Here is a 51,871-nt window from a genome sequence, read left to right on the forward strand (position 1 = left end):
CCGAGGGCCTGCGAGAGGTGCTGCGCGAGGTGGGTTACCAGGCAGCGACGGGCGGGTCGGAGCTGCGGGTCGAGAGCGTTGTCGCGCTGGCCGAACGTGGCCTTGGCAGCGCGGCGAACCTGAGTCTCGAGCAGATCGCACGGGCGGTCGAGGCCGATCCGCGCTGCGAGGCGCTGCCGGTGGACTGGAAGTCGAACAGTCACTTTTGCCTGCCGCTGCCCGGCGCGGAGTCGCTGATGGAAGCCGGCGAGCGCGTCGCCGAGCATCTCGAATCGCGCATGGCCGCGCTGGCGGCGCGGGCCGGGCAGGACACGCTCAAGCTGTTCATCGGCCACGGGGCGGCCTTCCGTCACGCTGCCCATCGGCTCGGTGTGCTGGCCTTCGACGACATCGCTCGGTTGAGCATGTATCACGCCGTACCGGTCTACCTGGAGCGCGACGCCCAAGGTCGCTGGCGCCATATCGGAGGGTGCTGGAAGGTGAGGGCTGGCGCTGCCGACGACCGGGATTAGCGGCCTGTCATCCGATCGTCACCTCGTGGCCATACGCTGATCCGTTATTTCCTTCTTCCAGGAGCCCGATGATGGCGAGTGGGCAGGCCCGTTACGAGAACCCCGGCGAGTTTCCCCGCGGCCTGCTGCGCTATCGGGGCGCGCCCTCGCTGATCCAGGGGTTGCCCACCACCGTGGAGCCTTGGGTGCCGGGCGGGCGCAATGCCCAGGCGCGCGGCGGCAGCTCGCCAGCGGTGGTCTCCCGGCTGCTGCGCCGGGCCGTTTCCCACCGCCCCTGGCGCTGGCCCGAGCGCCCCGTCTACTTCATCTCCGATCCCCATGCCGATGCCGAGGCCTTCGTGGGCTCCCTGGTGGCCTCCGGCGGGGTGAAGCAGACCGGTGCCGGGCTCGACGAGATCACGCTGACCAAGCGCGGGCGCAAGGGCACCTTCGTGATCGGCGGCGACTGCCTGGACAAGGGGCCGAGCAACCTGACGCTGCTGCGCAGCCTGCGCCGGCTGATGGACAGCGGCGCCCGGGTGACGTTGTTGGCGGGTAACCACGACATGCGCCTGCTGATGGGGCTGATGGCCCTGGAGCACGCGCGCTCCCCGCGCACCGAACATCTCTTCGTGCGCATGGGCAACAAGGCCATCTCGCTGTTCAAGGAGGTGTACGCCGAGTACCTGGAGGGGCAGGCCGCGCCGCTCGCCGGCGTGCCGGGCAGGAAAGGATGCCGGCGGCGTCTGTTTCCCGGCGACGACTGGTTCGAGGCCTTCCCGGAGATGGCCCGGGGGCGGCTGTCCGACAGGGCCATCGACAAGGAGCTCACGCGGCTGCGCAAGAAGGTGGCGAGCTTCGAGTCCTCCTGCGAGAAGGCCGGCCTGACGCTGCGCCAGGTCTACGCCGCGGCGATGAGGCTGCGCGAGCTGTTCCTGCGGCCGGAGGGCGAGTTCGCCTGGTTCTTCGAGGCGATGCAGCTGGCCCATCGCGACGGCTCCTTCCTCTTCGTGCACGCGGGGCTGGATGACAGCATCGCCGCGCTGATCGAGAGCGAAGGGATCGAGGCCTTGAACCAGCGCTTTGCCGAGCTGGTGGTCGAGGACCCCTTCGCGTTCTATTACGGTCCGTTGGCCAACACCCTGCGGACCAAGTATCGCAAGGTCGACTTTCCTCTCACCGAGCGTGGCGTCGATGGCGCCTATCGTGAGGGCATCCATGCCGTGGTGCACGGCCATATCAACCTGACGGCCGGCCAACGGCTGATGATTCGCCGCGGGATGCTGCACATCGAGGGCGACATCACCCTCGACCGCAATTCCCGGCGCAAGGAGGGCCTGGCGGGCCATGGGATGGGCGTGACCATCATCCACCCGACGGGGCGGGTGATCGGCATCAGCAACGACTATCCGCATGCCAAGGTCTTCGAGCCGGCAGGCTATCTCGCGGGTCACCGGGCGCCTGGGCGCTCGGCTAGCAAACACAAGGCAGGACGTTCATGAAGACCGAGAAGAATCTCTTCCGGCACGAATCGCTGCAAAGCATCAAGGGCGCCCAGGAGATCCTCAAGGCGATCACCAAGGGGCTGGCCAAGGGGCTGCTGTCGTTCTCGGACGACGATGGTGAGATCCGACTCGCGCCCAAGGGGCTGATCAACCTCAAGGTGACGGCCCGCAAGGAGGACGACTACCATCGCCTGGACATTCGCCTCTCCTGGCAGGCCAACGACGGCGGTGCCAAGAAGTCGACGCTGAAGGTCGGCCACGACGAGTAAGACCGCTCGGGGCCCGCTGCCGGTGCCGGCAGCGGGCCTTGGTGCCATCCCGCCCGCGGCACCCTCCAGGCGACGCCGCGGCTCGCGTTCAGGCCCCTTCGTCGGTCGCCGCCTCCTGCCAGCAGGGCATCGCCCACCCCCGCTGCGCCGCCACCGCCGCCAGGGCGGCGTCGGGGTGAATGGCATGGGGGCGGTCCACGGCCTCGAGTAGTGGCAGGTCATTGCGGGAATCTGAATACCCCCATGTCTCGCGCACCGGGGTGTCTTCCAGCCATTCCTCGAGGGCGCGCAGCTTGCCATCGCGGAAGGTGCGGGTGCCCTTGGCCCGGCCGGTATAGCGGCCGTCGATCTCTTCCAGGCCGGTGGCCAGGGCGGCGTCGCAACCCAGCCGCCGGGCCAGGGGCGTGACCAGTTGGGCCGTCGAGGCGGAAATGATCAGCGTGCGGTGGCCCTGGCGGCGATGCCAGTCGAGCCGCGCTCTCCCGCCCGGGAATAGCCGCGGCAGCACCCTGGCCTCCAGGCAGGCGGTCACCTCTTGCTCCACCTCGCTCACCGGGCGCCCGGCCAGGGGCGCCAGCAGGAAGGCCAGATGCGCCTCGAAGTCCAGGGTGCCGGCGGCGTAGTCGGCCATGTGGGCGGCCCAGGTCGCGCGATGGGTTGCGGCGTCGGCGATCCAGCCGCGCTCGATCAGCCACTGGTTCCATAGTCCGGTGATGTCGCCGTCGAGCAGGGTATCGTCCAGGTCGAACAGGGCCAGGGTCAGCCCCTCGGGTGTCGCGCTCATACGTCCAGCTCCTGTACCTCGTCCAGATCGGCATACACTGTCACCCCGGCCTGTTCGGCCAATAGATGGCGCGTGCTGCGGTTGAGTTCGTCTACCTTCAGGAGCATCCCCTGGCAGTCCACCTCGTATCGCACGATGTTGCCCAGCAGCCGGCGGCGACGGACGATGCCCGGGCAACCCGGTCCCGGGCGATCGGGGAGCGCCTCGCGGGCCGGGCCGTCGTCCTCGTCGGGCACCAGATAGAGCGCCTCCGGCCGCAGGGCGATCCGCGGGGCGGCGCTCGGGCGGCCCAGCAGGGGGCGGGCCCGCTCGGCCTCGAGCAGGTTGTAGTGTCCCATGAAGCCCGCCGCGTGGCGATTCGCCGGCCGGGTATAGAGGGCCTCGGCGTCGCCCTGCTGGAGGATGCGCCCCTCGTGCATCAGCAGGATCCGGTCGGACATCAGCAGGGCCTCCTCCTGGTCGTGGGTGACGAACAGGGTGGTCAGGCCCAGGCTCTGCTGGATGTCGCGGAGCTGGTCGCGCAGGTGGCGGCGGATGCGCGCGTCCAGCGCCGACAGAGGCTCGTCCATCAGCAGGATGCGCGGTTCCACCACCAGGGCGCGAGCCAGGGCGACCCGCTGGCGCTGGCCGCCAGAGAGCTGGTGCGGATACTTGCGCGCCTGGTCGGCGAGCTCCACCAGGCGCAGCGCCTCCTCGACCCGGCGCTGGCGTTCCTCGCGGGGCACCCGTTGCATGCGCAGCCCGAAGGCTACGTTGTCCTCGACCCGCAGGTTGGGGAAGAGTGCATAGTGCTGGAAGACCATGCCGATGCCGCGCCGTTGGGGCGGCAGCGCCGTGATGTCTCTGCCGTCCACCACCAGCCGGCCGCTATCCAGCGGCGTGAGCCCGGCGAGGGCGCGCAGCAGGGTCGACTTGCCGCAGCCGGACGGGCCGAGCAGGGTGACGAACTCGCCCCGGGCGATCTCGGCGTCGATGCCCTCGAACACTCGGGTGTTGCCGAAGCATTTGGCCAGGCCCTCGAGGCGCAGATAGTCCCGGGTGGCCTGCTGGTCGCGCAGTAGGCCCTGGATCAGGCCGTCCTGCTCGGAGGCGTCGTCCCGGGTGAAGGGCATCGACACGGGGGCGCCGGGCAGGGCGCCGGTGGTCATGGTAGGCGTCATGAGGCGGTGTCCTTGGCATGGCCGGCCTGGCGGTTGCCCAGCCAGGTCAGCAGCAGGGTGAAGGCGAACAGGGTGATGACCAGGGCGCTGGTGAAATGGCCGCTCTCGCCGCGCATGTTGTTGAGGTAGACCTGCAGGGTCTCGAAGCGGGTGCCCACCAGCATGTTGGCGAACACGAACTCGCCGGCGAGGAAGGAGAACGACAGGAAGATGGCGATCTGTACCCCGACCCGGATATTGGGCAGCACCACCAGGAAGAAGGCCTGCAGCGGCCCGGCGCCCAGCAGGCGGGCGGCGTCCTGAAGCGCCGCCACGTCGATGGCGCGCAGGCTGTTGGCGATGGCCCGGTACATGAAGGGCAGCACGATGGTGAAGTAGGTGGGGATCAGGATCCAGGGCGTGCCCACCAGCGGCAGCGGCCCGCCGGCATAGAGCTGCAGCAGGCCCACCGAGGAGACCACCGGCGGCACCGCGAAGGGCATCAGGATCAGGCCGTTCATCCAGGCATCCAGGCGCGGGTAGCGGGTATGCGCCAGGAAGGCCACCGGCACCACCAGCACCAGCGCAAGCGCCAGGGCGCCGGCGGCTACCAGCAGCGAGCGGGCAAAGGCGGCCAGGAACCGCGGCGTGGTCCACAGCTCGGCGAACCATCTCAAGGTCAGGCCGTCCGGCAGCAGGCTGGCGCCCCAGCTCGCCGCCAGGGCATACCCCAGGGTGGCCACCAGAGGCAGCGCCAACAGGGTGAACACCGCGAGCACCACCAGGCCGTGGGCGGAGGGCAGGGTCAAGCGGCGGGTGCCGGGCCGCGCCAGGGCGAGATCAGCGTTCGGCGACATGGTAGCTCCTGCGCAGCAGCCATTGCTGGATCAGGGTGACCACCGCCAGCAGTGCCACCAGCACCAGTGCCAGGGCGCTGGCCAGGTTCGGCTGCAGGAAGAGGTCGCCCGATACCAGGTTGGCGATGCGGATGGTCATCAGGTTGTAGCTGGTGTTGACCAGGGCGTAGACGGTGGCATAGGCGCCCATGGCGTTGGCCAGCAGGATGGTCAGGGTGCCGGCCAGGGCCGGCCACAGCACCGGCAGGCCGACGTGCCGCCAGTAGCCTAGACGCCCCGCGCCGAGCAGGCTGGCCGCCTCCCGCCAGTCCGGGTGCAGGCCGCCGAAGGCGGGAAACAGCAGCAGTATCCCCAGCGGGATCTGGAACCAGGTGTAGATAACGATCAGCCCGGCCTTCGAATAGAGGTTGAAGTCCTCGATCACCCCCAGATGCTGCAGGGCCAGGGTCAGCACCCCGTTGGCACCCAGCAGGATGATGAAGGCGAAGGCCAGGGGCACGCCGGCGAAGTTGCTGGTCATGTTGGTGAAGGCCACCATCAGCCGCCGCAGCCGGCCGTCGGTGCGGGTCAGGCTGTGGCAGGCGAGGGTGGCGATGACCAGGCCCAGCAGGCTCGAGACCAGCGAGATCTCCAGGCTGCGCCAGATCGCCTGGCGGAAGAAGGGCGAGCTGGCGATCTCCCGGAAGTGATCCAGGCCCCAGCCGTCGCCGACCCGGAAGGCGCTGACGCCGACCCAGGCCAGCGGCGCCAGCTGAAAGGCCGCGAAGACCACCGCGAAGGGCGCGAGCCACAGCAGCGCGGGGGAGAAGCGGCTCATGGCGTCGTGCTCCCGCCGGCCAGCAGTTCGGGATGCTGGGGCTTGTCGTGGCCCAGGCCCAGCAGGCTGGCCAGGGTGCCACACAGCCGGGTCTGCTCCAGGCGTTCCACCGGGCGGTGGGCGAAGGCCTCGCCGAAGGTCCACAGCGGTACCCGGCGCTCCTCCTCGAGGGTGCCGGAATGGGAGCGGTCGGCGTTCATGCCGTGATCGGCGGTGACCATCACCTGGTAACCCTCGGCCAGCCAGCGGGGCAGGTAGTCGGCCAGGGCGATGTCGGCGTGGCGAGCGGCGTTGCGGTACTGGGGCGAGTCGCCGCCGTGGCGGTGGCCGGCGTCGTCGATGTTCATGCTGTGTACCAGCAGGAAGTCGGGATCCTGGCGCCGGCGCAGGGTCTCGGCGTCGCTGAACAGGTGATCGTCGGGGTAATGGTCCTGCCAGTAGAAGAGCCCGGCCTGGATGGCGCTCTCGGCGTCCTCGTGGAAGCGGTGCCGGGTGCGGTCGAAGGGGGCGGCCAGGTAGAGCTCGCTGATCCAGTGGTAGGCCGCTGCCGCGGTGCGCCGGCCCTGGCGTACCGCCAGGTCGAACAGGCTCGTGCCGCGAGAGCGGCGTACCACCTGGTTGTGGACCACCCCGGAATCCACGGGCCGATCGCCGGTGAGCAGGCATTCGTAGAGCGGTCGCGACATGGCCGGCAGCTCGCAGTCCAGGCTGTGGTAGCTGCCGCGGCCGGCCTCGCACAGGGCGTGCAGGTGCCCCATGGCATGCCGGCCGACGGCATGGTTGAGGCCGTCGAGGACGACCAGGATCACGCGGTGTGACATGACGGACTCCGGGCCGCTTCCCGGGGTGGGAAGCGGCGATGGTGGACGGGGCGCGGGATTACTGCTGGTGGATCAGTACCCGGGACTGCCACTGGCGCGGCAGTTCGCGGGCGCTCTGCTCCCAGGCGGCGAAGTCCTGTATCGGCCGGGCGTTGGCGTACTGCGCGTTGGGCAGCAGCTTGGCGGCGATCGCCTCGGGCAGGGTCAGGTGCTCGGCGCGGATCGGGCGGGCATAGCCCTCGGCCAGGTTGAACTGGCCCTGGTCGGAGAGGATGTATTCCCGGGCCAGCTTGGCGGCATTCGGGTGTGAGGCGTGCCGGTTGATGATGGTGGCATAGCCGGATGTCACCGAGGCGTCGGCGGGAATCACCACCTCGAAGGTGTCGCGGTCGATCCGGTCACGGTAGTTCAGGGCGTTGAAGTCCCACAGCAGGGCCACCTCGACCTCGCCCTTCTCCAGGTTGGCGATGCTCGGCTCGGCCAGGGAGAGGCGTCCCTGCTCGGCCAGCTCGGCGAACACCGCCAGGCCCGGGGCCAGGTCGCCCTCATCGCCGCCGTTGGCGTAGGCGGCGGCCAGCACGGCGTTGTTGGCTTGGGAGGCTTGGCCCACGGCGCCCACCGAGACCGCGTAGTCACCCTCGCTCAGGTCGGCGAAGGCGGTGGGGCGCTGCGCCTCGGGCACCAGGTCCTTGTTGATCATCAGCGCGATGGTGCCGGTGTAGCCCAGCATCCAGTGGCCGTCCTCGTCCTTCGCCCAGTCGGGAATCTCGTCCCAGGTGGTGGGCTTGTAGGGCTGGGTGACCCCCTGCTGGACGGCGATCGGACCGAAGGCGAAGCCCACGTCGCCGATGTCGGCGGTGGCGTTCTCGCCCTCGGCCTTGAACTTGGCGACCTCCTCGGCGGAGCTCATATCGGTGTCCATGTGGGCGAGACCGTACTCGGTCTCCAGGTCGGCCCAGGTGTCCTGCCAGTTGGCCCAGGTGTCGGGCATGCCGACGCTGTCGACGCGGCCTTCCGCCTGGGCGGCCTCGATCAGGGCGGACAGCTCGGCATCATCGGCCAGGGCCGGGCCGGCGACGAGGGTGGTGCCCAGGGCGCAGCCCAGGGCAAGACGGGTAAGCAGCGGACGAGACGGTTTCACGGCGAGGCTCCATGCGGTTAACGGATGTGGCGATACTCGGGAAGCCGGTCATCTGGTCTAGTTCAGTTTGGCCGACAGGGCGCACTCTAGGCGCCGAACATGACGCCGCGGTGTCAGTTCGATGGCAGGACCGTGTCCGGTCATTACTCTCTTGTTTTCGCGATTTTTTCGTCATGTGCCGGCTGTCATCAGGCTGACATCCGGCCTTCGCTAGACTGCCGCCGTTTTGCCATCTCCCCTGTCGTGGCAATATTGATCTAGACCAGATGTTCAGCCAGCGAGCCCTTGCCATGCCCTCTTCCGCCGAGAGCCGTTCCACTGCGCCGGATGCCGTCCTGACGCCCCAGGCGCGTGGTCTGCACCAGGCCCTGCTGGCCATGCTGGCGGAGGCGCCGCCGGCCGGCGATCGCCTGCCCTCGGAGCGGCAGATGATGGCGCGCTTCGCCACCACCCGGATCACCCTGCGCGAGGCGCTGACCCAGCTGGAGGCCGAGGGGCGCATCTATCGGGAGAATCGGCGTGGCTGGTTCGTCTCGCCGCCGCGGCTGCGCTACGACCTGCTAGCCTGCTTGCCGTTTCGCGAGATGGTCGAGTCCCAGCAGCGCCGCGCCGAGACGACGCTGCTCGAGGCCCGCGAGGTGCCGGCGACGGCGGTGGTGGCGCGGCGACTGGGACTGGTAGTGGGGGCGCCGGTCCAGCGGATCGTCCGGGCCCGACGGATCGACGGTCGGCCGGTGCTCTACGTGGAGCATCACCTGAGGCCCGAGTGCTTCCCCGGCATCCTCGACTTCGATCTGGCGGCCCGCTCGCTGACCGACCTCTATCGCCGGGAGTATGCCATCCGCGTCAGCCGGGTCGGCTTCGAGCTGGGCTCCACCGTGCTCGGCGGGCGGGCCGCCGAGGCGTTGCGCGCCGCGCCCGGCAGCCCGGCGCAGCGTATCACCCGCATCAATCACGACCAGAATGGCCGGGCCGTGGACTGCGACGACGAGTACTGGCGTCACGATGCCATCGAGCTGACGCTCAGCGCCGCCCCGCAGGGCCGCGACTAGCGTGAAAACGACGCCGTCCGGGGCGGAGCGTCCAGCATGGCCGATGAGCATTCACCCGACGGGGCAGGTGATCGACATCAGCAACGATTATCTACATGCCCAGGTCTTCGAGCCGGCCGGCTATCTCGAGGGCCACCGCCGCCAGGGCGGCGTCGGAGTGGATGACACGGGGCGGGCCGCTCGCGAAGACTCGGCAAGGCTCACGGGGCCGCCGGTGTTTCCAGCAGATAGTCGGCCAGTGCCCGGTAGGCGGGCAAGGAGGTCGGATCGTTGGCGGCATTGGCGGCAACGGGATGCGAGGCCAGCCGCACGATGACCATGTCGGCCGTCGGATCGATCCAGATCGTCTGGCCGTGAACCCCGCGGGCGGCGAAGGCGCCATGATCGTCATGGCTGATCCACCACATGCTGCGATAGCTCCAGCCGTCGAGGCCGCCGAATCCGGCCTTGGCGAAAGCGCTGCGACTGCCTCCCCGGCGAATGCGCTCGATCGCGGCGGCGGGAAGCAGGGCCTCCCCGTGCAGTCGGCCACCGTCGAGGAGCAACTGCCCCAGGCGCCCCAGGTCGCGTAGGGTCGCGTTGAAACCGCCGCCGGCGAAGGGGGTGCCGATCGAGTCCACGGTGAAGAAGGCCTCGCGTTCGGCACCCAGCTTCGACCAGACTCGCTCGCCCAGCCAGTCGGCCACGTGTCTCCCCGTGGCGCGGGCAATGATCCAGCCCAGGGCATCCGAGTTGACGGTGCGGTAGCCGAAGGCGTCGCCATGCTCGCCGGCCTTCTCGACTGTCTCGAGGAAGGCGAAGTAGCCGCGCGGTCCCTCATAGCCTTCGGGAGGCGGTAGCGGGCTGCCAGCGAGGGCATAGGTCCAGACGTCGGCCTCGGGGTCCGCGTAGTCCTCTGAGTAGTCCAGGGCGGTGGTCATGTCCAGGACCTGGCGCAGGGTGGCGTCACCGAAGGCGCTGTCGGCCAGCTCCGGCACCAGCGTGCCGACGAGATCCTGTTCATTCAGCGTGCCTTCGGCCACCAGCGTCTCGCCGATCAGTCCTGTGAGTGACTTGGTCACCGACATCACGCCGTGAAGGGTGGACTCGTCCAGGCAGCCGGCATATCGCTCGTAGACCACTCGACCGCGATGCAGCACCAGCAGGCCGTCCGTGTGGTTGGCCTCGAAGGCGTCGGCCCAGGTCATCTCGTCGCGGCCATCGAGAGGCTGAAAGACGATCTTGTCGATGCCTGGATCCAGCGCATAGGGCAGCTCGTTGGCCGCGGATGTCCCCGCGTGTACGCCGACGGTAGGCATCAGCTCACGGAAATGACAGACCGTCCAGCCAAGCTTGGGTGCGGCAAAATAATCGTCGTCGGTGAAACGGATGAGGCGATCTTCGGGAGGTGGGAAGCCCTCCATCCAGCCGGTGGCGCTCTGCGGGGAGGACTGGGCCATAGCGAAACCGCTCACCGCAAGCGCAAGCGCCCCGGTGCATCGTGCAATGGATGACATGCGACGCTCCTCTGTCCGATGTCTGGGGCTAGCCGGTGACGATCGCGGCGCTCTCGGCGGATCCGCTGTGACGAACAGCCTAGCAGGGTTCACGACCAATGCGGCCGATGGTCCGTCGATATACCCGAACGCTCCATCGCGGCGTGTTCGGTATACATACGACGCCGCCCCGACCATGCGGCCGGGGCGGCGTGTCTTGCGTAGCCGACGCTCGTCAGTCCGCCGGGCCGATCAGGTGCTTGACCTCCAGGTACCCGGCCAGCCCCCAGGGGCCGAGCTCGCGGCCGATGCCGCTGATGCCGAAGCCGCCCCAGCTGGCTTCCGGCATCACCAGCTGCTCGCTGTTGATCCAGATGCTGCCGGCGCGCAGCGCGCGGCCGACGCGACGGGCGCGCTCGGCGCTGCCCGAGATCACGGTGGCGGCCAGGCCGAAGGCGCTGTCGTTGGCCAGCGCGATGGCCTCGTCGTCGCTCGCGGCGCTGCGGGCGCACAGCACCGGGCCGAAGATCTCCTCCTTCCACAGCCGGCTGTCGACGGGCACGTCGCGGTACAGGGTCGGGGCGACGAACTCGCCCCGGGCGGGCAGCTCGCGGTGGCGGGCGTCGCGCACCGCGGCCAGCCCCTCCTCGGCGGCGATGGCCAGGTAGCCTTCCACGGCCTGGCGCTGGCGGACACTGGTCATGGGCCCCATGTCGGTATCGTCGGCGAGCGGGTCGCCCAGGCGTATGGCGTCGATGCGCGAGGCCAGCGCCGCATATAGCGGCTCGGCCAGTGATTCGTGCACGATCAGCCGCGAGGTCGCCGAGCAGATCTGCCCGGAGTTGAAGTAGATGCCCGCCATCACCCAGTCCGCGGCGGCCTCGACCTCGGCGTCGTCGAGTACCAGGATCGGCGACTTGCCGCCGAGCTCCAGCGACACGCCGCGGGTGCCCTCGGCGGCGGCACGCATCACCTTCTCGCCCACCGCATTGCTGCCGGTGAAGGACAGCTTGTCGATGCCGGGGTGGGCGGTGAGCGGCGCGCCGATGCCCTCGCCGTCGCCGTGCACCAGGTTGAGCACCCCGGCCGGCAGGCCGATGGCCTCGGCGATCTCGGCCACTGCCTGTTCGGGCAGCGGGGTGACCTCGGAGGGCTTGAACACCACCGTGCAGCCGGCGGCCAGCGCCGGGGCGATCTTCCAGGCGCTGGTCACCAGCGGGAAGTTCCAGGGCGTGATCAGCCCGACCACGCCGGCCGGGTCCTCGTAGGTGCGTGCCTCGATGCCGTCCATGCCATGCTCGACCAGGCGCCCCTGGCGGGCCTCCAGGGCTCGGGCCTGGCCGGCGTAGTAGCGGTAGCAGGCGATGGCGTCGTCGAGGTCGATGGCGGCCTCGGCCAGGGCCTTGCCGTTGTTGGTCACCGACAGGCGCATCAGCGCCTCGCGGCGCTCGACGAGGGCCTCGGCGAAGGCTTCCAGGTAGTCGGCCCGACGCTCGCCGCCCAGTGCCTGCCAGCCGGGCAGGGCGCGCCGGGCGGCGATCACCGCGGCGTCGACGTCGGCCGCATCGCCGGCAGTGAGTTCGGCGATCTTTTGCTGGCGATAGGGATCGGTCACCGCCAGGTGGCGCTGCCCCTGGCTTTCGATCCACTGATTGTCGATGTACTGCTTGGTCAGTCGTTGCACGGGAAGGCTCCGAATTCGGGGTCAGGCGGGGGCGACGGCGGCGGCCCAGGCCGCGGCGTCGACCTCGATCAGCAGGGGGCCGTCGCTGGGCCGGGTGGCCAGGGTGTGGGCCAGCTCGGCGGGGGTGGCGACGCGTGTGGCGAGGCAGCCGAAGCCGTGGGCCACGGTCAGGAAGTCCGGCGCCTGGATGTCGACCCCGAGGCGGGTGACCCCGGCGTCGTCCATGAAGCGGCGGATCTCCTCATAGCCTTGGTTGTGCCACAGCAGGATCACCATCGGCAGGCGTTCCTCCACCGCACAGGCCAGCTCCGGCAGGGTGAACATCACGCCGCCGTCGCCGACCAGTGCCACCACCGGCAGGTCGGGCCGGGCAAGACTCGCGCCCATGGCGGCCGGCAGGCCGTAGCCGAGGGTGCCGTAGCCGGTGGAGGCGTTGAAGAAGCGCCGTGGCGCCGGCTGGGCGACCAGGTGGTTGGCGGCGTAGGTGGTGGCGCAGGAGTCGCCGACCAGGATCGCCTCGGGCAGGACCTCGCGCAGGGTGTCGAACAGCGGCACATAGGTCGCGAAGGCAGGATCCCGGGCGAGAGCCAGGGCCTCCCGCGTTGCCTGGGCTCGGGCGGCGCCGCCCCGGGCGCGATGGGTGCCGGAGAAGTGTGCTGCCAGGGCCTCCAGAGCCAGGCCAGCTTCGGCCACCAGGGCCAGGTCGGCGTCGTGGTTGCGAGCCAGCTGCTGAGGGTCGACGTCGATGCGAATCAGGCGTCCCCCGAGAGTGAAGCCGTCGTCGAACACCACGTCGTAGTCGGTCTCGCCGAGCTCGGTGCCGATGGCCAGCACCACGTCGGCTTTCCGGGCCAGCTCGCGCACCGCGGGCAATGAGGCGTTGGCGCCCAGGTCCAGCGGATGGTCGCGGCCCAGCAGGCCCTTGGCGTTGATGGTGGTGACCACCGGGGCATCGAGGGCCTCGGCCAGCGAGCGGGCGGCCTCGGGGGCGTCCACGCAGCCGCCGCCGAGCAGCACCAGCGGATGCGAGGCGCCCGCCAGCCAGCCGGCGGCTTCTTCGATGGCGGCCGGTGATGGAGCGGCCGGGGAGAGCCGGCGGCGCTGCCAAGCGCGTGGCGGCGTGACCGGGGCGTCGAACAGGTCGATGGGAATCTCGAGATGCACAGGCCCCGGTCGCGCGCCCTCGAATACCGCGAAGGCCCGAGCCAGCGTTTCGGGCAGGCTCTCGGGGTCGAGCAAGGTGTGGCTGAAGCGGGCGACCCCGGCGATCAGCTGCTGCTGGCTGGGCAGTTCATGCAGCCGGCCCTGCCCGCGCCCCAGGGTGTCGCGGCGATTGACGCTGGAGATCACCAGCATCGGCACCGAGTCGGCCAGCGCCTGGCCCATGGCGGTGGCGATATTGGTCATGCCGGGCCCGGAGATGATGAAGCATACCCCGGGCTTGCCGGTGGCCCGGGCGTAGCCGTCGGCCATGAAGCCGGCGCCCTGCTCGTGGCGCGGGGTGACGTGGCGGATGCCGCCGTTCTTTTTACCGCTCAGCCCGCGGTAGAGCTCGACGGTATGCACACCGGGGATCCCGAACACGGTATCCACGCCATAAGTATCGCGAAGCAGGCGGATCAGCAGTTCGGCACAGGTCATGGACGTTTCCCTCTCAGGATTCAGGCTCTCGGGATTCATGGGCATCGCCTCAGCCGACCAGCCAGTGGCCCATGACCACGATGATCGGCAGGGTGATGGCGGTGCGCAGCAGGAAGATAGCCGCCAGCTCCCACAGCTTGAGCGGAATCTTCGACTTCAGCAGCAGGGCGCCGATCTCGGACATGTAGATCAGTTGGGTCAGCGACAGGCAGGCGATCACGAAGCGGGTCAGCTCGCTCTCGATGTCGCTGGCCAGCACCGCCGGCAGGAACATGTCGGCGAAGCCCACCAGGGTCGCGGGGGCGGCGGCCTCGGCCTCGGGGATTCGCATCCACTCCAGCACCGGCACCATGGGCGCGGAGAGCCAGGTGAATAGCGGCGTGAACTCGGCGAGCATCAGCGCCACGGTGCCGATGGCGATCACCAGCGGCAGCAGCCCCAGGAAGATGTCGGCGACGTTGAACAGCGCCAGCCGGGCCAGCTTGAGCGGGCCGGGAGCGGTCTCGGCGCGGGCCACAGCGATACCCAGGCTGTAGCGCAGCAGGTTCTGGTCGCCGGTGTTTTCTTCCTGGATGCGGCAGCCCGCCGGTTCATAGTAGGCGTTGGACTTGCGCGACAGCGGAGGAAGGCGCGGCACGATGACGGCGGCGACCAGGCCGGCCACGACCACGGTCAGGTAGAAGGGGATGAAGAGGTGGTTGATGCCGATGAAGCTGGTCACCAGCAGCGCGAAGGCGATGGAGACGATGGAGAAGTTGGTGGCGATGGCCGAGGCCTCGCGGCAGTTGTAGTAGCCCTGTTCGTACTGCTGGGTGGTGATCAGCACGCCCACGGTGCCGGAGCCCATCCAGGAGGCGGTGGCGTCGATGGCGCTGCGCCCGGGTAGGCCGAAGATCTTGCGGAAGGGCGTGCGCACCAGGCTGCCGATGAACTCCATGAAGCCGAAGTCGACCAGGAAGGGCAGCAGGATGGCGGCGAAGAAGAAGAAGGTCAGCAGCACTGGGGCGAGATCGTTGAGCATCACCCCGCCGGTGAAGGAGGCGGTGACCATCTCGGGGCCGACCTGGAAGTAGGTCATCAGCGCGAATGCCGCGCCGAGGACGCGCATCACCAACCACAGCGGCGCCACGTCGAACAGCTCGTGCAGGGCGCCCTGGCGAGCCCAGGCCGGGCGGGTGAGCTTGACCGTGAGCGTCAGCACGACGGAAAGGCACAGCACCACCGTGGCGATGGTCGGCAGGGCGTCGCCGAGGGCCGCCTTGAGGCCGTCGGCCATCAAGCCCATGCCGATGTTGATGGTGTCGCCGGTCGAGAAGGGCACCAGGAACAGGCCGACGCCGAGCAGCGAGGGGATCAGGAACTTCAGCAGACCGCTGCGGCTCAAGGGCGCGGCGCGGTTGGCGAGGGTCGTTTCGAAGGAATCAGCCATGGGATTTCCCTGTTGGTCTTGTAATGGGTGTGGCCCGGTGCCGCCGGGCCGAGCGGGCGGCGGTCAGTCGCGACGCTTGACCCCGGGCAGCACGCACAGCATCTCGTAGAGCAGGGTGGCGCCCATCAGTGCGGTGTTGCCGCTGGTGTCATAGGGCGGGGAGACTTCGACCAGGTCGCCACCGACCACGTTGAGGCCGGCCGCGCCGCGCACGATCTCAAGGCCCTGCTGGGCGGTGAGGCCGCCCATCTCGACGGTGCCGGTGCCGGGAGCGACAGAGGGGTCGAGGCCGTCGATATCGAAGGAGATGTACACCGGGCCGTCGCCCATCTGCTCGCGCACTTCGGCCATCAGCGGCTCGAGCGACTTGTACCAGCACTCCTCGGCGGTGACCACGCGGAAGCCCTGCTCGCGGCACCAATCGAAGTCGTCGGCGGCATAGCCGGTGCCGCGCAGGCCGATCTGCACCACTCGCTTGCTGTCCAGCAGCCCCTCTTCCTGGGCGCGACGGAAGGGGCAGCCGTGGGCGACTTCCTCGCCGAACATGTGCTCGTTGACGTCGGCATGGGCGTCGACGTGGATCACCCCGACCGGGCCGTGCTTCTTGGCGATGGCGCGCAGCAGCGGCCAGGTCAGGGTGTGATCGCCACCCAGCGTCAGCGGCACGCAGCCGTGGGACAACACCTCGTCGTAGAAATCGGTGATGATGTCGAGATTCTTGGGCAGGTTGAAGGTGTTGATCGGCACGTCGCCGATGTCGGCCACCTGCAGGCTGTCGAAGGGCGCGGCGCGGGTGGCCATGTTGTAGGGGCGCAGCATGCGCGACTCGTCGCGGATCTGGCGCGGGCCCAGCCGGGTGCCGGGGCGGTTTGAGGTGCCGATGTCCATGGGCACGCCGATGAAGGCGGCATCGAGGCCCGCGGCGCTGTCCTGGGTGGGCAGGCGCATCATGGTGGCTGGTCCGCCGAAGCGCGGCATTTCGTTGCCGCCGAGGGGCTGGTTGAAGTCGCTCATCTTCTGCTCCGCGTTATGGATTGTCCTGCTGCTGTAGAAGCATAAAGCGTGCCAATTTTAATGCTTTGATATGGCGAATCTTTTTTCTCAATCGATGCATTGTTGAATCATCGGGAGGCGTCGAGTGATACGATAATGAATCGTGATTCAATTGTGCATCGACACGAGGCCCCATGAGCGAGCTCGACAGCCGTATCCTGCAGACCATCATCGAGACCGCCCACGATCACTTCTTCGTGGTCGACGCCGACGGCCGGGTGCGCGACGTCAGCCCCGCGGCGGCGGCGGTCTACGGCATGTCCCGGGAAGACCTGTGTCGCACCACCGTGCAGGCCCTGGAGGCTCAGGGGGTGCTCAAACCGTCGATCAGCCTGGAGGTCATGCGCACCGGACGGCCTGCCCAGCTGATGCAGGTGACCGGTACGGGGCGACGGGTGGTCGCCCAGGCGCATCCGGTGTTCCAGGCCGGTCGACTGGCGGCGGTGGTCAGCCGCTCCATGGACCTGACCGACCTGCAGCTGCTGCAGGAGGAATATGCGCTGCTGCAACGACGCTTCAGCGAGCACCTGAGGCGTGGCGGCGGCGCCGAGGAGGTCGGCCTCGAGGCCGAGCTGGGCGAGCTGGAGGTGCGCAGCGAGGTGATGCGTGAGGTGGCCATGCTACTCAAGCGCGTGGCGCCGACCGATGCCACGGTGCTGATGCTCGGCGAGTCGGGCGTCGGCAAGACCGCCTTCGCCCGCCAGCTGCACCGCTGGAGCGCTCGTCGCGAGGGCCCCTTCATCGATGTCAACTGCGGCGCCATCCCGGAGAGCCTGTTCGAGTCGGAGATGTTCGGCTATCGGCACGGCGCCTTCAGCGGTGCGGCGCCGGGTGGCAAGGCGGGGCTGCTGGAGCAGGCCGAGGGCGGCACCCTGTTCCTCGACGAGATCGGCGAGCTGCCGCTGGCGATGCAGACCAAGCTGCTCAAGGTCATCCAGGATGGCAGCGTGACCCGGCTGGGCGATACCCGGCCTCGCCGCGTCGACTTTCGCCTGGTGGTGGCCACCAACCAGGACCTGGCCCGCGGCGTCGAGGAGGGGCGCTTCCGGCTCGACCTCTATTACCGGCTCAACGTCATTCCCGTCACCCTGCCGCCGCTTCGCGAGCGCCGCGAGGACATTCCCGGCTTGGTCGAGCGCCAGCTCAAGCGCCTCAATGCCCGCTACGGCCGCGACAAGCTGATGGGGCGCGACGTCTGGCAGGAGCTGATGGGCCGCGACTGGCCGGGCAACGTTCGCGAGCTGGAGAACTGGCTGGAGCGGGCCTGGCTCTCTGCCGGGGACGATGTCATTCGCGGTGATCCAGAGCCGGCGGGATCCCGCCCGGGGCCGATGATCTCGTCGCAGCAGCAGGCTGCGTCCCGCGGCGAGGCATCCATGGGGCTGGAGGAGGGGGAATCGCTCAAGGCGGCGCTGGCGCGCACCGAGAGGGCCATCCTGGCCGAGCTGTGCGCGGAGCTGCCTTCTACCTATGCGCTTGCCGATCGGCTCGGCATCAGCCAGCCCAGCGTGGTGCGCAAGCTTCGCCGGCACGGCCTGCGCATCAGGCGCGATGCCTGAGAGCGTGTAGCGTCAGGCGTTGCGCGGGGCGCGAAGAGGCGCTTATCTTGAGGGTCTTGCCGGCGCATGCGCCGGCCGACGCCATCGCCGACCAGAGGGAACGTCCATGTCCGACCGCCTGCTTTTGACCACCTCCTCGCACCTCGAGGGCTACCGCGTCACCGAGCATCTCGACATCGTCTCGGCCGAATGCGTGTTCGGCATGAACGTGTTCAAGGACATGTTTTCGGGGCTGCGCGACTTCTTCGGCGGCCGCAACAAGTCTTCCCAGGACGCCCTGCGCGATGCCCGCATCGCCTGCCTTGACGAGCTGCGCCGCGAGGCGGAGGCACTCGGTGCCAACGCGGTGATTGGCGTCGACCTCGACTACAGCGAGATTTCCGGCGGCGGCAAGTCGATGCTGTTTCTGGTGGCCACTGGGACGGCGGTGAAGGTGACGCGAGGGTGAAGGAAGGGGCTGAGTCACCAACCAAAAACGGCCACCGCTCTATGAGCTAAGTGGCCGTTTTTACGGAATTCTGTGGTCGGAGTAGCAGGATTCGAACCTACGACCTCTGCCTCCCGAAGGCAGCGCTCTACCAAGCTGAGCTATACTCCGATGTCGTCGTCTGTGCGGCGACGGATGGGCATTATACGTAATCGAACGTCGGACGCAAGCCCCTCGGCCCATCCAGTGCTGAAATCAGTTGCGACGCTCCACCGCCAGGCGGGCCAGTGCGGCCATGCTGTCGCGGTACTGTGATTCGGGGAGGGCATCCAACTGGGCCAGGGCCTTGGCGGACATCTCCTCGGCCTTGGCGCGGGTGTACTCCAGCGCACCTGTCTCGTCGACGATAGCCAGCACTTCGTCGAGGCGTTCCAGGCCGCCCTGGCGAATGGCCTGGCGAATGGCCTTGGCCTGCTCGGGGGTGCCGGCGGCCATGGCCTGGATCAGCGGCAGGGTCGGCTTGCCCTCGGCCAGATCGTCGCCGACGTTCTTGCCCATGGCCTCGGCGTCGCCCTGGTAGTCGAGCAGGTCGTCGACCAGCTGGAAGGCCAGGCCCAGGTAGCGGCCGTAGTCGCGCAGGGCGGCCTCCTGCTCCGGGGTGGCGTCGGCGAGGATGGCGCCGCTGTGGGAGGCCGCCTCGAACAGCATGGCGGTCTTGCCCTGGATGGTCTCGAAGTAGGCGGCCTCGTCCACGTCGGGGTTGCCGACGTTGGTGAGCTGCTGGACCTCGCCTTCGGCGATGGTGCAGGTGGCGGCGGACAGTACTTCCATGATCCGCATGGAGCCCACGTCGACCATCATCTGAAAGGAGCGCGAATAGAGGAAGTCGCCGACCAGCACCGAGGGGGCATTGCCCCAGGCGTCGTTGGCCGTGGCCTTGCCGCGCCGCATGTGAGACTCGTCGACCACGTCGTCGTGGAGCAGGGTCGAGGTGTGCATGAACTCGATCAGGGTGGCCAGGGTGACGTGGCGCTCGCCTTCGTAGCCCAGTGAGCGAGCGGCCAGCAGCACCAGCAACGGCCGCAGGCGCTTGCCACCGCTTTCGATGATGTATTGCCCGATGGTCTCCACCAGTGGCACCCGCGAGGCCAACTGCGCCAGGATGGTGCGGTTGACGGCGGCGAAGTCCTCGGCGACGACGGCGTGGATGGGCGAATTCGGAACGGCGTTGTCGAGCTGTGGCGACGAAGGGTTGGCTGGCATGAAGGTGGCATCGGCGAAGTGGTGGGGGCGGCATGCGGCATCCGGTTCTCGATGCCCTGGCCGGCCTGGGATTGTCGGCCATGCTATGGGGCCCCCCTTGGGGCGTCAAGGCACGCGCGGCCCGTGATACAGCGCTCGCCCAAAGTAGGGCGATGAGGCGTGTGGGCCGGTTGTAGTTCCCGGCGCGCGCGGTTATAATCCGCGGCCCACTCATCTCGCTCCCTGTCAGATGGTTGCCGGAAGGGGCGCCACTCGAAGCAGGTCGATGAAGAGCCAACCCCGATGAGTACCGGAGAGACAAGCATGTACGCAGTTATCAAGAGCGGTGGCAAGCAGTACCGCGTTCAGGAAGGCCAGACTCTCAAGCTCGAGAAGCTGGAAGTGCCGACCGGCGACAGCATCGAGTTCGATGAAGTCCTGCTGGTAGGCAGCGACGACGACGTCAAGGTCGGCGCTCCGACCGTCGACGGTGCCAAGGTATCCGCCGAAGTCGTCGCCCATGGCCGCGGCGAGAAGGTGCGGATCATCAAGTTCCGTCGCCGCAAGCACAGCATGAAGCGTCAGGGCCACCGTCAGTGGTTCACCGAAGTCAAGATCACCGGGATCTCCGCGTAAGCGACAGTTCCCCTGAACGAGCGAGGTATTTGCAATGGCTCATAAGAAGGCAGCGGGCTCCACGCGTAACGGCCGCGATTCCGAATCCAAGCGCCTCGGCGTGAAGCTGTTCGGCGGTCAGGCAGTGACCCCGGGCAACATCATCGTCCGTCAGCGCGGCACCAAGTTCCACGCCGGCACCGGTGTGGGCATCGGCAAGGACCACACCCTGTTCGCCCTGGACGAAGGCGTGGTCAAGTTCGAGACCAAGGGTCCGAAGAATCGCAAGTTCGTGAGCATCGTCTCCGCCTGAGACCGCCCGAACCTGTAGCGAGAAGGCCCCGCCATGGCGGGGCCTTCTTGTATCATGGCGGTATGCACCGCCGGGAGAATGACAGATGCAGTTCGTCGACGAAGCCTCGATCATCGTGGAGGCCGGCAAGGGCGGCAACGGTTGCCTGAGCTTCCGCCGCGAGAAGTACGTGCCCAAGGGTGGCCCCGACGGGGGCGATGGGGGGCATGGTGGCAGCGTCCACCTGATCGGTGACGATGCCCTCAACACCCTCATCGACTTCAAGTACCAGCGCTTCTACAAGGCCCAGAACGGTCAGCCCGGGCAGGGTCGGCAGATGAGCGGGCGCGCCGGCGAAGACCTGCACGTCAAGGTTCCGGTGGGGACCACGGTGATCGACGAGGACACCCTGGAGGTGATCGCCGACGTCACCGAGATCGGTCAGGTGGTGACGGTGGCCCAGGGCGGTCGTCGCGGGCTCGGTAACATCCACTTCAAGTCGTCCACCAATCGTGCGCCGCGGCGTACCACGCCGGGCACCGAGGGCGAGCGGCGCAACCTGCGCCTGGAGATGAAGGTGATGGCCGACGTCGGCCTGCTGGGGCTGCCCAATGCCGGCAAGTCGACGCTGATCCGCTCGGTGTCCGCGGCCAAGCCCAAGGTGGCCAACTATCCCTTTACCACCCTGGTGCCGAACCTCGGCGTAGTGAAGCTCGGCCAGCATGAGCACTTCGTGATGGCCGACATCCCCGGGCTGATCGAAGGCGCCTCGGACGGCGCGGGCCTGGGGCTGCGCTTTCTCAAGCACCTGACTCGCACCCGGCTGCTGTTCCACGTGGTCGACGTGGCGCCCTTCGACGAGTCCGATCCGGTGGCGTCCGCCGAGGCCATCGCCCACGAGCTCGGCGAGTTCTCGCCGACCCTGGCCGAGCTGCCGCGCTGGCTGGTGCTCAACAAGCTCGACCTGCTGCCGGCCGAGGAGCGCGAGGCGGTGGCCGACGAGATCGTGCGCCGCCTGGGCTGGGGGGGGCCGGTTTTCCGCGTCTCGGCGATCAGCGGCGACGGCACCGATGCGCTGGTGCAGGCCGCCCATCGCTGGATCACCGAGCAGCGCCGGCTGGAGCACGAGGATGAGGAGGTTGCCGAGCACGAGCGCGAGATGCGCCGGCGCATGGAGGACGAGGCCGTTGCCCGTACCGAGGCGCGGCTGGGCCGCAAGCGCAGGCGTGATGACGAGGATGACGACGACTTCGACGACGATGATTATGATGTCGAGGTCGAATACGCCCCCTGACGGGAGAGGAACTGGCGGCGCTCGCGCGGTTCGCGAGCACTGATCTGCAAAGGCTCGAGCCGAGGAACGGATGGAGAGTAACGAGCAGGTGCCCGGCCGCGAGGCCCTGAAAGGCATGCGGCGGGTGGTGGTGAAGATCGGCAGTGCCCTGCTGACCAACGATGGTCGCGGTCTCGATGAGGCCTCCATCGGGGGCTGGGTCGATCAGATCGCCGCTTTACACAGGCGCGGCATCGAAGTGGTGCTGGTCTCGTCCGGCGCGGTGGCCGCGGGCATGGTGCGCCTGGGTTGGCAGGCCAGGCCCTCGGCCGTGCATGCCTTGCAGGCCGCTGCCGCGGTAGGGCAGAACGGCCTCACCGAGTGCTACGAGGGGCACTTCGCGCGCCACGGACTGACCACCGCCCAGGTGCTGCTGACCCACGACGATCTGTCCAATCGCAAGCGCTATCTCAACGCCCGCTCGGCGCTGCGGACCCTGGTCGACCTGCGAGTGGTGCCGGTGGTCAACGAGAACGATACCGTCGTGACCGACGAGATCCGCTTCGGCGACAACGACACCCTGGGTGCCCTGGTGGCCAATCTGCTCGAGGCCGATGCCTTGGTCATCCTTACCGACCAGGAGGGGCTGTTCGACGCCGACCCTCGCCATGACGCAAGCGCCCGTCTGATCGCCGAGGGCCGGGCCGATGATCCGCGCTTGGCAGCAGTGGCCGGCGGCGGCGGTGCCCTGGGGCGCGGCGGCATGACCACCAAGGTGCGTGCCGCTCGCCTGGCGGCCCGCTCGGGCGCGATCACCGTGATCGCCAGCGGACGTCAGCCCGAGGTGCTCACTCGGCTGGTCGACGGCGAGCGTCTGGGGACTCTACTTACGCCCGAGCGGGCCCCTATTGCGGCGCGCAAGCGCTGGCTGGCCGGTCAGCTCCAGGTGCGCGGCACCCTGACCCTCGACGCGGGGGCGGTGAAGGTGCTGCGCGGCAGCGGCTCCAGTCTGCTGCCGGTGGGCGTCAAGGCGCTGTCCGGCGATTTCGTGCGCGGCGATATGGTGCTGTGCGTCGACGAGGCCGGACAGCGGGTCGCCAAGGGGTTGGTCAACTACGGTGCCGATGAGGCGAGGCGCCTGCTCGGCCAACCGAGCCACCGCATCGAAGCGATCCTCGGCTACATGGAAGCGCCGGAGCTTATTCACCGCGACAATCTGGTGGTGCTCTGAGTCAGGCGTGGCGGGGTGTTCAGCCTTGACAAGGCTGGCAGGCGGTGCCGCCATATGATAGGATGCGCCATCCTCTCAGACACGGCCCGTAGCGACTGCGCCGCAATGCGCGGTCGGCCAGATGGCCAAGCCGATGGGGAATCCTGGATTTCCCTGTTGGATCAAAACGTTATCAAAACCGCCCCAGCAGGCGGTGACAACTTTCTCCAAGGAGACAGTCAGTGGCTAACAGCAAGCAAGCCCGCAAGCGCGCCCGTCAGGCAGAAGGCCGTCGTGTTCTGAAGGCGAGCCAGCGCAGCATGGTTCGCACCTACGTCAAGAACGTCATCAAGGCCATCAATGGCGGCGACCACGCCCAAGCCATGGATGCCTTCAAGGCGGCCCAGCCGGTCATCGACCGCATCGCCGACAAGGACGTGCTGTCCAAGAAGAAGGCCGCACGTCTCAAGAGCCGCCTGAACAAGCGTATCAAGGCCCTGGCCGCGTAAGCACGCCGGACGCCTCTGGTGGCCCGCGGATGCGGGCATGCCAACGAAAAACCGGCTCCGGCCGGTTTTTTTGTGTCCGATGCTTTCCGGTATGACTTTGCCCGGCAAGGGAGCGCCACGTGACCGATACCAATCCTCAGCCCGCCACCGATTCCCCTCCGGCGCCCAAGGGCGGTGGGCTGCTGCGCTCGGGGCTGGTGGTCAGCGCCATGACCATGCTCTCCCGGGTGCTGGGCCTGGCTCGCGACGTGGTGATCGCTGCACTGTTTGGTGCGGGGCAGGGCGCGGATGCTTTTTTCGTTGCCTTCAAGGTGCCCAACTTCCTGCGCCGGCTGTTCGCCGAGGGGGCTTTCAACCAGGCCTTCGTGCCGGTGCTCTCGGAGTATGCGACGCAGCGGACCCGCGAGGAGGTGCGCGAGCTGCTCGATGCGGTGGCCGGCAGCCTCGCCGCCGTGCTGCTGCTGCTGACGGCGCTGGCCATGCTGGCCGCCCCTTGGCTGGTGTGGGTGTTCGCCCCGGGCTTCGGCCGCGACCCGGCCAAGCTGGCGCTCACCGCCGACATGCTGCGGCTGACGTTTCCCTACCTGCTGCTGATCTCGCTGACCGCCTTCGCCGGCAGCGTGCTCAATACCTGGAACCGCTTCGCCGTGCCGGCCTTTACCCCGGTACTGCTCAACCTGGCGTTGATCGGCGCCGCGCTCGGCCTGACGCCGCTGGTCAGCGAGCCGGCCCTGGCACTGGCCTGGGGCGTGCTGATTGCCGGCGCCGCCCAGTTGCTCTTCCAGGTGCCCTTCCTGGCGCGCCTGGGCCTGATGCCCAAACCGTGGCCACGCTTCGCCCATGAGGGCGTGCGACGCATCCTCAAACTGATGGCGCCGGCGCTGTTCGGGGTATCGGTGTCCCAGGTCAACCTGCTGCTGGACACGGTGCTGGCCTCGTTACTGGCCGCCGGTAGCGTCTCCTGGCTGTACTATTCCGATCGTCTGGTGGAGCTGCCGCTAGGGGTGTTCGGCATCGCCATCGGCACGGTGATCCTGCCGGCGCTCTCCAAACGCCATGCCGAGCAGTCCGGCGAGCATTTCGCCCGCATGCTCGATTGGGCGATCCGCGCCGTACTGCTGCTCGGTCTGCCGGCGGCGCTGGCGCTGGCGGTGCTCGCCGAACCGCTGCTGATCACGCTGTTCCACTACGGCGCGATGACCGATCACGATATCGTCATGGCCGCCATGAGTCTCAGGGCCTATGCGCTTGGCCTGGTGGCCTTCATGCTGATCAAGGTACTGGCGCCGGGTTTCTTCGCTCGCCAGGACACCAAGACACCGGTCAAGGTAGGGATCGTGGCGATGGTCGCCAACATGGTGCTCAACCTGATCCTGATCTGGCCGCTGGCCCACGCCGGCCTGGCGCTGGCTACGGCGCTCTCGGCCTTCCTCAACGCCGGCCTGCTGGGGTATCTGCTGCGCCGCCAGGGGGTGCTGCACTTCCAGCCGGGCTGGGGCCGTTATGCCGTGCAGCTACTCGGCGGTTGCACGCTGATGGGGGTGGGCCTGGTCTGGCTGACCCCGGAGTGGCACGCCTGGCTCGACTGGTCGCTGGCGATGCGTGTCGGTTGGCTGGCGGGGCTGGTAGTGGCCGGGGCGTCGATCTATTTCGCCTGGCTGGCGGTCCTCGGGGTGCGGCCGCGCCACTTCCGGATGAACAGCTGATGGCCATGCCGCACGCCGATGACCAAGCCGCGCCGGCTGTCAAGGGGCCGCCGGTTCGTTATAATCGTTGCCTTTCATTCACAGCGCGAAGACGCCCATGCAAGTGATACGAGGACTGCACAACCTGCGCGATGAGCACCGGGGCTGCGTGGCAACCATCGGCAACTTCGATGGCGTGCACCGCGGTCATCAGGCGATCCTCGATCAGCTGCGCGAGCGGGCCCGGGCGCTGGGCCTGCCGGTCACGGTGGTGGTCTTCGAGCCCCAACCGCGTGAGTTCTTCGCCGGTGATCAGGCGCCGCCGCGTCTGACGCGGCTGCGTGACAAGGTCGATCTGCTGGCCGCCCACGGTGCCGACAGGGTGCTCTGCCTGCCGTTCAATGAGACGCTGCGCTCCCTGACCGCGCGCGCCTTCATCGAGCGGGTGCTGGTCGACGGCCTCGGCGTGCGCCACCTGGTGGTGGGCGACGACTTCCGCTTCGGCTGCGATCGCCGCGGTGACTTCGCGCTGCTGGAAATGGTCGGCGGCGAGCAGGGCTTCGGCGTGGAGCACACGCGTACCTTCCTGCTCGACGGCGAGCGGGTCTCCAGCTCCCGGGTGCGCACCCTGCTGGCCTGCGGGAATTTTGCCCAGGCCGCTCGCCTGCTGGGCCGGCCCTATCGGTTCGGCGGCCGGGTGGTGCGCGACCGCCAGCTCGGCCGAACCATTGGCGTGCCTACCGCCAACTTGCCGCAGCCGGCCAGCTCGCTGGCCCTGCAGGGCGTCTATGCAGTGATCGCCGAGCTGCCTAACGGCCAGTGCCTCGAGGGCGTGGCCAATGTCGGCTGGCGCCCCACTGTCGGCAGCCATCGGCCGGTGCTCGAAGTGCATCTGTTCGATTTCGACGGCGACCTCTACGGCCAGACACTGAGCGTGGTGCCCTGCGCCAAGCTGCGCGGCGAGATGAAATTCGACGGCCTGGACGCCCTCAAGACGCAGATCGGTCTCGACCAGGCGCGCGCCCGGCGTTTCTTCGCCGCGGCGGACGACCCTCTTCCTCTGGCATCGGCGCCTTTGGCGCGCGAGGCCGTGACTTTCGATTCCTCGGCGGGCCGGCCCGCCGACCACGACGACGGCTGACCCCCAGGATATGAGCGACTATAAGCACACTCTGAATCTGCCAGAAACCGACTTCCCGATGCGCGGCATGCTGCCCAAGCGCGAGCCCGCCCGGGTGGCCCAGTGGCAGGAACTGGACCTCTACCATCGCCTGCGCACGGAGCGCCAGGGCAGGGAACTCTTCGTGCTCCACGACGGCCCTCCCTACGCCAACGGCAGCATTCACCTGGGGCATGCGCTCAACAAGATCCTCAAGGACATCATCGTCAAGTCGAAGAACCTGGCCGGCTTCGACGCACCCTACGTGCCCGGTTGGGACTGTCACGGCCTGCCCATCGAGCACAAAGTCGAGACCACCCACGGCAAGCACCTCGAGCCCGAACAGGCTCGTGCGCTGTGCCGCGAGTATGCCGCCGAGCAGATCGAGGATCAGCGTCAGGGCTTCATCCGCCTGGGCGTGATCGGCGACTGGGACAACCCCTACCGCTCCATGGACTTCGCCAACGAGGCCGGCGAGATCCGTGCCCTGGCCGAGATGGTCGAGGGCGGCTACGTGTTCAAGGGGCTGAAGCCGGTCAACTGGTGCTTCGACTGTGGCTCGGCGCTGGCCGAGGCCGAGGTGGAGTACGCCGACAAGCAGTCGGATGCCATCGACGTGGCCTTCCCCTGCGCCCAGGACGACAAGCTGGCCGCAGCCTTCGGCCTTGAGGCGCTGGACAAGCCGGCCGCGGTGGTGATCTGGACCACTACCCCCTGGACCATTCCCGCCAACCAGGCGCTCAACGTCCATCCCGAGTTCACCTACGCGCTGGTCGATACCGGGGAGCGCCTGCTGCTGCTGGCCGAGGAACTGGTGGAGTCCTGCCTCGAGCGCTTCGAGCTGGAGGGCGATATCATCGCCACTGCCACCGGCGAGCGTCTGGAGCTGATCGAGTTCGATCATCCCTTCTACGAGCGCCGCGCGCCGATCTACCTGGCCGACTATGTGGCCATCGACGAGGGCAGCACCGGCATCGTCCATTCGGCCCCGGTGCACGGCGTGGACGACTTCGAGTCCTGCCGCCGCTACGGCATGGACTTCAGTGACTTCATCAGCGTGGTCAAGGGCGACGGCGTCTACGTCGACGACCTGCCGTTCTTCGGCGGCCAGCTGATCTGGAAGGCCAACCCGCATATCGTCGCCAAGCTCAGCGATGTCGGCGCGCTGATGGCCCACAGGACCATCAAGCACAGCTACATGCACTGCTGGCGCCACAAGACGCCGGTGATCTATCGGGCCACCGCCCAGTGGTTCGTGGGCATGGACGTGGTCGGCAAGGACGGCCGCAGCCTGCGCGAGCGGGCGCTGGAGGGCATCGAGTCCACCGCCTTCACCCCGGCCTGGGGCAAGGCGCGCCTGCATGCGATGATCGCCAACCGCCCGGACTGGTGCATCTCGCGCCAGCGCAACTGGGGCGTGCCGATCCCGTTCTTCCTGCACAAGGCCACCGGCGAGCTGCACCCGCGCACCGTCGAACTGATGGAAGAGGTTGCCGGCCGCGTCGAACGCGAGGGCATCGACGCCTGGTTCCGCCTCGACCCCGCCGAGCTGCTGGGCGCGGAGGCCGCCGACTACGACAAGGTCACCGACACCCTGGACGTGTGGTTCGACTCCGGTACCACGCATCGCCACGTGCTGCGCGGCTCGCACCCCCACGGCCACACCGAGGGGCCGATCGCCGATCTTTACCTGGAAGGCTCGGACCAGCACCGCGGCTGGTTCCACTCCTCGCTGCTGACCGGTGCCGCCATCGACGGCCACGCGCCCTACAGGCAGCTGCTGACCCACGGCTTCACCGTGGACGAGAAGGGCCGCAAGCAGTCCAAGTCGCTGGGCAACGTGGTGGCGCCCCAGGCGGTGATGGACAAGCTCGGTGCCGACATCCTGCGCCTGTGGGTCGCCTCCACCGACTACTCCGGCGAGATGGCGGTCTCCGACGAGATCTTGAAGCGCACCGCCGACGTCTATCGGCGGATCCGCAACACCTCGCGCTTCCTGCTGGCCAACCTCAACGGCTTCGAGTCCGAGCGCGATGGCCTGGCCTTCCACGAGATGCTGGCCCTGGACCAGTGGGTAGTGGACCGCGCCGCCCAGCTGCAGGCACGCATCCAGAAGGCCTATGAGGAGTACCGCTTCCTTGACGTCTACCAGCAGGTGCATGGCTTCTGCGCCCGCGAGCTCGGCGGCTTCTATCTGGACGTGATCAAGGATCGCCAGTACACCACCCAGGCCGACTCGGTGGCCCGGCGCAGCGCCCAGACCGCGCTCTATCACGTCGTCCAGGCGCTGGTGCGCTGGGTCGCGCCGATTCTCAGCTTCACCGCCGAGGAGATCTACGAGCACATCCCCGGCAAGCGCGGCGAGAGCGTGCTGCTCGAGGAGTACTACACCGGGCTCGACACCCTGGCCGACGATGCCGAGATGGGCCGCGAGTTCTGGGAGCGTGTGCTGGAGATCAAGCAGGCCGTCAACAAGTGCCTGGAAGACGCCCGCAACGCCAAGACCATCAAGGGCAGCCTGGCCGCCGAGGTCACCCTCTACGTCGACGACGCCCTGCGGGCGACCCTCGACAAGCTGGGCGACGAGCTGCGCTTCGTGATGTTGACCAGTGAGGTGACGCTCAAGCCGCTGGCCCAGGGCGAGGGTGCCGAGGCCACCGAGCTCGAGGGCCTCAAGGTCGCGGTGGCGGCCAGCGAGCATGCCAAGTGCGAGCGCTGCTGGCACCATCGCGAGGACGTAGGGTCCCACGAGGGCCATGAGGACCTCTGCGGCCGCTGCGTAAGCAATCTGCCGGACGGCCCCGGCGAGACTCGTCACTATGCGTGAGGTGGGCAGCATGCCCGATATCCACAAGGGCGCCCAGGCGGCGCCCATGCACAAGCCGCTGCGCTGGCTATGGCTCGCCGTGGTCTGGATCGTCCTGGACCTCGGCACCAAGGCCCTGGCTTCCGGGATGCTCGACTATGCTCGGCCGGTCGAAGTGCTGCCGTTCTTCAACCTGACGCTGCTGCACAATACCGGCGCGGCCTTCAGCTTCCTGGCCGAACATCCGGGCTGGCAGCGCTGGCTGTTCGCCGCCATCGCGGTGGCGGCGAGCATCGGCCTGACGGTGTGGATGCGTCGCCTGCGGGCCGGCGAGACCCTGCTGGCGGTGTCACTGGCGTTGATCATCGGTGGGGCGCTGGGCAACCTTTACGACCGCCTAGTGCACGGCTATGTGGTGGATTTCCTCTCCTTCCACGCCGCCGGCTGGTACTACCCGGCCTTCAACGTCGCGGACATCGGCATCACCCTGGGCGCCATCGGGCTGATCTGGGAGTCGACCGTGGGCGAGCGCCGCCGGGCCCGGCGGCGGTCCTGAGGAACCCGATGCGTGTTCAGCCCTCCAAGGCGGCATGCGACCTTCACGACAGCTTCGAGAGAACCCATGAGCGAATCACAAGGCCTGCGCATCGGCGAGGGCATGGAAGTCACCCTCCATTTCACCCTCAAGCTGGAGGACGGCACCCAGGTGGATTCCACCCGCGACAAGGCGCCGGCGACCTTCCAGGTCGGCGACGGCAACCTGCCACCGGGCTTCGAGCAGCCGCTCAAGGGCATGGGCGCCGGCGAGTCTGGTAGCTTCGAGATCGCCCCCGAGCATGGCTTCGGCCAGCACAACCCCCAGAACATCCAGGTGCTCAAGCGCGAGGATTTCGAGTCCGACGAGCCCGAGGTGGGCATGGTGATGTCCTTCGCCGACCCGGCCGGCGGCGAGCTGCCCGGCGTGATCAAGAGCATCGACGACGAACGGGTGGAAGTGGACTTCAATCATCCCCTGGCGGGGCGTACCCTGACCTTCGAGGTCGAGGTGCTGGACGTGAAGCCGGCTACCACCCACTGAGCGAGGCGTGGCTGCCGGGGTGTCGTGGGAGCGCAGCTTGCTGCGCGATAGCGGCATTCCTCGACCCATCCATTGCAACGATGCCCAGCATCAAGGCAAGGCAAATCATGCAAATCAAGCTGGCCAATCCCCGCGGCTTCTGCGCCGGCGTCGACCGGGCCATCGAGATCGTCAACCGGGCCCTCGATGTCTTCGATCCGCCCATCTACGTGCGCCATGAAGTCGTGCACAACCGCTTCGTGGTCGACAGCCTGCGCGAGCGCGGGGCGGTGTTCGTCGAGGAGCTCGATGAGGTGCCCGACGACGTGATCGTCATCTTTTCTGCCCATGGCGTTTCCCGCGCCGTGCAGGAGGAGGCCGAGCGGCGAGGGCTCAAGGTCTTCGATGCCACCTGTCCGCTGGTGACCAAGGTGCATATGGAAGTGCTGCGCTATGCGCGGCGCGGCCAAGAGTGCATCCTGATCGGCCATGAAGGCCACCCCGAGGTGGAGGGCACCATGGGGCGCTACGACACCTCCCACGGCGGGCGCATCTACCTGGTCGAGGACGAGGACGATGTGGCCAATCTCGAGGTCCAGGACCCGAGCCAGCTGGCCTTCGTCACCCAGACCACGCTCTCCATGGATGATACCGCCCGGGTGATCGACGCCCTGCGCGACAAGTTCCCGGAGATCCAGGGGCCGCGCAAGGACGATATCTGCTATGCGACCCAGAATCGCCAGGACGCGGTGCGAGAGCTGGCCGCGGGCTGTGATCTGTTGCTGGTGGTGGGTAGCACCAACAGCTCCAACTCCAACCGCCTGCGCGAACTGTCCGAGCGGGTCGGCACCACGGCCTATCTGATCGACAACGCCGAGCAGATCGACTCCGCCTGGCTCGAAGGCGTGAACGCCGTCGGTGTGACCGCCGGTGCCAGCGCTCCCGAGGTGCTGGTGCAGGGCGTGATCGAGCGACTGCAGGCCCTGGGGGCCGAGGTGCCCGAGGAGCTAGCCGGCCGCGAGGAGACCATCACCTTCTCCATGCCGCGCGAACTGCGCGAGCGGGTGATCGCCAGCGACTGATTGCTTCGCCAGCTGGCCCTCCTTGACGCCGCCATCGCCCCCGCGATGGCGGCGTCTTCGTAGGATGCGGTCTCGATGGGCCTCGCCTCTCCGATGGAGACTCATTTGTCCTGTCGGAACCCTCGGTCTTGGGACATACTGAAACATGATGTAACTCAGTCGGAGGATTTACCGAGTGAGCCTGATGAGCCTCCTGAAACATGCCGACACCCGCAGGCCTCGCCCCCTGGTCGGGATGGCCGGCTTCACGTTGATCGAACTGATGATCGTACTCGCGATCATCGCCATCCTGGCGGCGGTCGCCTATCCCAGTTACACGCGCTACGTGGAGCGCTCAGTGCGGGCGGATGCCCATGCTGGACTGAATATCGCCGCCGGGGAACTCGAGCGCTGTTATACCCAGCAATATAGCTACGCTGGATGTTCCATTACAGGCACCTCTCCCGATGGGGCTTACACGATCAGCTACTCGGAAGATGGAGAAGCGGGTTATGTGATCAATGCGAACACCGGTCGGGACGATGGCTGTCCCGGAGACATCACCCTCGATGGGCAGGGCGAGAGGGGCCCCGACGATTCGTGTTGGTGAGCATGAAGGATCGCGGGGTCACGTTACTTGAACTGCTGGCGGCGGTTGCCATAGTGGTTGTTCTTGCATCCGCTTCAATACCGAGCTTCCAGCGGATAATGGCCGAAAATCGTTTGGTGGCAAGCTATAACGATGTGCTCGTCGGGCTGAATATTGCCCGCAGCGAGGCGATCAAGCGACGTCGGGGAGTGACATTCGATGTGACGAACTCAGCCCCTTGGAAATATCAGGTGAAGGTGGCAGGAATGGAGAAGCCGATTCGCGTCCGTCGCGCTGATGAAGGCATGGTGTCAATGGATGATGAAGATTTTACCGTGACATTCGATGCGTTGGGCAAAGCCACCAGCTGTATTTCCGGCTGTCGTTTGAGCCTGACACATTCGAGCGTTGGCGATCGGGTGATTGAGGTCAATGCGATGGGGCGTGTTGGTCGAGGCGCGTCATCATGAGTGCCAGGACTGGCCAGGAGCAAGGCTTCACCCTGGTCGAAGCGCTGGTCGCGTTGCTGGTCCTTTCCATCGGCCTGCTGGGCGTCGCCGCGATGCAGCTCAAGTCATTGCAGGGCGCCCATGCCGCTTATCAGCGCTCCATCGCCAGCCTGGCAGCTCAGGATGCACAGGAGCGACTATGGGCCGAGATGGCAGCGCATTGGGCAGCTCATAAGGAGCTCAAGTGCCCCGGCCCAGGCTCGGTCAATGGAGAGGGTGCAGCGTGGGACGACCAGTGGTCGAGTCTGCTTCCGGGGCTCAATCATGTTCCTGTCAGTCTGGAAGATACATGTGAGTATGATATTACCGTGTCGTGGGATGAAGGCCGTTTTTCCGGTGAAGGTGCACCCGAGTTCACCTATGCCGTGATGCTCCCAGGAGACACTGGTGAAGAGTGAAAGCGGGTTCTCGCTTGTCGAGCTGATGGTGGCCATGGTGGTGGGGCTGATCATCGTCCTGGGAGCAGGCCAGCTGCTGCTGTCCGTCTTCAAGACGCATCGTCAAGTGGACACCCTTGGCGAAAAACAGGCGGCGGTGAACTTCGCCGTCGATACCCTGATAAGAGATATCAGGCGAGCCTGCTGGGAGGAGACGGAGCCGGACGACGGCGAAGGCGAGTCCGATACGCTCGTGTTGAGCCTTCCCGACGGCGATGGTTGCGATTCGGGTATGGTGGAGACCACCTATAGTCTCGGCGAGCAGGCCGGTGGAGAGGCTGGCCGCTATTCCCTGAAAGTCGATCAAGATGATGGAGCCGGTGCCCAGGAGGTAGTGAGCGGCCTGACCGATAATGGATTTCAAGTTTCCCCTAAGGGCGACTATGGCATGACGGTGACTCTGGAGCTCATTCCTACGGCGCAGGGTGGTGAGCCTGACTCACTGACATTTGTCGCCATTAACCGCACGCAAGCGGTTAGCAATGTGGCGGCGGAAAATGATTCACCTGATGCTGGAAACAGCGGAAACAGCGGAAACAGCGGAAACAGCGGAAACAGCGGAAACAGCGGAAACAGCGGAAACAGCGGAAACAGCGGAGAAGCGCCGGAGAGTACTCCTGATGAGGGTGATCCGGGCTTCTACCAGGATGGTACTCGCATGTATGACGATTCCTGCTATAACGGTGCGAACAAGTACAAGCCAAAGCAGTGTGATGGGTAGGGCATGTTATGAAAAAGCAACAGGGAGCCGCGCTACTGGTAGTGCTTTCCGTGCTGGTCGTATCGCTGATGCTTGCTCTATCCAGTATGCAGTCATCGCTGATGGATGAAAGGCTGGCTGGCAACTATAAGGCTTCGACTGAGGCGCAGATGGGCGCCGAAAGGGCCGCTGCCATAGGGCTTGACAATTTTGACGAAGAAAGCCACTTAGAAACAGTAGACGATGTCGATGATATCAGTGCCATGGAGTGGAGTGATTTCTTGAGTGGTGACGGTGTCTTCGATGACTCATTGGGCGGCGCCGATAATGCCTGTTCGGGGAATGTGGAGTGCTTCTATCGCTTCGTCTCAGATGCCAGTGGTGACTATGTGGTCGCTTATGGTGGTGTCGTGGATGATGGTGGGGAGCTGCTGAGTGCTCGGAGCGCCGTGCTTAGGGTTGATTTTGGGGGTGGCTCTGTCTTTGCTCTCTACGGACTGTTGGCTGGTGACGATGTTAGAATAAACGGCGCTTCGGTTTTCGATGGCAGTGCACATGCCAACGGTAAGGTTGTTGTCAATGGTGCCTATGTGCAGTGGGATGAAGATGCTTCCGTAACCGATGAGGGCGATGGCGTCGAGGTCGGTATACCCGAGGTGGATTTTGCTCCCTATCTGGAAGGGGAATACGACGTCGTGACGCTGGATGTTAAAGAAGGGAGAGGAGGGAAAGCGAACTCTTGCAACTTTGACTATGCGGGAGACCTGGAGGGCAAGGTGTTTTATTGTGATGGGGATATGACCATGTCCTCGAGTGGATTCCATAACGCGATATTGTTGGCGGAAGGAGAGGTCAGCCAGAACGGTGCCGTCAGCACGGGAGAGAGTGGCGTCAGTACGGCTGTCTTGGCCAAGGGAGATATCGTGTTTAATGGCGCTAGTGTGGTCTACGGGTGGTTTTTGTCGGGTGGCGATGTCCGACAGAATGGAAGCTCGGTGCTGAACGGCTCCATCGTTGCACATGGCACTATCAGGAGAAACGGCGGAATGATGTACCACCATCTGGATGGCGACGTGAACGTCTCTAGTGAGAGCGGTGGCAAGAGAATTCTTTCTTGGCGGTGAAGCATGGCATGACGGGGTGGTTGCCGAAACATCGCTGCCAATTTTCGCCATGCGCTCATCGCTTGCATCATTGTGTCAGCACTCCGGCCGATCGGAATCGACACGCACCCTGCCAACGTTATTGACGATGACCTTGGCCCCCTCGTCATGCCGCCCACAGAGACGAAAGGTGCCGTTATAACCCGACGAATGCCCCAGTGCCGCGTAGCGTACCGGCCTGTCATCGTTGCGATAGGTGAGGGCGGGTAAGGCGCTCTCGCCGAACGCCCGAATCAGCTCATCGCCGGGTTCTCCCCGGCCATCGAAGATGGCCAGTGTCGCCAGCCAGGCTTTGCCGCCGGCGTTGTTGTCGATCTGGCATTGGGTCATGTTCGTGCTGGGACACAGGGTAACGGTGTGCCGACGGGTGATGGCGGCGCTGCGTGTCATGGCCAGGGCCGTCTTCAGCCGCATCACCTCGGCGGCAACCTCATTGCGGGCGATGAATCGCTGGTAGCCGGGAATGGCCACGGTGACGAGAATCAGCAGCACCGCCACGGTAACCAGCAGTTCGACCAAGGTGAAGCCGCTGTTGCGGGGCCTTGCCAGAGAGCGGTGCTTTGCCACAGGGCGTGGCTTGCCGGTAAGGTATCTGGCTTCGGTGGCGTCGGGCTCCATGCCTGTCTCCGGGGGACACCCGCGTTCCTCTGAGGTATCTCCTACTATCGGCCTGGCGCTGAATTCCCACCGTCAGTCAACTCGGACACGCTTCGTGAGCGATTTTCTTGTCGTGGGCGGCGGCGTCATCGGCATGATGACGACCCTGCAACTGGCCGATGCCGGCCATTCGGTAACCCTGATCGAGCGCGGCCAGTGTGGTCGTGAGGCTTCCTGGGCGGGGGGCGGTATCGTATCTCCGCTGTACCCCTGGCGCTACTCGGCGCCCATCTCGCGGCTTTCTACCTGGTCTGAGGGGTTTTATCCCGAGTTGGCGCTGCGGTTGTTTGAAGAAACCGGGGTAGACCCGGAGTATCGCCAGAAGGGGCTGCTTTACCTGCGAGTGGATGACGAGGCGAGAGCCATGGCCTGGGCTCGCGAAGTGGGCAAGCCGCTGGAACGGGTGTCCGCCGACTTTCTTTATGCCAAAGAGCCGGAGGCGGCGCCGGGCTGTGACGAGGCGTTGTGGATGCCGACCCTGGGCAGCATTCGCAACCCTCGCCTGGCTCGGGCGCTGCGCTGTCGTCTCGATGGCATGCCCCACGTCACTCTCCGCGAAGGCTGCGAGGTCACGGGCTTTCGGCGCGCCGCAAGCCGGGTGACGGGCGTACAGACCGCCGAGGGTATTATCGAGGGCGATCGAGTGATCGTCTGCGGCGGTGCCTGGGCCGCGGAGCTGCTCGAGCGTGTTGGTGTCGAGCTGCCGGTGCGTCCGGTGAAAGGACAGATGATCCTGTTCAAGGCGCCGCCGGGGCTGGTTAGCCGAGTCATACTGATGGATGGCCGCTATGTGATTCCGCGCGCCGACGGTCGGGTGTTGGCCGGTTCGACCCTCGAGGAGGCGGGGTTCGACAAGACGACGTCCGTTGACGCGCGCGATTCACTCCGGGCTTCGGCGACGCGTATCGTGCCGGCACTGGCCGAGTGCGAGGTGGAGCATCACTGGGCGGGGCTGCGTCCCGGCTCGCCGGACGGCGTGCCCTTCATCGGCGCGGTTCCCGGCATGGAGCGCCTATACGTGAATGCTGGCCATTATCGTAATGGCCTGGTGCTGGCACCGGCCTCGACGCATCTGTTGGTGGACGAACTGCTGGGGCGCGAGCCGATCCTGGACCCGGCTCCTTATCGTCTGGAAGGGCGGGTGAGTTTGACCTAGGGGAAGGCGTGGTGCGTGTCGTATCAAGGCACGTTGGGTATGACGGGCGCTGGGTGGCGCCATTCGCGCAGCAAGCTGCGCTCCCACGAAACCCCGGCTGGCTGCCCGAGAGGTGCCGCTGCCACCATCCTGCTGGGCCGCTTGGCGTTCAGTCTCCGTGCTTGCGCTCTTCCAGATACTTGTCACGGTGGTCCGCCGTGCAGAACCATTGGCCCTTGTCGCGAAGGGCATCGTCTTCGGGAAGGTGGACCTGGCACCAGGCGCAGCGGACCATTTGCCCGCCTTGGGAGCCTGCCTGGGTCGTGTCCTCCCGTTCGAGCTTCCACTCACGATACATGCGATAGAGCTTGAGGCCGGCGAAGAACAGCACGGCGAAGATGATCAGGCGGATCAGCAAGAGATTCATCCTTAATGGGCTCCCTGGTGCGGGCCGGCCGCCTTTGCCACTCGACCGCCCTTGCGGGACAATGCAGGTATCACAGGATTCTCGAGAGATTTCTACGCCCATGCAAGACCTGACGCTGGTGATGGCTCAGTTGGACCCCTTGGTCGGGGATATTCCCGGCAACACCGACCGAGCCATCGAAACGGTACGCGAGGCGCGCATCGAGCATGGTGCCGACATCGTGGTGCTGCCCGAACTGTTCCTGACCGGTTATCCGCCTGAGGATCTGCTGCTGCGCCCTTCGATGGAGACGCGTCTGCGCCATGCCCGAGCGCGGATGGCCGAGAAGATGGCGCGAGACGTGATGGTGATCGTCGGCTATCCGGGGCGCCGAGAGGGGCAGAACTGGAACCTGGCCGGGGTGCTCTACAACGGTGAATGGCTTGACGAGTATGCCAAGCAGGCGTTGCCCAACTATGAAGTGTTCGACGAGCAGCGCTATTTCGCCGTCGGCCACAAGCCGTTGGTCGTCGAGCACAAGGGCGCCAAGCTGGGCATCCTGATCTGCGAGGACGTCTGGGCCGAGGCCCCGGTACAGCGGGCGCGGGACGCTGGCGCCGAGATCCTGGTGACCCTCAATGCCTCGCCCTTCCATCAGGACAAGCCTGCCGAGCGCCTGGCGCTGCTCGAGCAGCGCGCCCGGGAGGTGTCGCTGCCGATCGTTTACGTCAACCAGATTGGCGGGCAGGACGAGCTGGTGTTCGACGGCGGTTCGGCCTGCGTCGATGGCCTCGGACAGCTGCGAGTCCAGGCGCCGCACTGGGCGGTTGGGTTGATGCCGGTGCAGTTCGTCCGTGAGCAGGGCCGCTGGGTGCCCCAGTCCGGTGAACTCGACGAAGAGGCCTCGCCCGAGGAAAATCTGTACTGCGCCCTGGTCACCGGGCTGCGGGACTACGTCAACAAGAGCGGCTTTCAGGGCGTGGTGCTGGGGCTTTCCGGCGGTATCGACTCGGCGTTGTCGCTGGCCATCGCGGTGGATGCCCTGGGGCCACAGCGCGTGCATGCGGTGATGATGCCTTACCACTACACCGCCGATATCTCGAAGCAGGACGCCGCCGCCCAGGCCGAGTCGCTCGGAGTGGAATACGAGGTGATGCCGATCGAGCCGATGGTCGAGGCCTTCATGGGCACTCTCGCCAAGGCCTTCGAAGGCACCGAGCGCGATACCACCGAAGAGAACCTGCAGTCGCGCTGCCGTGGCGTGCTGCTGATGGCCATCTCCAACAAGAAGGGATTGATGGTACTCACCACCGGCAACAAGAGCGAGATGGCGGTCGGCTACGCGACCCTCTACGGCGACATGGTGGGCGGCTACAACGCCATCAAGGATGTCTACAAGACCTGGGTCTATCGCCTGGCGCGCTGGCGCAATACCCAATCGCCGGCGATTCCCGAACGGGTCATCGAACGCCCGCCCTCTGCCGAGCTGGCCCCGGACCAGCAGGACAGCGATTCACTGCCGGACTACGACACTCTGGATGCCATCCTGGTGCGTTACATCGAGGGCGACATGAGCGCCGAGGCGATCATCGATGCCGGCTTCGATCGCGACGACGTCTACAGGGTGGTAAGGCTGGTCGATCGCTGCGAGTACAAGCGCCGCCAGGCGCCGGTGGGCGTGCGAGTCACCCGTCGCGGCTTCGGACGCGACCGGCGCTATCCCATCGTCAACGGCTGGCAGCCGGGCGAGTAGCGAAGCCGTAAGCTGTAAGCTTTAAGAAAACACCCCCATCGGCAACGCTGATGGGGGTGTTTCGGTTTCCGCGGCGGCAACGGTTGCCGGGCGGCTTGCCGCCCGACAGTTGTCAGGCGGAGAGGGGCGCCGCGTCCACGTAGCGCGGGTCGAAGGTGCGGCCGTCGAGACGCTCGTGGTCCGGGGCGTTATCGATCAGTATCCGCAGGGTTTCGCGGGCGCGCTCGGTCATGTCGAGGCCCATATAGCCTTCGACCATGACGGCCAGGGCATCGCGAGTGCTTTGCGCCTGAGGGTAGTGCTCGATCACCCAGCGGCCGCGCTCCACGGCGGCCAGATAGGCGCCCTTGCGCAGATAGAAGTCGGCGACCTGCAGCTCATGGCGGGCCAACAGGTTACGCAGGTAAACGATGCGCTGCTGGGCATCCGGCGCATACTGGCTGCTGGGGAAGCGCTGGATGAGCTCGCGGAAGTCGGAGTAGGCATCGCGAGTGGCGCCGAGGTCACGCTTGGAGATATCGATCAGCTTCAGGCCCTCGAGGCTGAAGCGGCCGGCCTGCCAGGCCGAGAGCCCGCGCAGGTAGTAGGCGTAATCGACCTGAGGGTGATCAGGGTGGAGGCGAATGAAGCGGCTGGCTGCGGCGCGGGCCTTCTCCCAGTCGCTGGTCTGATAGTAGGTGTAGATCAGCTCAAGCTGGGCCTGCTCGGCGGTGTCGCCGAACGGGAAGCGGGTATCGATGGCCTCGAGGCGGTTGATGGCGGTGGTGTAACGGCCGCCCTCCAAGGCCGCGCGGCCTTCCTCGTAAAGCTGCCGTTCCTTAAGGTCGGGGGCCTCTTCCTCGGCGGTGCTGGCACAGCCGGCCAGCAGGGCGCTCGCCAGCAGCATGGCGGCCAGGCGGGGTCCGGTCGTGATAACGCGCATCGTGATCCTCGTGTCAAACAACCCTGGGTGGCCGTGCTAGAATCGGCCCGAATCCGCCCACTATAAAGCACCTCGTGGCAAAACGCAGTCATCGCGCTACCGCGATGACGCGCATCGCCGGGGGCCGCCACATCGCCCAGACGGACCATCACCGAGCCCATGTCCCAGACCCTCCAAGCCCAGCATCGCGTTCCCGAGCACATGGCAGGCCTGCGCCTCGACCAGGCCGCCGCCGAACTCTTCGCCGACTTTTCCCGGGAGCGCCTCAAGACCTGGATCAAGGACGGCGCCCTGACACTGGATGGCCGCCCCGCCAAGCCCAAGGACAAGGTCTACGGCGGTGAAGCGCTGGCCCTCGAGGCAGTGATCGAGGACGACACCCGCTTCGAACCCGAGGACATCCCGCTGGATGTGATCTTCGAGGACGATGAGGTACTGGTGATCAACAAACCGCCCGGGCTGGTCGTGCATCCGGCCGCGGGCAACCCCGACGGCACTCTGCTCAATGGCTTGCTGAGCCACTGCTCCGGCCTGGCGGCGGTGCCTCGCGCCGGCATCGTTCACCGCCTGGACAAGGACACCAGCGGGCTGATGGTGGTGGCCAAGACCCTGGCCGCCCAGGCTTCTCTGGTGGAACAGTTGCAGGCGCGTACCGTCTCCCGTGAATACGATGCCGTTGCGGTGGGGGTGATGACCGCCGGCGGCACCGTGGATGCGCCCATCGGACGCCATCCCAAGGATCGCAAGCGCCAGGCGGTGAACGCCTCGGGCAAGCCGGCGGTGACCCACTACCGGGTGGTGGAGCGCTTTCGCGCCCACACCCATGTGCGCTGCAAGCTGGAGACCGGGCGTACCCACCAGATTCGCGTGCACCTGGCTCACCTGCGCTACCCGCTGATCGGTGACCCGGTCTACGGCGGGCGACTCAAGCTACCGGCCGGAGCCGGTGAGACCCTCAAGGAGGTGCTTCGCGAGTTCCCCCGCCAGGCGTTGCATGCCCGCAAGCTGGCCTTCGTGCATCCGGCCAGCGGTGAGACCATGAGCTTCCGAGCGGCGCTTCCCGACGACCTGCTGATGCTGCTGGACTTTCTGCGCGAAGATCGCGAGACCCGACGCTAAGGAAACCGCCATGAGCGATGCCCTGGACCTGCGCCCCACCTTGATTCGCCCCGACTGGCCCGCGCCGGCCTCGGTGGCGGCCTGCGTCACCACCCGCGAGACCGGCCCCAGTCAGGGCGATTTCGCGGCCTTCAATCCGGCCCTTCACGTGGGTGACAATCCCGCTCACGTGGCTCTGTGTCGCCGGCAGCTACACAAGGAGATCGGCGATGACCGCCCGCTGCTGTGGCTCGACCAGGTGCACGGCGCCCGGGTCCAGTCGGAGTATGCCGAGGATTCGCCCGAGGCCGACGCCGCGGTGGCTTTTGATCGCGGCCACGCTTGCGTGGTGCTGACCGCCGACTGCCTGCCGGTGTTCTTGTGCGACCGAGATGGGCAGCGGGTTGGGTTGGCCCATGCCGGTTGGCGAGGCCTCGCCGGCGGCGTGCTGGAGGCCACCGTGGCGGCCATGGGCGTACCGCCCGAGTCGCTGATGGCTTGGCTGGGGCCGGCGATCTCCAACGCGCAGTTCGAAGTGGGCGGCGAAGTGCGACAGGCCTTCGTCGCCGTGCAGCCCGAGGCCGTCGAGGCCTTCGACCCGAGCCCCTATCGGCTGGGGCATTACATGGGCGATCTCTACAAGCTGGCGCGCCTGCGCCTCGAGCGGCTGGGGCTCGCCCACGTCAGCGGCGGCCATTTCTGCACCGCCTGCGAGCCGCGCTTCTATTCCCATCGGCGCGACAACGGCGTTACCGGCCGCATGGCCAGCATGATCTGGATACGATAAGACGCGGCTACGCCCGGCCAGTAGCTTGAAGCTGGAAGAGCGCCGCTTCGCGCCTGGAAGCTGGAAGTTCCCGGCTTCGCCAGGTGCTGGAAGAATGCCCGCTTCGCGGACGTAAGCTCGAAGAGCGGTGCTTCGCACCTGGAAGAACGCTCGCTTCGCGGGCTTAAGCTTGAAGAAACCCCTTGACCTCATGATGGCGGGGTTCATGCTGTCTTCCAGCTTCCAGCTTCCAGCTTCCAGCTTCCAGCTTCCAGCTTCCAGCTTCCAGCTGACGCTTGATCCACATCAATCCTCCCTCGCTTCCATTGGCGGCCGACTTGAAAGCCGGCCACCCTGACGCCATCTAGGATGTCAAGATCCATGACACTGGGACAGGCGGCGCGTCCGATTCGTGCCGCCCTCCCGACGGAGGAAAGCGAATGCGATTCGACAAGTTCACCGCCAAGCTGCAGAACGCCGTGGCCGATGCCCAGTCCCTGGCGGTGGGACACGGCCACAACCAGCTCGAGCCCGGCCACCTGCTGCTGGCGCTGCTGGATGCCACCGATACCGGCGTCAAGGCGCTGGTGCAGAAGGCCGGCGGCGACGCCGCTCGGCTACGCGATGGCTTGGTGGGCCACCTGGACGACCTGCCGAAGGTCGCCGACTTCGATGGCGAAGTGCAGCCGTCCCGCGACCTGGTCAAGCTGTTCAACCTCACCGATCGCGAGGCCCAGAAGCGCGGCGACCAGTACATCGCAAGCGAATTGGTGCTGCTGGCGGCGCTGGAAATGCGCCACGCGGTGAGCAAGCTGCTCGGTCAGGCCGGGCTGACCCGCAAGGCACTCGAAACCGCCATCAATAGCGTGCGTGGCGGCGAGAAGGTCAGCGACCCCAACGCCGAGGAGAGCCGCGAGGCGCTGGACAAGTACACCCTGGACCTCACCGAGCGGGCGTCCAGCGGCAAGCTCGACCCGGTCATCGGCCGCGACGACGAGATCCGCCGCACCATCCAGGTGCTGCAGCGGCGCACCAAGAACAACCCGGTGCTGATCGGCGAGCCCGGCGTCGGCAAGACCGCCATCGTCGAGGGCCTGGCCCAGCGCATCGTCGACGGTGAGGTGCCGGAGGGGCTCAAGGACAAGCGCGTGCTGTCGCTGGACATGGGCGCGTTGCTGGCCGGGGCCAAGTTCCGCGGCGAGTTCGAGGAGCGTCTCAAGTCGGTGCTCAAGGAGCTGGCCCAGGAGGAGGGCCGGATCATCCTGTTCATCGACGAGCTGCACACCATGGTCGGTGCCGGCAAGGCCGAGGGCGCCATGGACGCCGGCAACATGCTCAAGCCGGCGCTGGCGCGCGGGGAGCTGCACTGCGTGGGCGCCACCACCCTCGACGAGTATCGCCAGCACATCGAGAAGGACGCCGCCCTGGAGCGCCGCTTCCAGAAGGTGCTGGTCGACGAGCCCTCCGAGGAGGATACCGTGGCCATCCTGCGCGGGCTCAAGGAGCGCTATGAGGTGCACCACGGCGTCGACATCACCGACGGCGCGATCATCGCCGCCGCCAAGCTGTCGACCCGCTATATCACCGACCGCCAGCTGCCTGACAAGGCGATCGACCTGATCGACGAGGCCTGCTCGCGGATCCGTATGGAGCTCGACTCCAAGCCGGAGGAGATGGACCGTCTCGATCGCCGGCTGATTCAGCTCAAGATGGAGCGTGAGCATCTCAAGAAGGAGACCGACGAGGCTTCCAAGAAGCGTCTCGACTCCCTCGAGGAGCAGATCGGCGAACTCGAGCGTGAGTACGCCAACCTCGACGAGATCTGGAAGGCCGAGAAGGCGAGCATTCAAGGCGCGGCTCAGTTCAAGGACGAGCTCGACAAGGCACGCATCGATCTCGAGCAGGCGCGTCGCCAGGGCGACCTGGGGCGGATGTCCGAGCTGCAGTACGGGGTGATCCCCGGGCTCGAGAAGAAGATCGCCGAGAGCAGCGCCGCCGAGACCGATACCTCGCAGCACCAGTTGCTGCGCTCCAACGTCACCGAAGAGGAGATCGCCGAGGTGGTGTCGCGCTGGACCGGCATCCCGGTGGCCAAGATGCTCGAAGGCGAGCGCGACAAGCTGCTGCGCATGGAGGAGGCGCTGCACGAGCGCGTGATCGGCCAGGACGAGGCGGTCACCGCGGTATCGAACGCCGTGCGTCGCTCCCGGGCCGGGCTCGCCGACCCGCATCGCCCCAACGGCTCCTTCCTGTTCCTCGGCCCGACCGGGGTCGGCAAGACCGAGCTGTGCAAGGCGTTGGCCGGTTTCCTGTTCGATACCGAGGAGGCCATGGTGCGTATCGACATGTCCGAGTTCATGGAGAAGCACTCCGTGGCGAGGCTGATCGGCGCGCCTCCGGGTTACGTCGGCTATGAAGAGGGCGGCTATCTGACCGAAGCGGTGCGCCGCAAGCCCTACTCGGTACTGCTGCTCGATGAGGTGGAGAAGGCCCACCACGATGTCTTCAACATTCTGCTGCAGGTGCTCGAGGACGGCCGCCTGACCGACGGCCAGGGACGCACGGTAGACTTCCGTAATACAGTGATCGTGATGACGTCCAACCTGGGCTCGGAGATCATCCAGCGCATGGGCGGTGACGACAGCGACTACGCGCAGATGAAGTCGGCGGTGATGGACGTTGTGGGTAGCCACTTCCGCCCCGAGCTGATCAACCGCATCGACGAGGTGGTGGTATTCCATGCCCTGGGGCAGGAGCAGATCCAGGCCATCGCCAGCATCCAGCTCGACCGTCTGCGTGCTCGACTCGCCGAGCACGATCTGGGGCTCGAGGTGTCCGACGAGGCCATGGCCCAGTTGGCGGTGGTGGGCTTCGATCCGGTGTTCGGCGCGCGGCCGCTCAAACGGGCGATCCAGCATCGCCTCGAGAATCCGCTGGCCCAAGACCTGCTGGCCGGACAATTCTCACCGGGCGACGTGATTCGCGTCGAGGTCGACGACGGTCGCTTGGTCTTCCATCACTGAAACGAGACCGCCCGCGCCAGAAGGCGCGGGCGGTCATGGTCTTCAAGGCCCGCCGGCACGCTCGATGCGTTGCGTGTCGGCGGGCTTTTTCGTGCGAGAGCGTCAGAAGCGCTGTGCCGCGGCGGATACGGCGGCGCGCTCGCCGCGGGGCTCGCGGACCAGCCGCTTCTGCAGTTCCTCGAGGGAGACGCCCTTGGTTTCAGGCATCAGGAACATCACGAACAGCAGCTGCAGCGCCATCATCACGGCGAAGAAGGCGAATACCGGGCCGCCGCTGAAGGAGCCGAGCACCCAGGGCATCACCAGGGTGATCAGCGCCGCACACACCCAGTGCACCGAGCTGCCGAAAGACTGGCCGCGGGCGCGCACGTGGTTGGGGAACACCTCAGCGATGAATACCCAGATGATGGCGCCCTGGCTGATCGCATGGGCGGCGATGAACAGGCCGAGCAGCAGCGGCACGTCCAGCCCGCCCAGGTCACCCTGGAAGAAGGCGCGCGAAATCATCACCAGCGAGGCCAGATAGCCGGCCGAGCCGATGTAGAGCAGGGTGCGGCGACCCAGTCGGTCGATCAGCGCCATGCCGAGCATGGTGAACACCAGGTTGACCAGGCCGATGCCGGCGGTGGAGAGCAGGGCGGTGCTGGCGCCCAGTTCTGCGGCCTCGAGCACCCGCGGCGCGTAGTAGATGATGAAGTTGATGCCCGAAAGCTGGTTGAAGAAGGCGATCAGGAAGGCCAGCAGGATCGGCAGTCGATAGCGGCCGGAAAAGAGGCTGGCATGGGCGCGCTGCTCGCTGTCCTCGGCGGCGCGGATCTCGGCGATCTGGGCGTCGACGTCGGCCTCCGGAGCCAGGCGGCGCAGTACCTCGGTGGCGCCGGCGATATCGTTGCGATGCAGGATCAGCCAGCGCGGGCTGCGCGGCACTCGGCTGATCAGCAGGGTGTAGAGCAGCGCGGGCACGGCCTCGATGCCGAGCATCCAGCGCCAGGCGTTGTCGTCGAGCAGCGCGCCCAGCGCATAGTTGGAGACGAAGGCCATCAGGATGCCGAACACGATGTTGAACTGGTAGAGGCCGACCAGCACACCGCGATACTTGGGCGGGGCGATCTCGGAGATGTAGGTCGGGGCGGCGACCGAGGAGATGCCGACGCCGATGCCGCCCAGCAGGCGGAACAGCGAGAACCAGTAGGGATCGGTGGCCAGCGCCGATCCGATGGCGGACACCAGATAGAGAATGCCGATCAACAGCAGGGTGGCGCGGCGGCCCAGCCGGTCGGTCGGCCAGTTGCCGGTGATGGCACCGAGCACGGTGCCCCACAGGGCCATGGACATGACCAGCAGGCCATGCTGGAGGTCGCTGAGCCCCCAGAGCGTCTGGATGGGCTGGTCGGCGCCCGAGATGACCGCGGTATCGAAGCCGAACAGGAAGCCGGCCAGCGCCACGGTGATGGACCATTGCACGATGCGTGACATGGTGCGTCTCCTCTGGTGAGGCGGTGTCTGGGTATTGTTGATATTGGTGAATCGATTCATCTTGCGAGCGAAATCCCGAGGCTTTCGGAGCATGAACGTGGATTTCGACTGCCTTTCGGTAGGTGAATCGTGTCACCCGCAACATTAAAGCAGTATCCCTACGCGGTCGCGAGTCAATCGGTATAGACTTTCGTCGCAGCAATGGGCGCGAAAGGGGCGAACACGCCGGTAAATTCACCGATTGATGGTTTGTCCCCCATGAGGCGGTTGACACTTTTCGGGCGCTATTGGAATCTTGACCCTTCCTGATAATCGGGCGCGGACTCCAGCGGGCGATCCCCCATTACCGCGCGAAGGGTAGGCCAAGGGGCCTTTACTCGCCGAAGGACTTCCGGGTCCGGGCCAACCGCCCGACCTGGCCAATGCCCCGACGCGGCGATCTGCCGTGATAGGGATACGTTGATGGATGCCGCGCGACGAAAGATCGAGCGCCGCCATGCATCAGCGTTCCCGACGAGAGTGCTGGCCCCAACCGGGCCTAGATAAGCCAGGGTTTGGCATCAGGTGCCGGCGAGACCGGCAGCGGCATACCGCCGCACTCGACCCCGTGCCCGACAGGGGCGCGGATCGCACTCGAGACCTCCAGGGGAGAAACATCTGTGGAATTGCTTTCCGGCGCGGACATGATCGCCCGCTTCCTCCAGGATGAGGGCGTCGAATATATCTATGGCTATCCAGGCGGTGCGGCGCTGCACATCTACGACGCCCTGTTCCGCCAGGACAAGGTCAAGCACATCCTGGTGCGCCATGAACAGGCGGCGACCCACGCCGCCGACGGCTATGCCCGGGCTTCCGGCAAGCCGGGCACGGTGCTGGTCACTTCCGGCCCCGGTGCCACCAATGCCGTCACCGGCATTGCCACCGCCTACATGGACTCGATTCCCATGGTGGTGCTGTGTGGCCAGGTGATGAGTCACCTGATCGGCGACGACGCCTTCCAGGAAACCGATATCGTCGGCGTGACCCGACCGATCGTGAAGCACAGCTTCTCGATCAAGCACCCGACCGAGATTCCGGAAGTTCTCAAGAAGGCCTACTACCTGGCCTCTACCGGACGTCCCGGTCCGGTGGTCGTGGACATTCCAAAGGACATGACCACCCCCACCGAGCGCTACGAATACGTCTATCCGAAGAAGGTCAAGCTGCGCTCCTACAACCCGGTGGCGCGCGGCCATACCGGTCAGATCAAGAAGGCCGTCGACCTGATGCTCAAGGCTCGCCGACCGATCTTCTACACCGGCGGTGGCGTGGTGACCGGCGATGCCAGCGAAGGCCTGACCGATCTGGTCAAGCGGCTCGGCTTCCCGATCACCACCACGCTGATGGGCATCGGCGCCTTCCCGCAGAGCGACGAACAGTGCCTCGGCTGGCTGGGCATGCACGGCTCCTACGAGTCCAACATGGCCATGCACCATGCCGACCTGATCGTTGCCATCGGCGCACGTTTCGATGACCGGGTGACCAACAACACCTCCAAGTTCTGCCCCACCGCCAAGATCGTCCATGTCGACATCGACCCCAGTTCGATCTCCAAGACGGTGCGTGCCGACGTGCCCATCGTGGGGCCGGCTGGCAGCGTGATCAACGAGATGATCAGCCTGCTCCAGGGGCGTGAGGTCGCTAATCCCGAGGCGCTCACCGAGTGGTGGCAGACCATCGACGGCTGGCGCGAGGAACGGCTCGGCAAGCTCTACGAGCCGTCGAAGGACGGCGAGGTGCTCAAGCCCCAGGAGGTCATCGAGGCGATCTGCCGGGCGACCCGTGGCCAGGCCTACGTGACCACCGACGTGGGGCAGCACCAGATGTTCGCGGCCCAGTACTACAAGTTCGACAAGCCCAACCGCTTCATCACCTCCGGGGGGCTCGGCACCATGGGCTTCGGTTTCCCGGCGGCCATGGGCATCAAGCAGAACTTCCCCGACGAGCAGGTGGTCTGCGTGACCGGCGAGGGCAGCTTCCAGATGATGATGCAGGAGCTCTCGACCTGTAAGCAGTTCGGCGGGGGCGTCAAGATCGTCAACCTCAACAATGCCTCGCTCGGCATGGTGCGCCAGTGGCAGGACCTCAACTACAAGTCCCGCCATGCGCACTCCTACATGGAGTCGCTGCCCGATTTCCAGAAACTGATCGAGTCATATGGCTTTACCGCCCTGAAGGTGCAGACGAAAGAGGAACTCGAGTCGGCGCTGGAGAAGACCTTCGCCGACAACGACGAGCTGGTGTTCCTCGACGTCGCCGTGGATCCCCACGAGCACGTCTATCCGATGCAGGTGCCTCTGGGCTCCATGCGTGACATGCTGCTTTCCAAGACGGAGCGGACCTGATGCGCCATATCATCTCGATTCTGATGGAAAACGAACCGGGCGCCCTGTCTCGCGTGGTGGGGCTGTTTTCCCAGCGCAACTTCAACATCGAAACCCTCAACGTGGCGCCCACCGACGACGAGACCCTGTCGCGGCTGACCGTCACCACCATCGGCGATGACCGGGTGATCGAGCAGATCACCAAGCACCTCAACAAGCTGATCGACGTGGTCAAGCTGGTCGACCTGACCGAGGGCAGCCACATCGAGCGCGAGCTGATGCTGGTCAAGGTCAAGGCGTTGGGCGCGGCCCGCGATGAGGTCAAGCGCACGGTGGATATCTTCCGCGCGCAGATCGTCGACGTGACGCCGAGCCAGTACACCGTGCAGATCACCGGTGATGCCGGCAAGCTCGATGCCTTCCTGGAGGCGATGTCTCCGGTGGGGCTACTCGAGGTGGCGCGCACCGGGGTGTCGGGGATTGCTCGCGGCGACAAGGTGCTGTCGCTGTAATTGTCGACGGCGCTCGTGCCGTAAGTTGGTATCCGCGCAATCCGCACAGTAAGCCGTCCCACGGGGCGGCTTTCTTGTGCCTGGAAGGAATGTCAGCCGCGCTCCTCGACCTCCGCCCACAGGGCGCCGATCAGTGGACTCTTCAGGCGACGGTTGAGCACGCACAGGCCGACGTCGTAGTGGGGCAGCTCCGGTTTCACCGGCAGCACCCGGACCCGCTCTGCCAGCGGGCTCGCTTCCAGTACGATACGCGGGACCACGCCGACGCCGAAGCCCAGGCTGACCATGCTGACGATCGCCTCGTGACCGGCCACCTGGGCGTAGATGCGCGGCTTGACGCCTAGTGCCCGGAACCAGGTGTCGCTGACTTCCCGCGAGAGTCCCGATTCCGAGAGCACCATGGGCACGTCTTGCCACTGCGCGGCGCTTGGCGATTCGGGCGAACTCGGTATCCAGGGCTGAGGAGCCTTGGGCGCGATGAACACCAGCGGCGAACGGGTCAGCGACTTGAAGGCCAGTGCCTCGGGAAGGCGGCGCGGGCGAGATGTGATCGCCATGTCCTCGTTGCCGGCGAGCACCCGGGACATCGACTGGGCGGGATCGCCGGTGTGCAGCTTGAGTTCGATGCCGGGATGGCGGGTCCGAAACTCGCTGAGCAGGTCGTAGAGGAAGCTATAGCTGGCGGTCACGGAGCAGTAGATGCTGATCTCGCCGGTGAGAGCCAGCGCTTCGCTCATCAGTGACTGACGCAGCCGCTCCCACTCTTCGAGGGTATCTCGGGCATAGTCCTGAAAGTGGTGTCCCTGTCGGGTCAGGGTCACATGGCGATTGTCTCGCTCGAACAGGGCGACGCCCAGTGTGTCCTCGAGCTGACGGATCGAGCGGGAGAGGGTGGAAGGACTGACGTGGCATGCCTCGCTGGCACGTCCGAAGTGCAGGGTGTCGGCCAGGGCCAGGAAGTGCCTGAGGGGGCGCATGTCCATACGGCATTGTTTCACTTTGTGGGATGTGGCATTGCAAATATAGCGTTTTACGCAATGAGGTGCCTGGCGTAAAGTTTCCCCATCGACTCGAGCCATGGGCCCGGGTGCCGACTCCCAGCGCCGCGGCAAGACGGCGCGGGTGGCCATCGACGCTGACATCGACTTCATTCTCGTTTCCAGGAGCATCCACATGCGCGTTTATTACGATAAGGACTGCGATCTTTCGCTCATCCAGGGCAAGCAGGTAGCCATCGTGGGCTACGGCTCCCAGGGCCACGCCCACGCCAACAACCTCAAGGAATCCGGTGTCGACGTGACCGTCGCACTGCGTCAGGGCTCCTCCTCCGCGGCCAAGGCCGAGGCCGCAGGCCTCAAGGTTGCCTCCGTGGAAGAAGCCGCCAAGATCGCCGACGTGGTGATGTTGCTGGCGCCCGACGAGAACCAGAAGGCCATCTACGAGCAGCAGATCGAGCCGAACCTGAAGCAGGGTGCGACCCTGGCCTTCGCCCACGGCTTCAACATCCACTACAACCAGATCGAGCCGCGCAGCGACCTGGACGTGCTGATGATCGCGCCCAAGGCGCCGGGCCACACCGTGCGGTCCGAGTTTACCCGTGGTGGCGGCATCCCCGATCTGATCGCCATCCACCAGGATGCCTCCGGCACCGCCAAGGAGCTGGCCCTGTCCTACGCCGCGGCGATCGGCGGCGGTCGTAGCGGCATCATCGAGACGACCTTCAAGGACGAGACCGAGACCGACCTGTTCGGCGAACAGGCCGTGCTGTGCGGTGGTGCGGTCGAACTGGTGAAGGCTGGCTTCGAGACCCTGACCGAGGCGGGCTATGCGCCGGAAATGGCCTACTTCGAGTGCTTGCACGAGCTCAAGCTGATCGTCGACCTGATGTACGAGGGTGGCATCGCCAACATGAACTACTCCATCTCCAACAATGCGGAGTATGGCGAGTACGTCACCGGCGGCGAGGTCATCAACGACCAGTCCCGCGAGGCGATGCGCAACGCGCTCAAGCGCATCCAGACCGGCGAGTACGCCAAGATGTTCATCAACGAGGGCAATACCAACTATCCCTCGATGACCGCGCGTCGCCGTCTCAACGCCGAGCATCCCATCGAGCAGGTCGGCGAGAAACTGCGTGCCATGATGCCGTGGATCGCCGCCAACCAGCTGGTCGACAAGTCCAAGAACTGATCGGACTCGACCGGCGGCAGTCGACGAAAGGGCGCGGAGATCCGCGCCCTTTTTGCGTTTACGGACGATGAGTCATCGGCGGCTCTATGTGTAGAATGGGGCCAACCCAAGCCGCAACGGATGACACCGAATGAGCCAGGACCCCAGCAACCGCGAGCAGAAAACGTCGCCATCGCACGATGACGAAGACCTGGCCCAGACTTTCCTGCGCGAATCGGAGGTCGTCGAAGAGGCGCTGGAAGACGGCAAGAAGGTTCGTCGCAAGGGGATCTACCTGCTGCCGAACCTGTTTACCACCTCGGCGCTGTTCTCCGGTTTCTTCGCGGTGGTAGCTGCCATCAACGGCGATTTCACCGCGGCGGCGATCGCCATCTTCATCGCCATGGTGCTCGATGGGCTGGATGGCCGGGTGGCACGTCTGACCAATACCCAGAGCGCCTTTGGCGCCGAGTTCGACTCGCTCTCCGACATGCTCTCCTTCGGCGTGGCCCCGGGATTGGTCGCCTTCACCTGGATCCTCCAGGACGTGGGCAAGACCGGCTGGGTGGTGGCCTTTCTCTACGTGGCCTGTGCCGCGCTGCGCCTGGCCCGCTTCAATGTGCAGATCGGCAGCGTCGACAAGAAGTGGTTCATCGGCCTGCCGAGTCCCTCTGCCGCGGCGGTGGTTGCCGCCAGCGTCTGGACCTTCCACAGCTTCGATGCCGATGCTTTCGGCTTCAAGTTGTTGATGCTGTTCCTGGTTGGGGCCGCCGGCGTGCTGATGGTCAGCAACATCCGCTATTACAGCTTCAAGGATGTCGACCTCAAGGGGCCGGTACCCTTCGTCGTGCTGCTGGCCATCGTACTGGGGTTCGTGGTCATCTCCATCGAGCCTTCGGTGATGCTGCTGCTGCTGTTCGGTGGTTACGTCGCCTCCGGCCCGATCCTCGCCCTGCTGCGCAAGATGAAAGGCGGCACCCGGGACTGAATCGCGTTACCCTGGCTACGCTACAACGCCCGCCTCGTGCGGGCGTTCGCGTCTCTGGCCGGGGCGCACGATTATCCACAGCCGGTTCATTGTCGGGGTGGTTGTGGATAGCTGGAATGGAGCAATGTCACCGACTCCTCATGCTTTCGACA

General features: G+C 66.3%; 48 protein-coding genes and 1 tRNA gene (1 of these 49 running past the window's edge). 31 read left to right on the forward strand and 18 right to left on the reverse strand.

Going from position 1 to position 51,871, the window contains the following annotated elements:
* The 3 genes from ACGTN6_RS15325 to ACGTN6_RS15335 all read left to right on the forward strand — a co-directional run.
* On the forward strand, positions 1-512 hold the 3' portion of the coding sequence (locus tag ACGTN6_RS15325) for a histidine phosphatase family protein (RefSeq protein ID WP_394593128.1). Its footprint begins 220 nt before the window's first position; the window shows 512 of its 732 coding nt (coding positions 221-732); the start codon falls outside the window, past its left edge; its stop codon occupies positions 510-512.
* A gap of 71 nt (positions 513-583) precedes the next feature.
* Entirely contained in the window at positions 584-1,993 is a 1,410-nt protein-coding gene (locus ACGTN6_RS15330; RefSeq protein WP_394593130.1) for a metallophosphoesterase, read from the forward strand.
* Positions 1,990-2,265 carry an amphi-Trp domain-containing protein gene (locus ACGTN6_RS15335; RefSeq protein ID WP_394593133.1) on the forward strand — a complete coding sequence of 92 codons (276 nt, stop codon included), beginning with the start codon at positions 1,990-1,992 and terminating at the stop codon, positions 2,263-2,265. The genes ACGTN6_RS15330 and ACGTN6_RS15335 overlap by 4 nt, the downstream gene beginning before the upstream one ends.
* A gap of 88 nt (positions 2,266-2,353) precedes the next feature.
* Here the strand turns inward: ACGTN6_RS15335 and ACGTN6_RS15340 are convergent, their stop codons facing one another.
* The 6 genes from ACGTN6_RS15340 to ACGTN6_RS15365 are packed head-to-tail and all read right to left on the reverse strand — an operon-like array spanning position 2,354 to position 7,824.
* On the reverse strand, positions 2,354-3,049 hold the full coding sequence (locus ACGTN6_RS15340; RefSeq protein WP_394593136.1) for an HAD family hydrolase: 696 nt from the start codon (positions 3,047-3,049) through the stop codon (positions 2,354-2,356).
* On the reverse strand, positions 3,046-4,209 hold the full coding sequence (locus tag ACGTN6_RS15345) for an ABC transporter ATP-binding protein (RefSeq protein ID WP_394593139.1): 1,164 nt from the start codon (positions 4,207-4,209) through the stop codon (positions 3,046-3,048). The genes ACGTN6_RS15340 and ACGTN6_RS15345 overlap by 4 nt, the downstream gene beginning before the upstream one ends.
* Positions 4,206-5,045 (reverse strand): ABC transporter permease, encoded by an 840-nt coding sequence (locus ACGTN6_RS15350; RefSeq protein ID WP_394593142.1) that lies wholly within the window; start codon positions 5,043-5,045, stop codon positions 4,206-4,208. The genes ACGTN6_RS15345 and ACGTN6_RS15350 overlap by 4 nt, the downstream gene beginning before the upstream one ends.
* Positions 5,029-5,862 (reverse strand): ABC transporter permease, encoded by an 834-nt coding sequence (locus ACGTN6_RS15355; protein ID WP_394593144.1) that lies wholly within the window; start codon positions 5,860-5,862, stop codon positions 5,029-5,031. Before ACGTN6_RS15355 ends, ACGTN6_RS15350 begins: the two co-directional genes overlap by 17 nt.
* A complete protein-coding gene (locus ACGTN6_RS15360) occupies positions 5,859-6,683 on the reverse strand; it encodes an alkaline phosphatase family protein (protein ID WP_394593147.1) in 825 nt (274 codons plus the stop codon). The genes ACGTN6_RS15355 and ACGTN6_RS15360 overlap by 4 nt, the downstream gene beginning before the upstream one ends.
* Positions 6,684-6,741: 58 nt before the next feature.
* Positions 6,742-7,824, reverse strand: coding sequence for an ABC transporter substrate-binding protein (locus ACGTN6_RS15365; RefSeq protein WP_394593150.1), 1,083 nt, complete (start codon positions 7,822-7,824; stop codon positions 6,742-6,744).
* A gap of 290 nt (positions 7,825-8,114) precedes the next feature.
* Between ACGTN6_RS15365 and ACGTN6_RS15370 the strand changes: the two genes are divergently transcribed.
* Positions 8,115-8,876, forward strand: coding sequence for a UTRA domain-containing protein (locus ACGTN6_RS15370; RefSeq protein WP_394593153.1), 762 nt, complete (start codon positions 8,115-8,117; stop codon positions 8,874-8,876).
* A 200-nt stretch (positions 8,877-9,076) separates the two neighbouring features.
* Here the strand turns inward: ACGTN6_RS15370 and ACGTN6_RS15375 are convergent, their stop codons facing one another.
* The 5 genes from ACGTN6_RS15375 to speB all read right to left on the reverse strand — a co-directional run bounded on the left by ACGTN6_RS15375 (position 9,077) and on the right by speB (position 16,119).
* Positions 9,077-10,372, reverse strand: a complete 1,296-nt coding sequence (locus tag ACGTN6_RS15375) for a serine hydrolase domain-containing protein (protein WP_394593156.1) — start codon at positions 10,370-10,372, stop codon at positions 9,077-9,079.
* A 214-nt stretch (positions 10,373-10,586) separates the two neighbouring features.
* Complete coding sequence (locus ACGTN6_RS15380; RefSeq protein ID WP_394593159.1) at positions 10,587-12,035, reverse strand: aldehyde dehydrogenase family protein; 1,449 nt, start codon at positions 12,033-12,035, stop codon at positions 10,587-10,589.
* Between the two features lie 21 nt (positions 12,036-12,056).
* Complete coding sequence (locus tag ACGTN6_RS15385) at positions 12,057-13,676, reverse strand: 5-guanidino-2-oxopentanoate decarboxylase (protein WP_394593162.1); 1,620 nt, start codon at positions 13,674-13,676, stop codon at positions 12,057-12,059.
* Between the two features lie 49 nt (positions 13,677-13,725).
* Positions 13,726-15,105, reverse strand: coding sequence for a YjiH family protein (locus tag ACGTN6_RS15390; protein WP_394593165.1), 1,380 nt, complete (start codon positions 15,103-15,105; stop codon positions 13,726-13,728).
* A 63-nt stretch (positions 15,106-15,168) separates the two neighbouring features.
* Entirely contained in the window at positions 15,169-16,119 is a 951-nt protein-coding gene (gene speB, locus ACGTN6_RS15395; RefSeq protein WP_394593167.1) for an agmatinase, read from the reverse strand.
* A gap of 173 nt (positions 16,120-16,292) precedes the next feature.
* Between speB and ACGTN6_RS15400 the strand changes: the two genes are divergently transcribed.
* Both ACGTN6_RS15400 and ACGTN6_RS15405 read left to right on the forward strand, forming a co-directional pair.
* Positions 16,293-17,717 carry a sigma-54 interaction domain-containing protein gene (locus tag ACGTN6_RS15400; RefSeq protein WP_394593170.1) on the forward strand — a complete coding sequence of 475 codons (1,425 nt, stop codon included), beginning with the start codon at positions 16,293-16,295 and terminating at the stop codon, positions 17,715-17,717.
* 106 nt (positions 17,718-17,823) lie between these two features.
* Positions 17,824-18,165, forward strand: coding sequence for a YbjQ family protein (locus tag ACGTN6_RS15405; protein ID WP_394593173.1), 342 nt, complete (start codon positions 17,824-17,826; stop codon positions 18,163-18,165).
* A gap of 73 nt (positions 18,166-18,238) precedes the next feature.
* Here ACGTN6_RS15405 and ACGTN6_RS15410 read toward each other — a convergent pair.
* Positions 18,239-18,315 (reverse strand) — tRNA-Pro (locus tag ACGTN6_RS15410).
* 84 nt (positions 18,316-18,399) lie between these two features.
* Positions 18,400-19,407 (reverse strand): octaprenyl diphosphate synthase, encoded by a 1,008-nt coding sequence (ispB, locus tag ACGTN6_RS15415; RefSeq protein ID WP_394593175.1) that lies wholly within the window; start codon positions 19,405-19,407, stop codon positions 18,400-18,402.
* Positions 19,408-19,710: 303 nt separating this feature from the next.
* Here ispB and rplU point away from each other — a divergent pair, with 303 nt between their 5' ends.
* From rplU to ACGTN6_RS15495, 16 genes are all read left to right on the forward strand, one after another.
* Positions 19,711-20,022, forward strand: a complete 312-nt coding sequence (gene rplU / locus ACGTN6_RS15420) for a 50S ribosomal protein L21 (protein ID WP_394593178.1) — start codon at positions 19,711-19,713, stop codon at positions 20,020-20,022.
* Between the two features lie 34 nt (positions 20,023-20,056).
* Complete coding sequence (gene rpmA, locus ACGTN6_RS15425; RefSeq protein ID WP_075879593.1) at positions 20,057-20,314, forward strand: 50S ribosomal protein L27; 258 nt, start codon at positions 20,057-20,059, stop codon at positions 20,312-20,314.
* 85 nt (positions 20,315-20,399) lie between these two features.
* On the forward strand, positions 20,400-21,587 hold the full coding sequence (cgtA, locus tag ACGTN6_RS15430) for an Obg family GTPase CgtA (protein WP_394593182.1): 1,188 nt from the start codon (positions 20,400-20,402) through the stop codon (positions 21,585-21,587).
* A gap of 70 nt (positions 21,588-21,657) precedes the next feature.
* A complete protein-coding gene (proB, locus tag ACGTN6_RS15435) occupies positions 21,658-22,797 on the forward strand; it encodes a glutamate 5-kinase (RefSeq protein WP_394593186.1) in 1,140 nt (379 codons plus the stop codon).
* A 221-nt stretch (positions 22,798-23,018) separates the two neighbouring features.
* Positions 23,019-23,285, forward strand: coding sequence for a 30S ribosomal protein S20 (gene rpsT / locus ACGTN6_RS15440; RefSeq protein ID WP_035592830.1), 267 nt, complete (start codon positions 23,019-23,021; stop codon positions 23,283-23,285).
* 119 nt (positions 23,286-23,404) lie between these two features.
* The gene (murJ, locus tag ACGTN6_RS15445) at positions 23,405-24,991 is read left to right on the forward strand and encodes a murein biosynthesis integral membrane protein MurJ (RefSeq protein WP_394593190.1); all 1,587 of its coding nucleotides are present in this window, start codon (positions 23,405-23,407) and stop codon (positions 24,989-24,991) included.
* Positions 24,992-25,088: 97 nt separating this feature from the next.
* The gene (gene ribF, locus ACGTN6_RS15450; RefSeq protein ID WP_394593192.1) at positions 25,089-26,111 is read left to right on the forward strand and encodes a bifunctional riboflavin kinase/FAD synthetase; all 1,023 of its coding nucleotides are present in this window, start codon (positions 25,089-25,091) and stop codon (positions 26,109-26,111) included.
* A gap of 10 nt (positions 26,112-26,121) precedes the next feature.
* Positions 26,122-28,956, forward strand: a complete 2,835-nt coding sequence (ileS, locus tag ACGTN6_RS15455; RefSeq protein WP_394593194.1) for an isoleucine--tRNA ligase — start codon at positions 26,122-26,124, stop codon at positions 28,954-28,956.
* 10 nt (positions 28,957-28,966) lie between these two features.
* On the forward strand, positions 28,967-29,491 hold the full coding sequence (gene lspA, locus ACGTN6_RS15460) for a signal peptidase II (protein ID WP_394593196.1): 525 nt from the start codon (positions 28,967-28,969) through the stop codon (positions 29,489-29,491).
* 66 nt (positions 29,492-29,557) lie between these two features.
* Complete coding sequence (gene fkpB / locus ACGTN6_RS15465; RefSeq protein ID WP_394593198.1) at positions 29,558-30,013, forward strand: FKBP-type peptidyl-prolyl cis-trans isomerase; 456 nt, start codon at positions 29,558-29,560, stop codon at positions 30,011-30,013.
* Positions 30,014-30,120: 107 nt separating this feature from the next.
* Positions 30,121-31,074, forward strand: coding sequence for a 4-hydroxy-3-methylbut-2-enyl diphosphate reductase (gene ispH / locus ACGTN6_RS15470; RefSeq protein WP_394593201.1), 954 nt, complete (start codon positions 30,121-30,123; stop codon positions 31,072-31,074).
* Positions 31,075-31,258: 184 nt separating this feature from the next.
* A complete protein-coding gene (locus ACGTN6_RS15475) occupies positions 31,259-31,663 on the forward strand; it encodes a type IV pilin protein (RefSeq protein WP_394593243.1) in 405 nt (134 codons plus the stop codon).
* Between the two features lie 2 nt (positions 31,664-31,665).
* Positions 31,666-32,112, forward strand: a complete 447-nt coding sequence (locus ACGTN6_RS15480; protein WP_394593246.1) for a GspH/FimT family pseudopilin — start codon at positions 31,666-31,668, stop codon at positions 32,110-32,112.
* Positions 32,109-32,549, forward strand: coding sequence for a type IV pilus modification protein PilV (gene pilV, locus ACGTN6_RS15485; protein ID WP_394593204.1), 441 nt, complete (start codon positions 32,109-32,111; stop codon positions 32,547-32,549). Before ACGTN6_RS15480 ends, pilV begins: the two co-directional genes overlap by 4 nt.
* Positions 32,539-33,309, forward strand: a complete 771-nt coding sequence (locus tag ACGTN6_RS15490; protein WP_394593207.1) for a PilW family protein — start codon at positions 32,539-32,541, stop codon at positions 33,307-33,309. Before pilV ends, ACGTN6_RS15490 begins: the two co-directional genes overlap by 11 nt.
* 8 nt (positions 33,310-33,317) lie before the next feature.
* Positions 33,318-34,412 (forward strand): PilX N-terminal domain-containing pilus assembly protein, encoded by a 1,095-nt coding sequence (locus tag ACGTN6_RS15495; RefSeq protein ID WP_394593209.1) that lies wholly within the window; start codon positions 33,318-33,320, stop codon positions 34,410-34,412.
* A gap of 75 nt (positions 34,413-34,487) precedes the next feature.
* Here ACGTN6_RS15495 and ACGTN6_RS15500 read toward each other — a convergent pair whose 3' ends face one another.
* The gene (locus ACGTN6_RS15500; protein WP_394593211.1) at positions 34,488-35,069 is read right to left on the reverse strand and encodes a GspH/FimT family pseudopilin; all 582 of its coding nucleotides are present in this window, start codon (positions 35,067-35,069) and stop codon (positions 34,488-34,490) included.
* A gap of 94 nt (positions 35,070-35,163) precedes the next feature.
* On the opposite strand from ACGTN6_RS15500, the gene thiO reads away from it, so the two are divergent.
* Positions 35,164-36,264 carry a glycine oxidase ThiO gene (thiO, locus tag ACGTN6_RS15505; protein ID WP_394593214.1) on the forward strand — a complete coding sequence of 367 codons (1,101 nt, stop codon included), beginning with the start codon at positions 35,164-35,166 and terminating at the stop codon, positions 36,262-36,264.
* Between the two features lie 148 nt (positions 36,265-36,412).
* Here the strand turns inward: thiO and ACGTN6_RS15510 are convergent, their stop codons facing one another.
* On the reverse strand, positions 36,413-36,670 hold the full coding sequence (locus tag ACGTN6_RS15510) for a PP0621 family protein (protein WP_394593217.1): 258 nt from the start codon (positions 36,668-36,670) through the stop codon (positions 36,413-36,415).
* Positions 36,671-36,770: 100 nt separating this feature from the next.
* Between ACGTN6_RS15510 and ACGTN6_RS15515 the strand changes: the two genes are divergently transcribed.
* The gene (locus tag ACGTN6_RS15515; RefSeq protein ID WP_394593220.1) at positions 36,771-38,402 is read left to right on the forward strand and encodes an NAD+ synthase; all 1,632 of its coding nucleotides are present in this window, start codon (positions 36,771-36,773) and stop codon (positions 38,400-38,402) included.
* A 112-nt stretch (positions 38,403-38,514) separates the two neighbouring features.
* Here the strand turns inward: ACGTN6_RS15515 and ACGTN6_RS15520 are convergent, their stop codons facing one another.
* Positions 38,515-39,324, reverse strand: coding sequence for an outer membrane protein assembly factor BamD (locus ACGTN6_RS15520; protein ID WP_394593222.1), 810 nt, complete (start codon positions 39,322-39,324; stop codon positions 38,515-38,517).
* Between the two features lie 159 nt (positions 39,325-39,483).
* On the opposite strand from ACGTN6_RS15520, the gene rluD reads away from it, so the two are divergent.
* From rluD to clpB, 3 genes are all read left to right on the forward strand, one after another.
* Positions 39,484-40,443, forward strand: coding sequence for a 23S rRNA pseudouridine(1911/1915/1917) synthase RluD (gene rluD / locus ACGTN6_RS15525; RefSeq protein WP_394593225.1), 960 nt, complete (start codon positions 39,484-39,486; stop codon positions 40,441-40,443).
* A gap of 10 nt (positions 40,444-40,453) precedes the next feature.
* Positions 40,454-41,209 (forward strand): peptidoglycan editing factor PgeF, encoded by a 756-nt coding sequence (pgeF, locus tag ACGTN6_RS15530; protein ID WP_394593228.1) that lies wholly within the window; start codon positions 40,454-40,456, stop codon positions 41,207-41,209.
* A 419-nt stretch (positions 41,210-41,628) separates the two neighbouring features.
* On the forward strand, positions 41,629-44,211 hold the full coding sequence (gene clpB, locus ACGTN6_RS15535) for an ATP-dependent chaperone ClpB (protein WP_394593231.1): 2,583 nt from the start codon (positions 41,629-41,631) through the stop codon (positions 44,209-44,211).
* 102 nt (positions 44,212-44,313) lie between these two features.
* Here clpB and ACGTN6_RS15540 read toward each other — a convergent pair whose 3' ends face one another.
* Positions 44,314-45,780 carry a sugar porter family MFS transporter gene (locus ACGTN6_RS15540; RefSeq protein WP_394593233.1) on the reverse strand — a complete coding sequence of 489 codons (1,467 nt, stop codon included), beginning with the start codon at positions 45,778-45,780 and terminating at the stop codon, positions 44,314-44,316.
* 566 nt (positions 45,781-46,346) lie between these two features.
* Between ACGTN6_RS15540 and ACGTN6_RS15545 the strand changes: the two genes are divergently transcribed.
* Positions 46,347-48,071, forward strand: coding sequence for an acetolactate synthase 3 large subunit (locus ACGTN6_RS15545; protein ID WP_394593235.1), 1,725 nt, complete (start codon positions 46,347-46,349; stop codon positions 48,069-48,071).
* The gene (ilvN, locus tag ACGTN6_RS15550) at positions 48,071-48,562 is read left to right on the forward strand and encodes an acetolactate synthase small subunit (RefSeq protein ID WP_183389876.1); all 492 of its coding nucleotides are present in this window, start codon (positions 48,071-48,073) and stop codon (positions 48,560-48,562) included. Before ACGTN6_RS15545 ends, ilvN begins: the two co-directional genes overlap by 1 nt.
* A gap of 92 nt (positions 48,563-48,654) precedes the next feature.
* Here the strand turns inward: ilvN and ilvY are convergent, their stop codons facing one another.
* A complete protein-coding gene (gene ilvY, locus ACGTN6_RS15555) occupies positions 48,655-49,545 on the reverse strand; it encodes an HTH-type transcriptional activator IlvY (RefSeq protein ID WP_394593239.1) in 891 nt (296 codons plus the stop codon).
* A gap of 190 nt (positions 49,546-49,735) precedes the next feature.
* Between ilvY and ilvC the strand changes: the two genes are divergently transcribed.
* Together ilvC and pssA are read left to right on the forward strand one after the other, a co-directional pair.
* Positions 49,736-50,752, forward strand: coding sequence for a ketol-acid reductoisomerase (ilvC, locus tag ACGTN6_RS15560; protein ID WP_394593249.1), 1,017 nt, complete (start codon positions 49,736-49,738; stop codon positions 50,750-50,752).
* Between the two features lie 130 nt (positions 50,753-50,882).
* Entirely contained in the window at positions 50,883-51,719 is an 837-nt protein-coding gene (gene pssA, locus ACGTN6_RS15565) for a CDP-diacylglycerol--serine O-phosphatidyltransferase (RefSeq protein ID WP_394593241.1), read from the forward strand.
* Positions 51,720-51,871: the final 152 nt, after the last annotated feature.

This window comes from Halomonas sp. B23F22_20, from assembly GCF_043496985.1.
GTDB lineage: Bacteria > Pseudomonadota > Gammaproteobacteria > Pseudomonadales > Halomonadaceae > Halomonas.

Bases quoted from the DNA above. Each gene is read 5' to 3' on its own strand.
- ACGTN6_RS15330 (WP_394593130.1), top strand. From the start codon at position 584: ATGGCGAGTGGGCAGGCCCGTTACGAGAACCCCGGCGAGTTTCCCCGC.
- ACGTN6_RS15335 (WP_394593133.1), top strand. From the start codon at position 1,990: ATGAAGACCGAGAAGAATCTCTTCCGGCACGAATCGCTGCAAAGCATC.
- ACGTN6_RS15340 (WP_394593136.1), bottom strand. From the start codon at position 3,049: ATGAGCGCGACACCCGAGGGGCTGACCCTGGCCCTGTTCGACCTGGAC.
- ACGTN6_RS15345 (WP_394593139.1), bottom strand. From the start codon at position 4,209: ATGACGCCTACCATGACCACCGGCGCCCTGCCCGGCGCCCCCGTGTCG.
- ACGTN6_RS15350 (WP_394593142.1), bottom strand. From the start codon at position 5,045: ATGTCGCCGAACGCTGATCTCGCCCTGGCGCGGCCCGGCACCCGCCGC.
- ACGTN6_RS15355 (WP_394593144.1), bottom strand. From the start codon at position 5,862: ATGAGCCGCTTCTCCCCCGCGCTGCTGTGGCTCGCGCCCTTCGCGGTG.
- ACGTN6_RS15360 (WP_394593147.1), bottom strand. From the start codon at position 6,683: ATGTCACACCGCGTGATCCTGGTCGTCCTCGACGGCCTCAACCATGCC.
- ACGTN6_RS15370 (WP_394593153.1), top strand. From the start codon at position 8,115: ATGCCCTCTTCCGCCGAGAGCCGTTCCACTGCGCCGGATGCCGTCCTG.
- ACGTN6_RS15375 (WP_394593156.1), bottom strand. From the start codon at position 10,372: ATGTCATCCATTGCACGATGCACCGGGGCGCTTGCGCTTGCGGTGAGC.
- ACGTN6_RS15385 (WP_394593162.1), bottom strand. From the start codon at position 13,676: ATGACCTGTGCCGAACTGCTGATCCGCCTGCTTCGCGATACTTATGGC.
- ACGTN6_RS15390 (WP_394593165.1), bottom strand. From the start codon at position 15,105: ATGGCTGATTCCTTCGAAACGACCCTCGCCAACCGCGCCGCGCCCTTG.
- speB (WP_394593167.1), bottom strand. From the start codon at position 16,119: ATGAGCGACTTCAACCAGCCCCTCGGCGGCAACGAAATGCCGCGCTTC.
- ACGTN6_RS15400 (WP_394593170.1), top strand. From the start codon at position 16,293: ATGAGCGAGCTCGACAGCCGTATCCTGCAGACCATCATCGAGACCGCC.
- ACGTN6_RS15405 (WP_394593173.1), top strand. From the start codon at position 17,824: ATGTCCGACCGCCTGCTTTTGACCACCTCCTCGCACCTCGAGGGCTAC.
- ispB (WP_394593175.1), bottom strand. From the start codon at position 19,407: ATGCCAGCCAACCCTTCGTCGCCACAGCTCGACAACGCCGTTCCGAAT.
- rplU (WP_394593178.1), top strand. From the start codon at position 19,711: ATGTACGCAGTTATCAAGAGCGGTGGCAAGCAGTACCGCGTTCAGGAA.
- rpmA (WP_075879593.1), top strand. From the start codon at position 20,057: ATGGCTCATAAGAAGGCAGCGGGCTCCACGCGTAACGGCCGCGATTCC.
- cgtA (WP_394593182.1), top strand. From the start codon at position 20,400: ATGCAGTTCGTCGACGAAGCCTCGATCATCGTGGAGGCCGGCAAGGGC.
- proB (WP_394593186.1), top strand. From the start codon at position 21,658: ATGGAGAGTAACGAGCAGGTGCCCGGCCGCGAGGCCCTGAAAGGCATG.
- ribF (WP_394593192.1), top strand. From the start codon at position 25,089: ATGCAAGTGATACGAGGACTGCACAACCTGCGCGATGAGCACCGGGGC.
- ileS (WP_394593194.1), top strand. From the start codon at position 26,122: ATGAGCGACTATAAGCACACTCTGAATCTGCCAGAAACCGACTTCCCG.
- lspA (WP_394593196.1), top strand. From the start codon at position 28,967: ATGCCCGATATCCACAAGGGCGCCCAGGCGGCGCCCATGCACAAGCCG.
- fkpB (WP_394593198.1), top strand. From the start codon at position 29,558: ATGAGCGAATCACAAGGCCTGCGCATCGGCGAGGGCATGGAAGTCACC.
- ispH (WP_394593201.1), top strand. From the start codon at position 30,121: ATGCAAATCAAGCTGGCCAATCCCCGCGGCTTCTGCGCCGGCGTCGAC.
- ACGTN6_RS15475 (WP_394593243.1), top strand. From the start codon at position 31,259: ATGAGCCTCCTGAAACATGCCGACACCCGCAGGCCTCGCCCCCTGGTC.
- ACGTN6_RS15480 (WP_394593246.1), top strand. From the start codon at position 31,666: ATGAAGGATCGCGGGGTCACGTTACTTGAACTGCTGGCGGCGGTTGCC.
- pilV (WP_394593204.1), top strand. From the start codon at position 32,109: ATGAGTGCCAGGACTGGCCAGGAGCAAGGCTTCACCCTGGTCGAAGCG.
- ACGTN6_RS15495 (WP_394593209.1), top strand. From the start codon at position 33,318: ATGAAAAAGCAACAGGGAGCCGCGCTACTGGTAGTGCTTTCCGTGCTG.
- ACGTN6_RS15500 (WP_394593211.1), bottom strand. From the start codon at position 35,069: ATGGAGCCCGACGCCACCGAAGCCAGATACCTTACCGGCAAGCCACGC.
- ACGTN6_RS15510 (WP_394593217.1), bottom strand. From the start codon at position 36,670: ATGAATCTCTTGCTGATCCGCCTGATCATCTTCGCCGTGCTGTTCTTC.
- ACGTN6_RS15515 (WP_394593220.1), top strand. From the start codon at position 36,771: ATGCAAGACCTGACGCTGGTGATGGCTCAGTTGGACCCCTTGGTCGGG.
- ACGTN6_RS15520 (WP_394593222.1), bottom strand. From the start codon at position 39,324: ATGCGCGTTATCACGACCGGACCCCGCCTGGCCGCCATGCTGCTGGCG.
- rluD (WP_394593225.1), top strand. From the start codon at position 39,484: ATGTCCCAGACCCTCCAAGCCCAGCATCGCGTTCCCGAGCACATGGCA.
- pgeF (WP_394593228.1), top strand. From the start codon at position 40,454: ATGAGCGATGCCCTGGACCTGCGCCCCACCTTGATTCGCCCCGACTGG.
- clpB (WP_394593231.1), top strand. From the start codon at position 41,629: ATGCGATTCGACAAGTTCACCGCCAAGCTGCAGAACGCCGTGGCCGAT.
- ACGTN6_RS15540 (WP_394593233.1), bottom strand. From the start codon at position 45,780: ATGCTCCGAAAGCCTCGGGATTTCGCTCGCAAGATGAATCGATTCACC.
- ilvN (WP_183389876.1), top strand. From the start codon at position 48,071: ATGCGCCATATCATCTCGATTCTGATGGAAAACGAACCGGGCGCCCTG.
- ilvY (WP_394593239.1), bottom strand. From the start codon at position 49,545: ATGGACATGCGCCCCCTCAGGCACTTCCTGGCCCTGGCCGACACCCTG.
- ilvC (WP_394593249.1), top strand. From the start codon at position 49,736: ATGCGCGTTTATTACGATAAGGACTGCGATCTTTCGCTCATCCAGGGC.
- pssA (WP_394593241.1), top strand. From the start codon at position 50,883: ATGAGCCAGGACCCCAGCAACCGCGAGCAGAAAACGTCGCCATCGCAC.